This window comes from Streptococcus infantis (assembly GCF_047463655.1).
Taxonomy (GTDB): Bacteria; Bacillota; Bacilli; order Lactobacillales; family Streptococcaceae; genus Streptococcus; species Streptococcus infantis_Z.
Genome location: NZ_JASHDM010000009.1, coordinates 1 through 57,671, shown reverse-complemented (window position 1 = coordinate 57,671; position 57,671 = coordinate 1). Strand labels below are relative to the sequence as shown.

Annotated in this window: 41 protein-coding genes and 5 pseudogenes (1 of these 46 running past the window's edge); 17 read left to right on the top strand and 29 right to left on the bottom strand. The window is 40.3% G+C overall.

Going from position 1 to position 57,671, the window contains the following annotated elements:
* The 5 genes from gyrB to QM877_RS07325 all read right to left on the bottom strand — a co-directional run.
* Positions 1-978, bottom strand: the 5' portion of a protein-coding gene (gene gyrB / locus QM877_RS07345; protein WP_414318023.1) for a DNA topoisomerase (ATP-hydrolyzing) subunit B. Its footprint begins 969 nt before the window's first position; 978 of the gene's 1,947 nt are visible here — the first part of the coding sequence; the start codon lies at positions 976-978; its stop codon lies off the left edge, out of view.
* 21 nt (positions 979-999) lie between these two features.
* The gene (locus QM877_RS07340; protein ID WP_414318022.1) at positions 1,000-1,563 is read right to left on the bottom strand and encodes an HAD family hydrolase; all 564 of its coding nucleotides are present in this window, start codon (positions 1,561-1,563) and stop codon (positions 1,000-1,002) included.
* Between the two features lie 105 nt (positions 1,564-1,668).
* Positions 1,669-2,220 carry a DJ-1 family glyoxalase III gene (locus QM877_RS07335; protein WP_414318021.1) on the bottom strand — a complete coding sequence of 184 codons (552 nt, stop codon included), beginning with the start codon at positions 2,218-2,220 and terminating at the stop codon, positions 1,669-1,671.
* 10 nt (positions 2,221-2,230) lie between these two features.
* The gene (locus tag QM877_RS07330) at positions 2,231-3,454 is read right to left on the bottom strand and encodes an FtsW/RodA/SpoVE family cell cycle protein (protein WP_414318020.1); all 1,224 of its coding nucleotides are present in this window, start codon (positions 3,452-3,454) and stop codon (positions 2,231-2,233) included.
* 32 nt (positions 3,455-3,486) lie between these two features.
* Positions 3,487-5,940, bottom strand: a complete 2,454-nt coding sequence (locus QM877_RS07325; protein ID WP_414318019.1) for a bifunctional DnaQ family exonuclease/ATP-dependent helicase — start codon at positions 5,938-5,940, stop codon at positions 3,487-3,489.
* A 118-nt stretch (positions 5,941-6,058) separates the two neighbouring features.
* Here QM877_RS07325 and QM877_RS07320 point away from each other — a divergent pair, with 118 nt between their 5' ends.
* Positions 6,059-6,244, top strand: a complete 186-nt coding sequence (locus tag QM877_RS07320) for a hypothetical protein (protein WP_414318018.1) — start codon at positions 6,059-6,061, stop codon at positions 6,242-6,244.
* Positions 6,245-6,267: 23 nt separating this feature from the next.
* Here the strand turns inward: QM877_RS07320 and QM877_RS07315 are convergent, their stop codons facing one another.
* From QM877_RS07315 to QM877_RS07280, 8 genes and pseudogenes are all read right to left on the bottom strand, one after another.
* Positions 6,268-7,116, bottom strand: a complete 849-nt coding sequence (locus QM877_RS07315; protein WP_414318017.1) for an NAD(P)H-hydrate dehydratase — start codon at positions 7,114-7,116, stop codon at positions 6,268-6,270.
* Positions 7,117-7,119: 3 nt separating this feature from the next.
* Entirely contained in the window at positions 7,120-7,944 is an 825-nt protein-coding gene (locus tag QM877_RS07310) for a phosphate ABC transporter ATPase (RefSeq protein ID WP_414318016.1), read from the bottom strand.
* Between the two features lie 279 nt (positions 7,945-8,223).
* A pseudogene (locus QM877_RS07305) lies at positions 8,224-13,425 on the bottom strand (SIALI-17 repeat-containing surface protein); the annotation flags it as partial.
* Between the two features lie 132 nt (positions 13,426-13,557).
* Positions 13,558-13,665: pseudogene (locus tag QM877_RS07300) on the bottom strand (YSIRK-type signal peptide-containing protein); the annotation flags it as partial.
* 170 nt (positions 13,666-13,835) lie between these two features.
* Entirely contained in the window at positions 13,836-22,016 is an 8,181-nt protein-coding gene (locus tag QM877_RS07295) for an SIALI-17 repeat-containing surface protein (RefSeq protein ID WP_414318015.1), read from the bottom strand.
* Between the two features lie 245 nt (positions 22,017-22,261).
* The gene (locus QM877_RS07290) at positions 22,262-23,116 is read right to left on the bottom strand and encodes a bifunctional methylenetetrahydrofolate dehydrogenase/methenyltetrahydrofolate cyclohydrolase (protein ID WP_414318014.1); all 855 of its coding nucleotides are present in this window, start codon (positions 23,114-23,116) and stop codon (positions 22,262-22,264) included.
* A 132-nt stretch (positions 23,117-23,248) separates the two neighbouring features.
* On the bottom strand, positions 23,249-23,983 hold the full coding sequence (locus tag QM877_RS07285) for an amino acid ABC transporter ATP-binding protein (RefSeq protein ID WP_414318013.1): 735 nt from the start codon (positions 23,981-23,983) through the stop codon (positions 23,249-23,251).
* The gene (locus QM877_RS07280) at positions 23,983-24,666 is read right to left on the bottom strand and encodes an amino acid ABC transporter permease (protein WP_001011628.1); all 684 of its coding nucleotides are present in this window, start codon (positions 24,664-24,666) and stop codon (positions 23,983-23,985) included. The genes QM877_RS07285 and QM877_RS07280 overlap by 1 nt, the downstream gene beginning before the upstream one ends.
* Before the next feature lie 196 nt (positions 24,667-24,862).
* Between QM877_RS07280 and QM877_RS07275 the strand changes: the two genes are divergently transcribed.
* From QM877_RS07275 to QM877_RS07260, 4 genes are all read left to right on the top strand, one after another.
* Positions 24,863-25,093: a DUF1797 family protein gene (locus tag QM877_RS07275; RefSeq protein ID WP_000443576.1), complete on the top strand. Its 231-nt coding sequence runs from the start codon at positions 24,863-24,865 to the stop codon at positions 25,091-25,093.
* A 396-nt stretch (positions 25,094-25,489) separates the two neighbouring features.
* Positions 25,490-27,742: an AAA family ATPase gene (locus tag QM877_RS07270; protein WP_414318012.1), complete on the top strand. Its 2,253-nt coding sequence runs from the start codon at positions 25,490-25,492 to the stop codon at positions 27,740-27,742.
* 88 nt (positions 27,743-27,830) lie between these two features.
* Positions 27,831-28,280: an NUDIX hydrolase gene (locus tag QM877_RS07265; protein ID WP_414318011.1), complete on the top strand. Its 450-nt coding sequence runs from the start codon at positions 27,831-27,833 to the stop codon at positions 28,278-28,280.
* Positions 28,281-28,343: 63 nt separating this feature from the next.
* Positions 28,344-28,643, top strand: a complete 300-nt coding sequence (locus QM877_RS07260; protein WP_000767183.1) for a DUF1827 family protein — start codon at positions 28,344-28,346, stop codon at positions 28,641-28,643.
* A 65-nt stretch (positions 28,644-28,708) separates the two neighbouring features.
* Here QM877_RS07260 and metK read toward each other — a convergent pair whose 3' ends face one another.
* Entirely contained in the window at positions 28,709-29,899 is a 1,191-nt protein-coding gene (gene metK, locus QM877_RS07255; RefSeq protein ID WP_414318010.1) for a methionine adenosyltransferase, read from the bottom strand.
* Between the two features lie 238 nt (positions 29,900-30,137).
* Positions 30,138-30,836 carry a GntR family transcriptional regulator gene (locus QM877_RS07250; RefSeq protein ID WP_414274079.1) on the bottom strand — a complete coding sequence of 233 codons (699 nt, stop codon included), beginning with the start codon at positions 30,834-30,836 and terminating at the stop codon, positions 30,138-30,140.
* A 140-nt stretch (positions 30,837-30,976) separates the two neighbouring features.
* Here QM877_RS07250 and guaA point away from each other — a divergent pair, with 140 nt between their 5' ends.
* From guaA to QM877_RS07225, 5 genes are all read left to right on the top strand, one after another.
* Positions 30,977-32,539 carry a glutamine-hydrolyzing GMP synthase gene (guaA, locus tag QM877_RS07245; RefSeq protein ID WP_414318009.1) on the top strand — a complete coding sequence of 521 codons (1,563 nt, stop codon included), beginning with the start codon at positions 30,977-30,979 and terminating at the stop codon, positions 32,537-32,539.
* Positions 32,540-32,785: 246 nt separating this feature from the next.
* Positions 32,786-33,559 (top strand): ABC transporter ATP-binding protein, encoded by a 774-nt coding sequence (locus QM877_RS07240; protein WP_414318008.1) that lies wholly within the window; start codon positions 32,786-32,788, stop codon positions 33,557-33,559.
* Positions 33,549-35,603, top strand: coding sequence for an FtsX-like permease family protein (locus QM877_RS07235; protein ID WP_414318007.1), 2,055 nt, complete (start codon positions 33,549-33,551; stop codon positions 35,601-35,603). Before QM877_RS07240 ends, QM877_RS07235 begins: the two co-directional genes overlap by 11 nt.
* Before the next feature lie 32 nt (positions 35,604-35,635).
* The gene (locus tag QM877_RS07230; protein ID WP_414318006.1) at positions 35,636-36,319 is read left to right on the top strand and encodes a response regulator transcription factor; all 684 of its coding nucleotides are present in this window, start codon (positions 35,636-35,638) and stop codon (positions 36,317-36,319) included.
* Positions 36,309-37,310: a sensor histidine kinase gene (locus tag QM877_RS07225; RefSeq protein ID WP_414318005.1), complete on the top strand. Its 1,002-nt coding sequence runs from the start codon at positions 36,309-36,311 to the stop codon at positions 37,308-37,310. Before QM877_RS07230 ends, QM877_RS07225 begins: the two co-directional genes overlap by 11 nt.
* Before the next feature lie 92 nt (positions 37,311-37,402).
* Here QM877_RS07225 and QM877_RS07220 read toward each other — a convergent pair.
* The 9 genes and pseudogenes from QM877_RS07220 to rpsO form a co-directional block, all read right to left on the bottom strand.
* Positions 37,403-37,474 (bottom strand): annotated as a pseudogene (locus tag QM877_RS07220) (IS3 family transposase); the annotation flags it as partial.
* Positions 37,467-37,661, bottom strand: a pseudogene (locus tag QM877_RS07215) (helix-turn-helix domain-containing protein); the annotation flags it as partial. The pseudogenes QM877_RS07215 and QM877_RS07220, both read right to left, overlap by 8 nt.
* Positions 37,662-37,752: 91 nt before the next feature.
* Positions 37,753-37,953, bottom strand: coding sequence for a hypothetical protein (locus QM877_RS07210; protein ID WP_414318004.1), 201 nt, complete (start codon positions 37,951-37,953; stop codon positions 37,753-37,755).
* 172 nt (positions 37,954-38,125) lie between these two features.
* A complete protein-coding gene (locus QM877_RS07205) occupies positions 38,126-39,469 on the bottom strand; it encodes a DEAD/DEAH box helicase (protein WP_223140755.1) in 1,344 nt (447 codons plus the stop codon).
* A gap of 156 nt (positions 39,470-39,625) precedes the next feature.
* Positions 39,626-40,321, bottom strand: coding sequence for an alpha/beta hydrolase-fold protein (locus QM877_RS07200; protein ID WP_414318003.1), 696 nt, complete (start codon positions 40,319-40,321; stop codon positions 39,626-39,628).
* Positions 40,302-41,312: an ABC transporter substrate-binding protein gene (locus QM877_RS07195; RefSeq protein WP_060955497.1), complete on the bottom strand. Its 1,011-nt coding sequence runs from the start codon at positions 41,310-41,312 to the stop codon at positions 40,302-40,304. The genes QM877_RS07200 and QM877_RS07195 overlap by 20 nt, the downstream gene beginning before the upstream one ends.
* A 22-nt stretch (positions 41,313-41,334) precedes the next feature.
* The gene (locus QM877_RS07190; protein ID WP_414318002.1) at positions 41,335-42,090 is read right to left on the bottom strand and encodes an ABC transporter ATP-binding protein; all 756 of its coding nucleotides are present in this window, start codon (positions 42,088-42,090) and stop codon (positions 41,335-41,337) included.
* Between the two features lies 1 nt (position 42,091).
* A complete protein-coding gene (locus tag QM877_RS07185; RefSeq protein ID WP_414318001.1) occupies positions 42,092-43,138 on the bottom strand; it encodes a FecCD family ABC transporter permease in 1,047 nt (348 codons plus the stop codon).
* A gap of 593 nt (positions 43,139-43,731) precedes the next feature.
* A complete protein-coding gene (gene rpsO / locus QM877_RS07180; RefSeq protein ID WP_001018251.1) occupies positions 43,732-44,001 on the bottom strand; it encodes a 30S ribosomal protein S15 in 270 nt (89 codons plus the stop codon).
* A gap of 205 nt (positions 44,002-44,206) precedes the next feature.
* Between rpsO and QM877_RS07175 the strand changes: the two genes are divergently transcribed.
* From QM877_RS07175 to thrS, 3 genes and pseudogenes are all read left to right on the top strand, one after another.
* The gene (locus QM877_RS07175) at positions 44,207-44,581 is read left to right on the top strand and encodes a hypothetical protein (protein ID WP_414318000.1); all 375 of its coding nucleotides are present in this window, start codon (positions 44,207-44,209) and stop codon (positions 44,579-44,581) included.
* Positions 44,582-44,702: 121 nt separating this feature from the next.
* A pseudogene (locus QM877_RS07170) lies at positions 44,703-44,830 on the top strand (AAA family ATPase); the annotation flags it as partial.
* A gap of 72 nt (positions 44,831-44,902) precedes the next feature.
* Positions 44,903-46,846: a threonine--tRNA ligase gene (gene thrS, locus QM877_RS07165; protein WP_414317999.1), complete on the top strand. Its 1,944-nt coding sequence runs from the start codon at positions 44,903-44,905 to the stop codon at positions 46,844-46,846.
* Between the two features lie 359 nt (positions 46,847-47,205).
* Here the strand turns inward: thrS and QM877_RS07160 are convergent, their stop codons facing one another.
* From QM877_RS07160 to QM877_RS07140, 5 genes are all read right to left on the bottom strand, one after another.
* Entirely contained in the window at positions 47,206-48,255 is a 1,050-nt protein-coding gene (locus QM877_RS07160) for a DUF389 domain-containing protein (protein WP_414317998.1), read from the bottom strand.
* Positions 48,256-48,771: 516 nt separating this feature from the next.
* The gene (locus QM877_RS07155; RefSeq protein ID WP_414317997.1) at positions 48,772-50,763 is read right to left on the bottom strand and encodes an ABC transporter permease; all 1,992 of its coding nucleotides are present in this window, start codon (positions 50,761-50,763) and stop codon (positions 48,772-48,774) included.
* 1 nt (position 50,764) lies between these two features.
* Positions 50,765-51,523, bottom strand: coding sequence for an ABC transporter ATP-binding protein (locus QM877_RS07150; protein ID WP_373094442.1), 759 nt, complete (start codon positions 51,521-51,523; stop codon positions 50,765-50,767).
* 327 nt (positions 51,524-51,850) lie between these two features.
* Positions 51,851-52,825: an ATP-binding protein gene (locus QM877_RS07145; RefSeq protein ID WP_414317996.1), complete on the bottom strand. Its 975-nt coding sequence runs from the start codon at positions 52,823-52,825 to the stop codon at positions 51,851-51,853.
* A complete protein-coding gene (locus QM877_RS07140; protein ID WP_000548968.1) occupies positions 52,818-53,495 on the bottom strand; it encodes a response regulator transcription factor in 678 nt (225 codons plus the stop codon). The genes QM877_RS07145 and QM877_RS07140 overlap by 8 nt, the downstream gene beginning before the upstream one ends.
* Before the next feature lie 95 nt (positions 53,496-53,590).
* Between QM877_RS07140 and QM877_RS07135 the strand changes: the two genes are divergently transcribed.
* The 4 genes from QM877_RS07135 to QM877_RS07120 all read left to right on the top strand — a co-directional run bounded on the left by QM877_RS07135 (position 53,591) and on the right by QM877_RS07120 (position 57,544).
* Positions 53,591-54,667, top strand: coding sequence for a DUF2974 domain-containing protein (locus tag QM877_RS07135; RefSeq protein ID WP_414317995.1), 1,077 nt, complete (start codon positions 53,591-53,593; stop codon positions 54,665-54,667).
* A 170-nt stretch (positions 54,668-54,837) separates the two neighbouring features.
* The gene (locus QM877_RS07130) at positions 54,838-56,031 is read left to right on the top strand and encodes an oxidoreductase (protein ID WP_414317994.1); all 1,194 of its coding nucleotides are present in this window, start codon (positions 54,838-54,840) and stop codon (positions 56,029-56,031) included.
* Between the two features lie 498 nt (positions 56,032-56,529).
* Positions 56,530-56,793, top strand: a complete 264-nt coding sequence (locus tag QM877_RS07125; protein WP_414317993.1) for a hypothetical protein — start codon at positions 56,530-56,532, stop codon at positions 56,791-56,793.
* Positions 56,794-56,914: 121 nt separating this feature from the next.
* A complete protein-coding gene (locus tag QM877_RS07120) occupies positions 56,915-57,544 on the top strand; it encodes an MBL fold metallo-hydrolase (protein ID WP_414317992.1) in 630 nt (209 codons plus the stop codon).
* Positions 57,545-57,671 lie beyond the last annotated feature (127 nt).

Genomic DNA, 57,671 nt, shown 5'->3' with positions numbered 1-57,671 from the left:
TTCACGGACATCCTCACCTGTTAGATTATCTTCGTTGTCTTTGAGGAGTTTGTTTTTACGAGCGTAGTCATTGATGACACGAGTTAGGGCTGTACGGAAACCTTGTTCATGCGTTCCACCCTCATGTGTATGAATATTATTGGCGAAACTCATGACATTTTCATGGTAACCTGTTGTGTATTGCATGGCTACTTCAACTGTGATGTCATCCATTTCTCCATCAGTGTAGATTGGATTTTCAAAAATAACATCCTTGTTTTCATTGATATACTCAACATAGCTCGCAATCCCACCTTCGTAGTGGTAGTGTTTTGTTTGTTCAAGTCCCTCACGCTTGTCAGTGATGGAGATTTGAAGGCCACGATTCAGAAAGGCGAGTTCTTGGATACGCTTGTTTAATTTATCAAAATCAAAAGTTGTTGTTTCTGTAAAAATCTCTGGATCTGGCGTGAAGTGTACTGTTGTACCTGTTTTATCTGTATCTCCAATCACCTCAAGGTCAGCAACAACATGTCCACGACGGTATTCTTGGTAATGAATTTTCCCGTTTTTATGAACACGAACATCCAACTGAGTTGAGAGGGCATTTACAACCGATGAACCTACACCGTGGAGTCCACCTGAAACCTTGTAACCGCCACCGCCAAATTTACCTCCAGCGTGAAGAACGGTAAAGACAGTTTCAACGGCAGGACGGCCTGTCTTTTCTTGAATATCAACAGGGATACCACGTCCATCATCAACAACCGTGATAGAGTCATCTGGCTCAATAAAGACCTGAATATGACTAGCAAATCCCGCCAAGGCCTCATCGATAGAGTTATCAACGATTTCCCAGACTAGGTGGTGAAGACCTTCTTTTGAAGTCGATCCGATATACATTCCAGGACGCATACGAACGGCTTCCAGACCTTCCAAAACTTGAATCTGACTGGCATCATAATCCTGTGCCTGTTGGTTTTTGATTTCTTCTGTCATTTTTTCCCTTTTTCTTTTTTCTTACATTTCTAATACTTGTCTCAATGTCACGATATTTTTAAAGAGATGCGTCGCTAAGCCTGCTGCTTGTCCAGCTTCAATATCGATAGAACGGTCACCAATAACGATACCAGAACTAATCTTATACTTATCTCGCAAATAGATCATAGACTCTGGATTTGGTTTTCTCTTAAAACCAGAGCTAGCTGTTACTACTTCTGTAAAATAGCCAGCAATACCTGTCTTTTCAAGAATATCCAAAACTTGGTCATTGCGATGCGAAACTAAAAAGTTCCGTCCTCCCTGGTCTGAGATTTCCTCCAATAAAGCAGGTACTCCCTCAAACAAGGCAGGATGCTCAAGCTCTCGCGCTTCGTTTTCCTTATATTTTTCTAAAAAATGCTCTATTGTTGGGGCAAATTGGTTAATCGCAAAAGCAGTTGACACTTTCAAGGCATTGTAAACTTTATCATGTTCTTCTTCGATTCCAAATTGAGCTAATGTTTCCACAAAAGCCGCGGTCGAAGTCTCATAATTATCAAGTAAAGTTCCACCTAAATCCCATATGTAATCGTGATATTTCATACCCTTCATTATAGCATTTTTTTATCAAAAAAGCGACGATTTCCTTCTATTTTAACAGTAAAAAACGAGAAGAATCCCCTAATTGATAGATTCCTCTCGTTTTAGTTAATCTATTCCAAACACATCACGATAGAGCATGGCTTTTCTCAAAGCATCTGCATCTCCACCAAGTTGTTCTACTAGGTTATAAGCAAAGGCAAGGGCAGTTGCTGGACCGCGACTGGTGGTCAAGTGACCATCGACAACTACTGTTTCCTTGCGATAGTGACCATCAGCAATTTGCTCTTGGACACCATCATAGCAGGTGAACACTTTATCCTTGAGGAGACCAGCTCGATTCAGTACAATTGGTGCTGCACAAATGGCTGCTACTTTTTTACCAACTTGCTCAAATTTTTGAAGTTCAGTAATCAATTGCTCATTATCACGCAAGTGAGCTGAACCTGGCATACCTCCTGGTAAGACAATCATGTCGTACTCAGATAAATCACCATCAAACACTCGATCTGCTTGTACTTGGATGGCATGTGATCCCGTCACTTGGGCTTCAAAACCAACCATATGACAAGTAATATTGGCACGACGTAATACGTCCACAACTGTTAGGGCTTCGATTTCTTCAAAGCCATCTGCTAAGATAACTGCAACTTTAGCCATGATTTACTCCTTATTTAACTTTTTTCAAAACAACTTTCTTACGTTTAAATCTTGTCTTACCGCTCTTTTCATCAGCTAGATGCGTTTGATAACTCATCGATAGAAGCAGACCAACACCAATCAGATTACTGATAATGGCTGAGCCCCCTTGGGAAATGAATGGTAATGGAATCCCTGTCAGAGGAAGGAGGCCTGTCACTGCACCGATATTTTCAAAGATATGGAACAAGAGCATCATAATAAATCCAGTTGAAATGTAGGTATAAAATTGATTATTGGACTTCAGAGTGATTTTTAACATTCGATAGATAAGTAGAAGATAAAGTGTAATTACGAGGACAGAGCCGATAAAACCAAAATCTTCTGCAATGACTGTAAAAATCATATCACTCTCACGAACGGGAATAAGGAGATTAGATACATTAAATCCTTGACCAAACAGACCTCCACTACCAATGGCGATTTGCCCTTGCGCCTGTTGATAGGTGGTCGTTTGTGCATAATCAAATGGATTGAGCCAGGCAAGGATACGGTTAATCTGATAGGTTGGCATCCCGATTTGATGTATGAAAGCACGCCCATCTTTTGTGATGAAAATTGCCAAAAATCCTGCAATTCCCGATACAGCTGTTACAAAAATTGGAATGATGATTTTCCATGATACTCCAGAAAGCAAGACCAGTCCCGCAAAGATTGCGACAAAGACCAAGGCCGTTCCTAAGTCACTCTGCAGGGCCAGTAAACCTAAGACTGGCAGCGTGAAGATAATCATCCACAGTATCAAGAGGAAATCTAAAGGAATCGTTCGTTCACTTTCCTTGTGTTTCTGTGTGAATTGAACAACAACCCGAGCCAAGATCAAAATATAGGAAATTTTCATGAATTCGGAAGGTTGGAAAAGTGTCACTCCTCCAATTGACACCCAGTTTTTAGCCCCTGTTGCTGCGACCAAATTAGGGTTATAGAAAACCAAGGGTAAGACCATGAGGACTAGACCTAGGGCATAAAGATAGGGAGTCGCCTGCCATAAAAATTTTGTATTAAAGAACATGACTACAAAGCTGATAACAATTCCCAATACGATCCAAGCTAGTTGCTGACCGAGAATAGGCCAAATATTATGTGGATAGTCATGACTGACAGCAATGTAAATAGCTACCACTCCAGTCACCAGCAAACAGAATACTGGTAAAATCAAACTATAATCGACTCGAGAGTCGAGAGAACGTTTCATAAAGGTCTCCTTCATTCTTTCAGATGTTTATTTTATTTTTTGTGTAAAAATTCTTGAACTTTTGAGAATACTTGCTCTTTGCCAACTTCTCTGACTCGACTAGTCTGTGACAAGGCCTTGCCAATCTGCTTTCCATATCGCTTGCTTGTCATTCGGCTATCCAAGATCAGGACAGAGGAGCGTTGTCCAAGACGACGCATGGTTCTACCTATCGCTTGTTTGAGGCGAATAATAGCCATTGGCAGTTGATAGTCGTAGAAAGGATTTTTCCCTTCAAGACGCAGTTCCTGATTCATTTTTTTCGTAAAGGGATCTTCTGGATTTTGGAAGGGCAAGCGTGTCACCACCTCAATCACTCGAGGGTGAGTCGCAAAATCAACTCCCTCCCAAAAACTTCCTGTCCCTAGCAAGAGTTGAGAGTCTCCTCTTTCAAATCGTTTCTTGAGTTGAGCAGGATCCCCGTTCTTATATTGGGCTAAATGAGAAAGAGATAAAGAGTCTGATACCTGCAACAAAAGGTCTTTTGAAGTGAATAAAACGAGCATGGGCTCTTCAAGGTAAGACAAATCTTCCAACACTTCTACAAGAGCATGAGCATAGTCTTCTTGAGAGGTTTCTGTCACCAATGGAAAATCCTTAACGACCAAAATTTCTTGATTTTCTTGAAAATTCTCATCCAATTTGTCAAAGGCTGCATGTGGGAATCCCATTAGTTCTGGTAAAGATACTCTGCTACTAATTTCCAAGGTCGCAGAGACAGCTAATAGCTGACAAGTCTCTGGAAAAATCTGTGAAAAGAGCAGACGTTGATTGCGACTGGAAGAAATGACAACCTTCTTGTTAGACAAGTCTGAGGCTGATAGCCAAAATTCTCCATCAGTGCAGAAAAATCGCTGATAGTCCTGGAAACCTTGAACGTCTAGCTCAGAGAAATCCTGTTGGAGTTGTGCCATGGTTGTCGCAGGGCACATTCTACGCTTACCAGATAGGAACTGGTCCATCAAGTGATAAAGCTCAAAGCGAATACTCTCCATCAAGCGTCTCTGAAGCGTCCCTTCTTCTCGAACTAAGGCTTGATCTAGCTGGTCTACTATGTCGTTTAAAACGAAACTCTTCTGCGAAAGATTTTCCAAAGTTAATAAGATCTTCTGGGCCTCATCCAAGATCAAGAGACGGCCCTCTAGTAGACTGGGATCGTCCTCAAGTCGGGTAACGAGATAAGCATGATTGGTCACAAGTAGCTGGCAAGAGCGAGCTTTTTTCTGCCCCCGTCTCCAAAAATCCTCCAACCAAAAGAGAGAAGCTTTGGGAAGGTTCCCATCATGTACCAGATTTGGTAAAAACTGCTGGTAGCGATAAAGTTGTCCAATCTCATCTAAATCTCCAGTTTCTGTTTCAGTCAACCAAACTAGAAGTTGCATCTTGAAACGTGTGTACAAGCGATTGGACTCTTCTTCCTCTAGCGCTGCGTGAAAGGCATCTAGTTTTAAGTAATTTTGTGGTCCTTTCAGACTATGAATCGAAAGGTGAAAAACCTCTTCCAATCTACGAGCCTCTTCTTGCATCACTTGATTTTGTAGAACTTTAGTAGGAACACTGATGAGGATTCCTTTTTCGTTTTCTAGTGATAAGGCTGGCAGGAGATAGCCGTAGGTTTTTCCAATTCCAGTCTGAGCTTGCACAAAGGCAATTTTCTCATTCTGTAGAAAATCTTGAACCTTTTGAGCAAAGCTAGCTTGCGGGGCTCTATCTTCCAAATCCAACAAGGCAATATTGGTTTGGAAATCTTTTGAGAGTTTGCGTGGAGAAAGGGCTGGTTTTTCCTTTTTCAAAAACAGACCCTGCACCTCAACTAAGTCATGTTCTACAAGGATGGACTGCTTCTGATAAACTTCCTCAATGACCAGATAAGATTCATATAATAGACCATCTGACAAACTTAACAAGCGCTCCAATAAGCCTTTTGGCAGTTGAAACATTTTTTGTCGCATACAGAGAAAGAGCTCTGCTGTTGCTTGGGCATCTGATAGGGCAGTATGGGCTTTTTCTAATGAAATACCTAACTCTTGACAGAGAATCCCCAGATTATACTTTTCAAGCTGAGGATAAAAAACCTGAGCCAACTCGACTGTATCGATACGGGGAGTGCGCAATTCATAGCCCTCAAAAAAGAGAAATTCTGCCAACAAATTGGCATCGAACTGGACATTGTGCGCAACAAAAACACCGTCCTTGACCAAGTCAAAAATTTTTCCAGCCACCTGAGAAAACTCTGGTGCCTCTGCCAGTCGCTGATCGGTCAAACCCGTTAATTCTTTGATATGAGAATCCAAGGGTTCGTGGGGATTGACATCCGTGGCATATTGGTCAACAATCTCACCATTTTCAATGACCACGATTCCTACTTGGATAATTTTTGCCTTGCTTCCGGTACTGGTCGCCTCTAAATCCACGACAACATACCGATCATTTCTAAAATTCATCATTAAAAATTATATCAAAATTTACACCATTTGACATCCATGAACTTTATTGGAAGGGTCAAGTTTCTTGCAAGTTTTTTCAAAAAATGATTGAATAGAAGTGTAGAAAAGGAGTGACATCATGAACCCATTAGATTTGTTTAATCAAGTAAAAGAGCTAATCGAGAAAAAAGATTTGGCTGCCGCAAAAACCTTTGTCAAAGAAAATAAGGACCAACTCGGTGAGTATCTAAACCAAGCACAAGCTTTGGTTTCAGGCTCAGAAGGACTTAACGGTCTTGTAAATAAGGTCAAAGGCCTCTTCTAATAGTCAAAAGGCACCTGAAAACCTCAGGTGTCTTTTTGTATTTTCTTCATAAAGGCTGGGGTATGTTGACTGATCGTGGTTGGCAGAACTACAAAATTATCCTCAGCCAGTTCCTGGGCAATTGCTGAATGTAAATAGGTCGCTACTGTCACTCTTTCATAGAGACTTGCTTGGGGAAATTGACCTGCAAAACCGGCAATCATCCCAGCTAAGGTATCTCCCATTCCCCCAGTCGCTTGATAGGGACCTCCAACTCCCAGCTGATAAAAATCAGTTTGATCAGCTTGCCAGATTCGAGTAGCTGGACCTTTTTGAACCAAAATCGTTCCTGAAGGAAATCTCTTCAAAGCCTCTCTTGTTTCCTCAGCTCCTTGAGAAGTCAATTCTAAGCCTGACAAGACTTGCCATTCCCTTTGGTGAGGCGTTAAAACAAGCTGAGCTTTAGGAAATTTCATTCCCGTCTTAGCTAAAATGGATAAGGCACCACCATCCAGTATGAGAGTCTGGTCTTGATTTAAATGATGAAAGACTGTTTGGAGAAGCTGTTCTTCACGCTCATCATCCACTAGTCCAGGCCCAACCAAGACAATACCAGCCTTCTGCAACTGTTGCTCAAGCAATTGCTTATCGTCAAGAGCAAAAGCCATAGCCTCAGGCAAATGGCTATGTAGCGCTGGAATATTCTCTTTATCCGTAGCTACGGTCACCAAGCCTGTGCCACTTCTAACAGCCCCTAAGGCAGCCATAATAATGGCTCCCCCATAGGGATAAGTCCCTCCAATCAAGAGAAGACGCCCGTAGTCTCCCTTATGACTAGAACGAGGACGCTCAATGATAACTTTTTTCAGTAGAGCTTGATCAATCTTTTTCATACACTACTCCTTCAACTTATCCTTACCATGTAGTACTTGATTAACCTTAGTATTCCAAGCCTGTAACCCTTCTCCTTCATAGTCTAGGTAAGTCACTCTATCTTGTAATTGACAAGGAATCAAATCTTCAAAACAAGACCTATCTTTTGAAGGAATAACACACAAATGAAGAAAGGTATCTAAATCTAAACTATCTCTTACCTTCGCAACATGATAGCCATCAAACATATAACCTGGTGCTTGAATTAATTCTTCATACAGAAAATGAAAACTAACGCCAGGAATGAACTTTTCTTGTAATTCCTCCTCAGACGGTGCCCGTCCTAACAAACGCTCCATAGCGAGTCGGTAACCCGAAGTCGTATTAGACCATCCGAACATGATATAGTCAAAATAGTCTGCTGGATCAGAAGCTGCATTACGACTATCTGTAACTAGATCAGCCCCACTTTTACCAAATACTTTTACCGCCGACATGAGTTTTCCAATCTGAAAAATAGCCTGAGCCACCTCAACTGTACAAGTATGACTACAATAATTTGAAGTAACCAACTTCCTCTGGATATCATAGGTAGAAGCTACAAGCCGATGACTTGGTCTGTAGGGAGGAAAATAGCTATGCTCTTGCAAGTAATCATGAATTCGTATATTTAATTCATGATTCTCACATTCCACAATGGTCTGACGATGATGGTCCTGTTCGTAAGCAATAAACTTTGCTAGCTTCTCCAATTCCCATTCTTTAATCTGAGGATAGTTTTCAAGAGCAAATTGATACATCCCATCCCACTGGAGACTAAAATCTGCATTACAAACTTCTACAATCATGGTCCTTCTCCTCATATTCTCTTACTTTCATTATACACCTCACTACCCAATTAATAAAGAGAGTGGGACAGAAATCGGTAATTCGTTAGAATTCGATTTCGTCGTCCCACCTCCGCACAGTTGAGTAGGGCTGTAAAAGCTTATGAAATCAGCGTAGTAGAGCCCACTTCAATCACTGCGTCTTGAACTACACTCCAAAGACAATTGAGAGGCTAGGACTTTTGTCCCAGCCTCTTCATTTATAATGATTAGCTGTTTTATAGCTGAGAGTTATCAGTATTACTTTTCTTTACGTCTAACAGTTAGTAGAGCTACTGATAAAACAAGACTGAGACTTGCTAGGAAGACAGCTGTATCAGATCGACTTTCACCTGTTTCAGGAAGTCTTGTTGAACTTGATTGACCTGAAGTATTTTCAAGAACATTTCCATTAACTGCTGGTCCATGAGCTGATTCTACTGGTTCTTGATTTTGTTTTTTATAGACAATCGCATAAAGTCCTAGATCTTTGGTGACAAATTCAACTGTGTTACCTACTAGCGTCACCTTTTGAACCTGCAAACCTTGATCTAAGCTCATGTGATAAACCTCTTGAACCTGACCCTTGACTGGCAATCTCACTAGAACTGCACCCTTTGGATCAACCATTTGGTTATCTTTATCTAGCAATTTCACTTGATAAGCATCGTATTGCTTACCAGCTAATTCTTGGCGTAGAACCTTGTGAACTTGAAGCTTGAGATTAGCATCCAAGTCTTGAGATAGCCCTGCTACCAGAACTCCAGTTTCCTTATCAGACAAGATTCGAACCTCTGCAGCTGATTTTTCAACACTTGGTGCTGGTTCATCGCCTACTGTAGCTACTGTTCCTGTGTATTCTGGCAACTCATTCTTAGCTGCTTCTACTGCATTGACACCACCATCAAATTCTGGGATTTCTACTACTGGAGCTGGTTCGTCGCCTACTGTGCCGATTGCATCTGTGTATTCTGGCAATTCATTCTTAGACGCTTCTACTGCATTGACACCACCCTTGAATTCTGGAATTTCTACCACTGGAGCTGGATCGTCACCTATTGTGCCGATTGCTTCTGTGTATTCTGGCAACTCATGCTTAGCCGCTTCTACTGCATTGACACCACCCTTGAATTCTGGGACTTCTACTACTGGTGCTGGCTCATCACCTGCTGTCCCAATTGCATCTGTGTATTCTGGCAACTCATGCTTAGCTGCTTCTACTGCATTGACACCACCCTCAAATTCTGGAACTTCTACCACCGGAGCTGGATCGTCTCCTTTACTTGTTGTCGGTGCTGGATCGTTTTCCACTTCTTGATAGAAAGTAGCCATTTCGTAGAACTCTGGTTCTCCACCTTCCCAAGAAACTTTTACATCGAGAATCCGTGGATTTTTTCCTGAAAGGGCAAAGGTTTGGAAACTTGATCTGACTTCACCCAAGTTTTTCCATACTGATTCACCAGCATCATTCAAGGTACGAACTTGGACATTTACTTTTGCACCTTCTGGCAAGTCAGCAATCAAGCGAACATGATTGACCTTGGTTTCTTCAGATAAATGATAAACAAGCTCTCCTTTATCTTCAGTAGCTGCATAGCTAGTCAAGACATTACCGTCAGTCATATTTTTCTTCAGGTTATCCGCTGCTTCGCTACCAGTTCCTGTCACTGTAGGATTATTTTCAGGATTGATAAATTCACCATCATTAATCACGATTTCGCTAAATCCTACAAAACGAGCATTATAATCCGCTGTAAAGAGAACACGCATGAACTTAGCAGTTACAGGTTGATCCAGAATACCTTCAATATAACGATTTCCTGGGTTTGCAGAATCATGTGTCCAGCCGTCGGTCAAGGAATTATCTCGAATTTCATTTTCCACACCATCTCCGACTGTTACAACATCCGTCCAATTCTTACCATCTTCACTGACTTGAATCTTCCCATCACGCAAATAATTACGCTGAGCATCCTGAATATAGGCACGAATCTTCTTGACTTGACGAGTGGTGCCTAGTTTCATGACAATTTCCCCGTTTTTACGTTGGTAATCAGAAAATTCTACAAAATTATTAAAGTCCCCATCAAACAGTTGACCAAGGTTGTGTACGCGACGAACATCATTAGCACCATAATATTGGTGGATACCCATAGTGGTTGATAAGAGTTCAGTTGGATCCACTTCTTTTGTCTTGATAACTAATTTTCCAGTAGGAAGCGCTTGGTCCTTATCTGTCTTGTTCACGATGCGAACGTAGCGTACCAAGGCGTGTTCTGGAAGTTGGTCAGCGCTCATCCATTCCACTTCATTTGCTGAATATTCCAGTGTCAAACCTGTTTCACCTACACCTTCAAGTGCAATTGAACTAGCTTCATGGAGTCGATCCAATTTCAAGCCAAGATAGCCATTTGCTGGAAGATGATTCCCTTGAGGTAAGGTCATTTCATAACGACCATGGCTGTCCACTACTGGCGTTTCTTTCAAGCTGTCGACATTGGTGACGGTCAAATCAGTATTTGGTGTATCGACGTCAACTCTAAAGTCCGCAATTCTCCACCATTTGCTGAGAAGCTGTGTATTACGAACACGAACGTATTGGGCTGTGAAGTCTTGACTAATATCTGAAATTTGATCCCCAGCTAAGGTCTGAAGTGTCTTCCAGTTTGTACCGTCTGTAGAATATTCGATGACACCAGCTGCTAGTTTGTCCCCTTCCCCTTGAACTAGATGAACATGTTTCACTTTCTTAGCTCCACCCAAGTCCATTTGAACCCAAGCATTTTCTGGAGTCACATTTGTTTGATTGGCATGAGCCATCATAGATTCGGTGTTATCTTTGCCATCTTGCATTTGAAGCACACTAGTTCCATACTTGTAAACCAGATTTGGACTTAGAGTAATGGTACCTTTTACCTTCTTGCTTCCAAGTTCGAGCGGTCTATTGACGGCAATTTCACGCATGGCAAGCCAAGCATTATCCTTCTTAGCTGTCGCACGCATACGAACTGCTTGTGCCGTAATATCAAGATTGGTAAATTCAAGCGTACGTTCTCTACCTGTATAGGCTGGACTTGTGAGAGCTACCCAGTCGCCCTGTTCGTTTTGATACTCGACAAGGGCATTTCCGAAGGTATAATTATCGGCTGTCTTTGTTCCTGTAGCAAAACCTAGCGTATGAACCTTAATGGCTTTATTGAAACGAAGTCCTACATAATCATCTCGTTCAATAACGGTTGTCGTCTTGACAATCGCATGAGTATCCAAGTCGCCATCTGTTACTTCTGCAAGACCTCCTTCAATCCCCGCACGGTTGGTAATAAAGGTGGTCACAAGTTTATCTGGATGCAACATGGTCTGGATATGTGTTGCCAAGTATTCCTTTAAGTTATTGATAAATGGACGAATATGTTGCACTCCAAACTCTGCCCGTTCATAATGGTCTACATAGAAGAAGGAATAACTAATGGACTGATCGTAATACTTAACCCCAGCATAGTAATGTTCCCATACTTTAGCATCATTCTTTTCAGCCAGACCTTCTGTCGCTGTCAGCAAGGCTTCTAAAGCATCCATCTGGTCCACTGTATTATCTAACCAGTAGTGGATTTGGTCAATAAGCTTCTTGTCCCCTTTTTCTTTCAGAAGGAGGGCGTCAGCCTTCAAGTTTGCAAAGATACCCTTTAATTCTTTTCTCTCTGCATCTACATTTTGACCAGCCTTCAATTTGTTATAAAAGTCTGTCAATTTAGGTGCAAGCTCAACAGATTCTTCCAATTTTGTGACATGTGGAGGACGGTTTTGGTTGCGCATGTGCTTACCAAGTTCACGAAAGGCTTTTGATACTTCGCTTTCTTCAAAGTTTCCATTGACCACGTAGTTAAAGGCCATATCATTGATTTTTTCAGCTTCTTCCGCACTTCTCCATTGCTTCCAACCATACTGAGCCACATCAAAAAGGGCTACCTTTGAAGCTTCGGATTGTTGCATCGGATTTAGCATGATGCCCTGAGCCAAGGACAAATCAACATTGGGATGTAAGAATTTTTCACCACCACCCAGAATCAAGTGTTGCTTGGTATTATCATTACAAGGCCAGTTGATCCAGAAATGAATCGGACGATACTTCTTGCCACCTTCTGTCAAATTCTTCTTCAAATTTGTTAGGAAGGTTTGGTCAACTGCACCCCAAACTTTTCCTCCTGTTAGAGTTAAATGGACCGTTTCTGGAAGGCGTTCGTTGAGCGTACGAAGTTCATCTTCTGTCCCTTGTCCCATATACCAGGCTGGAACGAAAATCATATCTTTACGAAGGCCACTGTATTTTGTTTCTTGTTCAGTTAGCCAATTTGTCAGGTCAGTCATTAACCGAACATAACTATTGTAGCCACCAACAGGCCAGGCCGCATCATCAGCTAGAACCCCAAATTCACGCACACCTGCATCCAGCAATTGGGTGAATTTCGCTTTAATGACATCTAAATCTTGTTTATATAATTCATCCGTGTCAAAACGCATCTTGTTATGCATAAATGGATGGATGGTCCATACATAGCGAGTCTTTGTTTCATTCCCCACACGAGCTAGATCACGAATCTCTGCCATTTTTTCTTCTGGATAGAGTTCACGCCATTTAGCATTGTGATAGGGATCGTCTTTTGGCGCAAAAAAGTACTGAGTTAGCTTTAAGTCGCCACCATAGCGCATCAACTCCTCACGGTTTTCCTTAGTCCAAGGATTTCCATAATAGCCTTCGATAAAGCCACGATTCTTCACTTCTGCATAGTCTTCTACTGTCACATCGCGAAGAACTGGGACAGGACTCTCCTTCAGCATCTGTTTCAAGGTTGTTAGTCCAAAGAAGACAGCATCGGTATCCTTTCCGACGATCGAAATCTTATTGTCCTTCACGCGCAAGACATAGGCATCAATTTTATCGTATAGACCAGACGAAATATCTTGGACTTCTTTTTCTGCCAGAGGAGCTTTCCCACGCACTCCAAGGAAAATGTTGGTCGCCCCTTCTGTAGCTTTTGTACTGGTAGTATAGGATATATTGCTAGCTTGGAGAACTTCTTTGGCACGGTTACGTGTATAGATATCTAAGCCATCGCTAAAGACAAGGTTTACCTTTCCTTCTAGAGCAGTGACCCCATCGCCATAAGTTACCTTTTGAGGTCTTGGAAATACCGTATATTCCTTTTTAGCTACTTTAGATTTTGCGGCATCAATTTCTGCTTTACTTGCAGGTTTATCTGATGTAAATGAATCAGCTTTCTCCACAGTTCCATTTACTTCACCTGGTTTCGTAGGTTCTGTTACTGCATTGATTTCAGTAGGAGCTACTTCTGTAGAAGCATTTTCTACGGTTGTACTTTTCTCCTCTACTGTAGAATTTTTAGTTTCTACTGGTTTTGAAGAAGTTTCTTCGGTAGCTTGGGACTTAGTAGCTACCTCTTCCACTTTAGTCTCTGAAACAAAGGTTGCCTCTGCACTTTTAATAGCGCCTGCCAAATTTGGTGATAACTTATCCTCTGGTGGAAGCTGTGTAAGACTTGTTTCTGCTTCTAGTGCGGGCTCTGTCTCTGCAGCTTGTACCATGCTGGCTCCAAAGATACTCGCACCAACCATTACTGAAGCTGCTCCTATTGCAAATTTTCGAATGCTATAATGACAACGTTTCTCAAAAAATTGATGATCCATCTTTCTTCTATTCCTTTCCTCCAACCACTCATCTAAGCGGTTTCATCCCTATTTTAAAAAACGGAGAGAACCTAAAGGTCCTCTCCATATGGTTGTAGCATTTTTCGATCCTATCCACTGGGATAGTTCAAGTATTTCTACAATCAATCAGCAATGTAGAGTTCCAAACTCTATTTTTCTTTACGTTTAACAGTTAGTAGAGCCACTGATAAAACAAGACTGAGACTTGCTAGGAAGGCAGCTGTATCAGATCGACTTTCACCTGTTTCTGGAAGTCTTGCTGAATCTACTTTCTCTGAAGCATTTTCAAAGTTTTCTCCCTTAACTGCTGGTTCATGACCTTGTTCTACTGGTTTTACTGGTTCTTGATTTTGTTCTTTATAGACAATCGCATAAAGTCCTAGATCTTTGGTGACAAATTCAACTGTGTCACCTACAAGCGTCACCTTCTGAACCTGCAAGCCTTGATCTAAGCTCATGTGATAAACCTCTTGAACCTGACCCTTGACTGGCAATCTCACTAGAACTGCACCCTTTGGATCAACCATTTGGTTATCTTTATCTAGCAATTTCACTTGATAAGCATCGTATTGCTTACCAGCTAATTCTTGGCGTAGAACCTTATGAACTTGAAGCTTGAGATTAGCATCCAAGTCTTGAGTTAGCCCTGCTACCAGAACTCCAGTTTCCTTATCAGTCAAAATTCGAACCTCTTCGGCTGGTTTAACAAGACTTGGTGCAGCTTCATTTCCTGTTGTAGCCACTGTTCCTGTGTATTCTGGTAATTCATTCTTAGCGGCTTCTAGCGCATTGACGCCACCTGTAAATTCTGGGACTTCATTCTTAGCGGCTTCTACTGCATTGACACCACCCTTGAATTCTGGGATTTCTACTGCTGGAGCTGGCTCATCGCCTACTGTGCCAACTGCATCTGTGTATTCTGGCAACTCGTTTTTAGCAGCTTCTACTGCATTGACACCACCCTCAAATTCTGGGACTTCTACTACTGGTGCTGGCTCGTCGCCTACTGTGCCAACTGCATCTGTGTATTCTGGCAATTCATTCTTAGCGGCTTCTACTGCATTGACACCACCCTTAAATTCTGGGACTTCTACTACTGGTGCTGGCTCGTCGCCTACTGTGCCAACTGCATCTGTGTATTCTGGCAACTCGTTTTTAGCTGCTTCTACTGCATTGACGCCGCCCTCAAATTCTGGGACTTCTACTACTGGAGCTGGCTCGTCGCCTACTGTGCCGATTGCCTCTGTGTATTCTGGCAACTCTTGCTTAGCGGCTTCTACTGCATTGACACCACCCTTAAATTCTGGCACTTCTACTACTGGAGCTGGCTCATCACCTACTGTGCCGATTGCCTCTGTGTATTCTGGCAACTCTTGCTTAGCGGCTTCTACTGCGTTAACACCACCCTCAAATTCTGGGACTTCTAACACTGGAGCTAGTTCGTCACCTACCGTGCCGATTGCCTCTGTGTATTCTGGAAATTCATTCTTAGCGGCTTCTACTGCATTGACTCCGCCCTCAAATTCTGGCACTTCTACCACTGGAGCTGGTTCGTCACCTACTGTGCCAACTGCATCTGTGTATTCTGGCAACTCATGCTTAGCAGCCTCTACTGCATTTACGCCGCCCTCAAATTCTGGGACTTCTACCACTGGAGCTGGCTCATCATCCTTACTTGTAGTAATGGCTGGCTTTACCTTGACTTCAACAACTCGATCTTGCGCCTCAGTCGTATCTGTATGAACAGTGGTACGGTTAGATCCTAGAACCTCAACATAATCAACTCTTTCACCCTTCTTACCTTCTGAGATTACACGACGTTCATCTTGAGCTAAATCATTGTTTTCACGAATAATTTCCTTAAATGGAATTTCGGTCTTGACAACTTCTAAACTTGGTCGTTCGAGAACAGGACTTTGGTCACCTTCTTCAGGAACAATACGGTGACTAGGTTTGAAGTGAATACGATATTCCTTGACAAGACTACCATCCTTAGCAAGAAGACGAACAAGGCTAGGAAGGTTATCCTGACTAGACTCAACAACCGTTGTCACACCGTGACCACTTGCTTGAGCAGTCACCTGTGGTTTAGTGCCATTTAAGCTTACTGTATAATCTGAAACCGCAGGATCAAAATTTTCCAATGCTTTTCCAGCAACCGAAATAGTCACTGAAGGAGTTTCCACATCTTTTGCTTTAGCAGGAGAGTAAGCACTAAACTCGACCATTGCTAGACCATTAGTTGTAGATTTACGAGTCATGCGTGCTCGGATGGCTGTTGTCTGAATCGGATCAAAGGTAAATTCGATTGGTTTACCAGCCACGATTTCTCCAGATGCCTTATAAGGAATTTCTTGCCAGTTTTCTGCCTTGTTAAATGGATGATCCACATTCTCTTCATAGCGAGAAATAGTGCTTGGTTCTGTATAGGCAGGCCCAACATATCTTTCTAATACCATTGTCGCTGGTGCGTCTGTTCCACTGTCTTTAAAGAACTGAATGGCTACTTTTCCAACAGACTGAGGTGTAATCTGACCATTCTTCTTAAAGAGAATTCCCACAGATGTTTCTTGATCTTTCGGAGTACGAGACCAGTTAGTCCAACGTCCATCTTCGTTAAAGTGACCATCGTTGATATAGAAAATTTTATCCCGAGAAGCTGCTTGTGTATCATTTGTAGTAGACGCAAAGGCTTTAGAATCTGTCGCATTATTGCTTGCATTTTCTGAGATAACTTGATTACCTTTTGTAACAACTGTTACTTGCATCTTGGTTGTTAAGTCTGTTCCTAGAACATGACCAATCACTTCAAAGTTACCTTCTTGGGCAGTCGCATGTTCTGGCACTGCATCCCATTGGACAGCAAGGTTAGCTTTAACCCAGCCAGCTTGTGATGGATAGTAGACTGTTACTTCGGTAGGCAATTGAAGTTGATCGCCAACATTCAAGGTCTGAGCACTATTTTCCGCAGCTACTGGTTGTGTTGACTCTTTTTCGTCATCACGGAAGATACGATATTCTTTCAGAACAGTTCCATCCTCAGCTTTCAAAATAAGACGTGTCGCACCTTTTTCACTTGTTGCTGGAACAACTGTCACCAAGCCATTGTTGCTGGCTGTTGCAGTGATTTCCTTGCTTGCTTGAGGAATATAATAATCTGTCTTAGATGGATTGAAATGTTCGAGCTTCTTGCCATCTACTTGGATAGAAATTTCTGAGCTGGTAGCACTTGGAACCTTACTTCCTAAGATAGTGATTTCTGTTAAACCAACACCAGCCTTTCCATCAGCCTTCTTCATACGCATACGAACAGCATAAGTTTCAACCTTGTCAAATGTAAAGTGGTTTGTTTGACCTGCAGATAATTGTCCAGGAGCTTTGAGGTGTTCAACCTCTTTCCAGTTGGCAGCATTGTTGAATGGATGCTTGGCATCTCCTTGAGCATGATTGACATCGTCTGGAAGATCTGGAACTTCTTGACCGACATAGTATTCAATAACATATTCTTTTGGAAGTCCGATTGCACCATCTGTATAGAAATCAACGGAAAGATTATCTACAAAGCGTTTGGTCAAATCACCTGAGTTTCCAAACAAGATTGATGCCCAGTCATTATCGGTACCTGTTTGCCATGTAGTCCATCGATTCTTAACATCTGTACTAGCTCTTGAAACTGTCAAGTCGTTCAGGGTACTTGCCGAATCATCCCCACCCGTATTGGATACAATAGCAGCTGGCAATTGAGAACCAGTCCACTGTTTAGAGATATTATTTCCAGCAACAACTTGACTAGAAACACGAACATGGGCCTTGGTAGTTAGATGGCTACCCACTAATTGACCCTTGATTTCATAGATACCTTCAGTCTGACTCAAGTTTTCAGGAACCTTGTCCCAAAGGACATCTTTATAGACAGTTGTTCCATTAGAATGATAAGCACGAACACTAGCAGGTAATTGAACAGTTTCACCCTTAGGAAGAGTGAGGCTGATTTCTTCTGCAACCTGCAAACCTTCAACAGTTACATTTGCTAAAGCTTCAATATCTGTACCTTCGACATGACCTTTAAGGGTAAAGCTATGATAGTAACCAAGTTCTTTGACATCTACCTTGTCCCAAGTTACAGCTACCTTACGAGGCAAGCCCTTGTCAAATTCTGCTCCGATTTGATCAGGCAAATTCGGTTGCTGATTGATATCTGTAGAGATAGAAACAGGATGCAGCTTGACAATTTTCTTGTCTACTGTATTTTCTTTTATCACAAGTTCAGTTGCTACAGACTGAGTCTTATCAGTTTGATTGTCAATACGAGGAGTGAGGGTTACACTACCTTTCTTGTAAAGAAGCAAGTTCTGGCCGTTCACTTCAAGATGTCCACCATCAGCTGACTTAGCTTCCAAATGGATATCTGACGCTGAAAATTCAGTTTGTGTACCATCTTCGTAGCGCCCAATGACATGATAAGGGAGAACTTGGTCTTCTGTTGCATTTTCTTTTCCTTCAACACTTACTTCCAAGCGTGTCAAGGCAGGCGCTTCTTTTACAAACTGAATCAAATAAGTTTGAACTAAATCGCCCTTCTGGTCACTCAAAAATACAGAAGCCTGATAATCATTGGCAGCTGAGGCTTGTTGAACTGTTACCTGATAGCCTGTTGTCTGTGCTCCAACACTTGGGATTTTTGCAGTATAAGGAAGGGATACTCGGTAGTAGGTCTTTCCAGGCTCAAAGTTTTCAAGAGTCTTATCTCCAACCGTGAGACCTGTAACAGTACTTTCTGTTTCCTGATCACTTGCGATAAAGGTTGCTGTCACCTCGTAGTCATTGCCTTCCAATTTACCAGTTGCTTCAGTACGTCCACCTTCTTTTGTCAAGGCAGATGGATCTTTCAAGGTCCAAGAAACGACATCCGCATCAACCAAGTTACCATCTGATAAAACAGCCGTAACAGTCTTGTCCAAATTTTCAACAGCTGTACCAACTGGAACAGTTGCTACTTTTGGCAACCACTTATCAAGCGCAACTACCTTGACAAGGGCTTCAGCCTTGGCTTCGAGACCTTCAACACTACCAAGAACTTTTTTCTCACCAGCACTTGCAAGGAGATCTTCTGGGATGTCCCAAGTCACAGCTTTTTCTTCGACACTACCATCGCTATAAATAGCTGTCACAGTCTCTGGCAATTTAGGATTTTCGCTGACATCAGTTCTTGCTTTCACAGGGGCAAAAGCGACAAAATGGCGATTTTCTTTCTTGCCTGAAACGGTTGTGACTGTTGCCTGATCTGAAGCCAAGCCTGCAGAATCCGCATATAGAGTGAATTTACCTTCTTTTTCAGTCGATTTTACAATGACAACACCTTTACCATTGAAGGCTTTTCTTTGCCATGTACCATCTTTCTGAGCCTTATAACGTTCACGGCTAGCTTGTTCCCCATTGTCCACACCAACGATTTGCCCTTGCCCATGAAGATTGAAATGAACAAGATTATTAGCAGTTGGCACAACATTACCGTCTTCATCAACGATTTCATAATGGATATAAGACAAATCCTTACCATCTGCAGTGATGACATGCTCTTCCTTGGTGAGACGAACTCTAGCTGGCTCCCCTGCTGTTGTCACACTATCACGCGCAATCTCTTTACCATTTTCATCGCGAGCAATAGCTGTTAAGGTACCTGGTTTATAGTCAACCAACCACTCAAGATACAATTCACTTGGTTTAGCTCCCTCGTGATAAGGGCGCCCATCTTCAGTTGTTTTCTTAACAAATTCTTTCTTACCAAGGGATTCGTTATTCAAGAACAATTCTACGCTAGCGGCATTTGAGAAGGTCCGAACTGGAACCTTGCCATTGACCAGCATATTACGTTCCTTGAGCGTTTCTTCTGTCCAATTCCAGTGAGGCATGATACGAACAGTTGGTTTTTCTTTGGCACTATACCACTCACTACGGTATAAATAGAAATCATTCTTAGGCAATCCTGCCGTATCAATAATACCAAAGTAAGAGCTTTTCACTGGTGTATTATCCTGGTTATGCCAAGGTGTAGGTTCACCGATATAGTCGAAACCAGTCCAGATGAACTGACCTGCATAGCCAGCACGATCACGGTCAAAAGTCCAAGATTCAGTAGCTGTTCTACCCCAGGCTACACGATCATTACCATAGTCTGACTGTTCATAGTGACGATTTGGACGATTGTCGTGCCAGAGTAAATGAGCAGGATCAAAATAAGAATCACGAGTTCTAGTTGCTGAAGAAGTTTCAGAACCGTAAATCAACCAGTCTGGATGTGCTTTACGAACTGCATCATAATTACGCTCACCATAGTTCATACCAACAGCATCCATGATTGCTGCTAATTCTAAGAACAAGCCTGTAGAAGCACGACTGAATTTATTTTCACCCATAGTCACATAGCGTTCTGTATCAATTGCTTTGATGACAGCTTTCAAACGCTTGGCTGTTTCTAGTGAACGTTTTCCACCATCAGCCTCATCCACTTCATTACCGAGCGACCACATGATGATTGAAGGATTATTTTTATCTCGTTCAACCATGGTTCTCAGATCAAAATCAGACCATTTTTCCCCCTTCTTGGCTTCTGGGTGAGTTGCATCTTGGTCAAAGAAACGTCCATAGTCATACGTTTTCTTGCCACGATACCAAGTATCAAAGGCTTCTTCTTGCACCAAAAGTCCTAGACTTGCCGCAGCATCAAGCAACTGTGGACTTGCTGGATTGTGGGTTGTACGGATAGAGTTAACTCCCATATCTTTTAGGAGTTTTAATTTTCGGTAGGTTGCCTTATAGTTTTCTTCTGCCCCCAAGGCTCCATTATCATGGTGAATACTAACTCCATGGAATTTCATTCTCTCACCGTTCAGTGAGAAGCCTTCTTTAGCTGTCCAGTTGAAATAACGATAACCAAAAGTATCTTCTGTCACATCAACTAGCTGACCTTCATTATAAACCTTGGTTTTTAGAACATAGAGCTGAGGATGGTAGCTTTTTGTTGTCCAGAGAGTTGGCTTGTTAACCAAGATCGTTTGCTCAAAGTCTGCTGTCTCATTTCCTGCTAGGCTCTTAGTTACAGAACGAACCAAATCTGAAACAGCCTTACCTTCCTTAGTAAAAATCTGTTGCTCCACAAATACCTTGGCTAAAGTCTTGGCAGTATTTTTGATCTTGCTTTGGATTTGTGTTTCAACGTTGCCATCTTTTTGTTCAGCTAATTTTGGAGTTGTGATATGATTTCCATTTTCAGCCACTTGTACCTTGTCACGATAGCTCAGAGTCACATCGCGATAGATACCACTTCCTGAGTACCAACGACTACTTGGCTGTTTGTTGGTCACTTGGACAGCAATGGTATTTTCACTGCCATCTTTATTTAAAAATTCGGTGATGTCGTATGAAAAATGATTGTAACCACTTGGATAATGACCTACAAATTTACCATTTACATAGACCTTAGAGTCCATGTAGACACCATCGAAATTGATTCGAACATCCTTGTCCTTAGCAGCTTCATCCACAGTGAAAGTCTTACGATACCAAGCAGTACCCCCGTTTAATTGACCACCTTCATTTCGAGCAGGAGACTTATGATCAAAGTCAAAATAAATACTCCAGTCATGAGGAAGGTTCAACTTAGACCAATCATGAACATCTACATCTTTCTTAGAAAAATCACCCTGAGCGTTTAGTTTAAAATACCAGTCTTTGTTGAAATTTTGTTTTCTTTCTTCAAGGAGCTGATTTTCTTTTTCCTTTTCTTTTGTGGCTTGAGGCGATTCACTCGCAGAAGCTTTTTCTTCCTTGCTTTTATCATCCGTTACAGGTTTATTCTGATTAGTTGTATCAGTATGTTCTTCTCGAACTGCTGACTTTTCAGGACTTCCTTCTGAAACTGTAGCCTCTTTACCATTCGCTTCAGCAGCAGGTTTTTCAGTTTTTTCAACTTTGTCTTCTTTAGGGCTGACTACTTCTGCTTCCTTTTCTTCCTTAGGACTTGTTGCCTCAGTCACCTTTTCTTCAGTTATTGGTTTTGCGGATTCAACAGTATCATTTTCTTTTTCAGTAGCGGAATCTTGTGGGCCATTTTGCTCAGCTTTTGCAACGGCCGCAACATGATCATCTGGAAGCTTATCTAAAGGTTGAACTTGGTGAATCGCTTCTTCGCTGGGACTAGTTGCTTCGGTTTCAGCTGCTTGAGCCACCTGAAGACCAAATATACTAGCTCCAATCATGACAGATGCCGCACCAATTGCAAATTTACGAATACTAAAATGACACCGTTTTTCAAAAAATCTCTTATCCATTAAATCCTGTTTTCCTTTCTTATATATTTAGTAAGCGATTACATTCTTTACTAAAAAATAAACCTCCTCCCAGAACGCCAACTAAATTTTTAGATATAAATATTGTTAACCTTAATATATCAAAATAGTAGAGAATTTTCAATAATTTGTAGAAGTTTTACTGCAATTTTATTAAAATATGTGCAAGAAAAAACAAGTTCATTTTTTAGAACTTGTTTCTTCACTATATAAAATCAATGCTTGTATTATCTATCCAAACTACGCAATGCCGCCTGATAAGTCTGCTCCATCAACATGGTAATGGTCATAGGTCCAACTCCACCAGGTACAGGCGTGATATGACTTGAGATTGGCGCAACAGCATCATAGTCAACATCTCCACAGAGCTTGCCATTTTCATCTCGGTTCATCCCCACATCAATGACAACTGCTCCAGGTTTGACAAAGTCAGCAGTCACAAACTTAGCACGACCGATTGCTACGACAAGAATATCCGCCTTAGAAGCTACCTTGGCAAGATTGTGTGTTCGTGAGTGGGTCAAGGTTACAGTTGCATTCTTAGCTAATAACAACTGGGCCATTGGTTTACCGACAATATTAGAACGACCAATAACAACTGCATTCTTACCTTCTAGTTCAATCCCATACTCATGAAACATTTCCATGATACCAGCTGGAGTTGAAGGGATCATAACTGGATGACCAGACCAAAGGCGCCCCATGTTGAGCGGATGAAAACCATCCACGTCCTTTTCTGGATCAATAGCCAATAAAACTGCTTCTTCATCGATGTGTTTTGGTAATGGTAACTGCACCAAAATACCATGCCAAGCTGGATCTTGATTGTATTTGGCAATCAAGTCCAACAATTCCTCTTGGGTAATAGTTTCAGGAACTCGCACGACTTCACTTTGGAAACCTGCTGCTATCGCTGAACGTTCCTTGTTACGAACGTAAACCTGACTGGCTGGATTTTCTCCGACTAAAATAACAACTAAGCCAGGCACCAAGCCTGTCTCTTCCTTTAGTTTAGCTGTTTTTTCAGCCAGTTGTCCTTGTAGCTTGGCTGCTAAAGCCTTGCCATCAATAATCTGTGTCATGTATTTTCTCTTTTCTAACAAATATCTTCTATTATATCAAAAAAACACTTGTCTCTCTAACACTTCTTACCTAAGAGACCTTATAGTCTGAAACTATAAGAAAAAGCCCACTTGGAGCTTTTCATGATATTCTTACAAAACCTTACTCAAGAAATCCTTGGTTCTTTGTTCTTGGGTTTGTTCAAAGACTTTCTCTGGAGTTCCATCTTCTACAACAACACCGTCAGCCATAAAGATGACACGGTCTGCCACTTCACGCGCAAAGCCCATCTCATGCGTCACGATGACCATAGTCATTCCTGACTTAGCAAGTTCTTGCATAACCGCTAGTACTTCCCCTACCATTTCTGGGTCTAGGGCAGAAGTCGGTTCATCAAAAAGTAGGACATCTGGTTCCATGGCAAGACCACGAGCAATAGCGATACGTTGTTGCTGCCCACCAGACAAACTTTGTGGATAAGCATCTGCTTTATCTGGTAAACCAACCTTTTCCAAGAGCTCATGCGCTCTCTTCTCAGCAACTTCCTTACTTTCCCCTTTGGTCTTGATAGGAGAAAGCGTGATGTTATCCTTCACTGTCATATTAGGGAAGAGATTGAACTGTTGGAAAACCATTCCCATCTTTTCACGCATGGCAAAGAGGTCGTTTTTCTTATCTGTAATGTCTACTCCTTCAAAGATAACCTTTCCTTTTGTCGCTTCTTCAAGGAGATTCATAGAGCGAAGGAGGGTTGACTTACCGCTACCAGATGGTCCGATAATCACCACAACTTCCCCTTTTTTGATTTCAAGATCAATCCCTTTTAAAACTTCATTCTTCCCAAAGTTTTTATGAAGGTTTTCAATTTTTATAAGCGTTTCAGTCATTATTTTTTCTCTCCTTGTCCCATACGATTTTCAAAAGCTTTCAAGGCTAGTGTCAAGATAGAGGTCATAATCAAGTAGTAAAAGGCTGCAAATAAGAGTGGAGTTAAAGGCAAGTAGGTGGTTGTTGACACCGTGGTAGCTCCATTCCACAATTCCATGACACCGATTGCTGACAAGAGTGAACTATCCTTGATAATGGTAATAAACTCATTCCCCAAGGCCGGCAAGATATTCTTGATAGCCTGTGGCAAGATGACATAGCGCATGGCATTTTTAGGACGAATCCCTAGAGAGTAAGCCGCCTCTAATTGACCTTTAGGTACTGCATTGATACCAGCACGAACTGTTTCTGATACATAGGCACCACTATTCATAGAGATAATGATAATCCCTGGAATCAAACGTGAAAAATCAACTCCCAAAACTCCAATTTGAATAGTTGGGGCATTGATATGCATAAGAGCAAAAGCAATCATGATCTGTACCATCATAGGTGTTCCACGGAAAATCCAAATATAAACATTGGCAAGCCAAGCTATGGGCTTTATTTTAGAACGTTGAGCAAAAGCCAAGACTACCCCTAAAATTGTCCCCAAAAAGACAACCAAAACAGAGATCAAGACTGTTACGAGAGCACCATAGTTAAAATATGGCAGATATTTAGGTAAAAAAGAAAAATTCATAAATCCACTACTTTCTAATTTCTAACTTAAAACTTGTATGAGCATAACATATTTTGAATAAAAATGCAATATTTTTCCTTTCATTTTCAATAGAATTTCAAAGAAAACAGAAATAGCGAGAAATCTTAGTTTTTTCTAGTCAAGTGGATACTCTTTATGGTAAAATAGTAACGATAAGAAATGGAGGAGAATCAAAATGGAATCACATTTGGTTAGAATCATCAACCGCCTAGAAGCAATGACAAAAGATGGTGGTAACTTAAAACGTAACTTTGAGCGCGAGGGAGTTGTTGTAGCTGAAGTTGCTTTTAACCATGATGAAGAAAATGGCCCAATCTTTACACTTCGTGATGTTGAAGCTCGTGAAACATATACTTTTGACAGCATCGACTTGATTGCGATGGAAATTTACGAACTTCTATACTAATAATAGATATACAGAGGTTGGGACAAAAGATCCCGACCTCACTTTTTATTAGCAATCAAACTTTGACGCGGTAGCTGATTGGACTTTTCGTTCGTCTTTTAGACTCCCAAAACTCCTAATCATCTTCGCGGGGCTGGGACTACGAAATCGAGACTTTGTCTATCGATTTCTGTCCCACCGCCTTTCACCAATGAGAATCCTTTTTGCATGACAAATAGGATTTTTTTCTTACTATCAAGATTTTCTCACGATTAGCGCTCTTCTATTTATAGTGCTAGTATCCAATCTTTTTACTTGAATTGCCCAATAATCATGATATAATTAAATTATATACTTGTTTGACTATTTTTGACCTTTTAAATTTAGTCAAGACTAAGAAAGAAATGAGGTGGCGGTATGCTCTGTCAAAACTGTAAAATCAATGACTCAACGATTCATCTTTATACCAATCTCAATGGACAACAAAAGCAAATCGATCTTTGCCAAAATTGCTACAAAATTATCAAAACAGATCCTAACAATAGCTTATTCAAGGGCATTACAGATTTAAACAACCGTGATTTTGATCCCTTTGGAGACTTCTTTAACGATCTCAACAACTTTAGACCTTCTTCTAATAACAACAATATCCCCCCAACTCAGTCAGGGGGTGGATACGGTGGAAATGGTGGCTATGGTGCCCAAAATCGTGGTCCTGCTCAAACACCATCACCAATCCAGGAAAAAGGACTCTTGGATGAATATGGTATCAATGTCACTGAGATTGCCCGTCGCGGAAATATTGACCCTGTAATTGGCCGTGACGAAGAGATTATCCGTGTCATTGAAATCCTCAACCGCAGAACAAAAAACAACCCTGTCCTCATCGGTGAGCCCGGTGTTGGTAAGACAGCTGTTGTCGAAGGTTTAGCTCAGAAAATTGTTGACGGTGATGTTCCCCATAAGCTTCAAGGTAAAGAAGTCATCCGCTTAGATGTCGTTAGCCTTGTTCAAGGAACAGGTATCCGAGGTCAGTTTGAAGAGCGCATGCAAAAACTCATGGAAGAAATTCGTGAGCGCGAGGATGTTATTCTCTTCATTGACGAAATTCATGAAATTGTCGGTGCTGGTTCAGCAGGAGAAGGGAATATGGATGCAGGAAATATCCTAAAACCAGCTCTTGCTCGTGGCGAACTCCAACTGGTTGGTGCTACTACCCTCAATGAATATCGCATCATCGAAAAAGATGCTGCCCTTGAACGTCGTATGCAACCGGTCAAGGTTGATGAACCAACTGTGGAAGAAACCATTATTATCCTGAAAGGTATCCAAAAGAAATACGAAGATTACCATCATGTTCACTATACTGATGGGGCTATCGAAGCAGCTGCTACTCTTTCTAACCGCTACATCCAAGATCGTTTCTTGCCAGACAAGGCCATTGATCTTCTAGATGAAGCTGGTTCAAAAATGAACTTAACCTTGAATTTTGTAGATCCTAAGGTCATCGATCAACGCTTAATCGAAGCAGAAAATCTCAAGGCACAAGCAACCCGCGATGAAGATTTTGAAAAAGCAGCCTACTTCCGTGACCAGATTGCCAAATATAAGGAAATGCAAAAGACCAAGGTAACGGATCAGGATACCCCAATCATCAGTGAAAAAACAATCGAACACATCATCGAGCAAAAGACTAATATCCCAGTTGGTGATTTGAAAGAAAAAGAACAGTCTCAACTGATCAACCTAGCAGATGACCTCAAGGCTCATGTTATTGGTCAAGATGATGCAGTTGATAAGATCGCTAAGGCTATCCGTCGTAACCGTGTTGGACTCGGTACTCCAAACCGTCCAATCGGTAGCTTCCTTTTTGTTGGTCCTACCGGTGTCGGTAAAACAGAACTTTCTAAACAGCTGGCCATCGAACTCTTTGGTTCTGCTGACAGCATGATTCGCTTTGACATGAGTGAATACATGGAAAAACACAGCGTGGCTAAACTCGTTGGTGCCCCTCCAGGATACGTAGGCTATGATGAAGCTGGTCAATTGACTGAAAAAGTTCGTCGTAACCCCTACTCACTGATCCTCTTGGATGAAGTTGAAAAAGCCCATCCAGATGTTATGCATATGTTCCTCCAAGTCTTGGACGATGGTCGTTTAACGGATGGTCAAGGACGAACTGTTAGCTTTAAAGACGCCATTATTATCATGACCTCAAATGCAGGTACAGGAAAAGCAGAAGCAAGCGTCGGATTTGGTGCAGCTAGAGAAGGGCGTACCAACTCTGTCCTAGGTGAACTCGGTAACTTCTTTAGTCCAGAATTCATGAACCGCTTTGATGGTATTATTGAATTTAAGGCTTTCAGCAAGGAAAATCTTCTTCAAATCGTTGACCTCATGCTAGATGATGTTAATCAACGACTCTCAAGCAATAACATCCATTTAGATGTAACAGATAAGGTTAAAGAAAAACTTGTAGACCTTGGTTATGATCCAAAAATGGGAGCTCGTCCACTCCGTCGTACCATTCAAGATTATATCGAAGATGCGATTACAGACTACTACCTTGAAAATCCAAGCGAGAAAAACCTCAAAGCCGTCATGACTAGCAATGGTAAAATCATGATTAAATCAAAAAATAAATTGGAAACAGTTGACTCAAATGACTAATTCCACATACTAAAAGAATGTTCTTACTTGACAGTAAGAGCATTCTTTAATATGATAGAAAGAAAGCGCACACATAAAGGAGAAATTTATGACAAATCCAACCTTTGGAGAAAAAAAAGAGGGTATAACCTACAAAACTAGATATGGTGTTTATGCAGTCATCCCTGACTCAGCACATGAAAAGATTATCCTCGTTCAAGCTCCAAATGGTGCATGGTTCTTGCCTGGTGGCGAGATTGAAGCAGGTGAAGATCATTTTGAAGCTCTCAAACGAGAACTGATTGAAGAATTAGGTTTTACAGCTGAGATTGGCACTTATTATGGACAAGCAGATGAGTATTTCTATTCCAGCCATCGTGATACTTACTACTACAATCCAGCCTATCTCTACGAAGCTACTGCTTATCAAGAAATCCAAAAACCTTTGGAGGACTTCAATCATCTAGCTTGGTTCCCAATCGATGAAGCCATTGCTAACTTAAAACGTGGCAGTCATAAATGGGCAATTGAAGCTTGGAAAAAACAGCATCAAGTTTAAATTAACTTTTCCAATTTTTCCAAAAAGTGCTATAATAGAAATAGAAACACAGGAGGAAAGCCTATGAAGCTCATCAACACTACTAATTCTCACTCAAACCTTGTTAAAAGCCAACTGGAGAGTACCGACGCTACACTCGTAGAAGTCTACTCTGCAGGCAACACTGATGTTATCTTTACTCAGGCACCGCTTCATTATGAAATCCTCATTTCCAATAAACATCGTGCTATCCGCGAACAAGAAATAGAAAAAATCCAAGAATTTTTCTTGAATCGCAAGATCGAAAAGCAAAATATCGATGAAGCTAATATCAAGACCCTCTACTCTGAAAAATTGATTGAAATCTCAATCCCAACAAAATAAAAATCAGTTTAACAACTGGTTTTTATATGCAAAAAGATTGGTAGTTTTACCAATCTTTTTTAATATTATTTAACTGCTTCTTTCAAGGCTTCTACCTTATCCAAGCGTTCCCATGGAAGATCGATATCTGTACGTCCCATGTGTCCATAAGCCGCTGTTTGACGGTAGATTGGACGTTTGAGATCCAGCATTTGGATGATTCCTGCTGGACGAAGGTCAAAGATTTGACGCGCTGCTTTTTCAAGCTTGCTTTCAGCTACTGTTCCAGTACCGAAAGTATCGATACGAACAGATACAGGTTGAGCTACACCAATGGCATAAGCTAATTGAACTTCTGCTTTCTTAGCGAGACCTGCAGCAACGATGTTTTTGGCAATGTAGCGAGCTGCATAAGAAGCTGAACGGTCAACCTTAGTCGCATCCTTACCAGAGAAGGCACCACCACCGTGACGTGAGTAACCACCATAAGTATCCACGATGATCTTACGACCAGTCAAACCTGAGTCTCCTTGAGGTCCTCCGATAACGAAACGACCGGTTGGATTGATGAAGAATTTTGTCTCATCATCAAGATAAGATGCTGGAATCACTTTTTTGATAACCTTGTTAATCACATCTTCATGGATTTGGTCGTTGCTCACTTCTGGATCGTGTTGAGTTGAAATAACGACTGTATCCACGCGAACTGGCTGGTCATTTTCATCATATTCAACAGTGACTTGAGATTTAGCATCTGGACGAAGATAGCTAATTTCACCAGACTTACGAAGCTCTGCCAAACGACGAACCAACTTGTGGCTGAGTGAGATTGGCAATGGCATGAGTTCTTCAGTTTCATTAACCGCAAAACCAAACATGAGACCTTGGTCTCCCGCTCCAATCAAATCAAGTGGATCTTGATCTGCGTTTCCACGAACTTCCAAGGCTTCATTAACACCTTGGGCGATATCTGGAGATTGCTCTACCAATGATGGATGAACTCCTACTGTTTCAGCTGAGAATCCATACTCAGTGTTGGTATAGCCAATCTCTGCAATCGTATCACGTACCACACGGTTAATATCTACATAGGCATTGGTTGAAATTTCACCAAAAACATGAACTGAACCAGTATAAACAGCTGTTTCAGCAGCAACGTGGGCTTCTGAATCTTGCTCTAAAATAGCATCTAAAATAGCATCTGAAATTTGGTCTGCAATCTTATCTGGATGCCCCTCAGATACAGATTCAGACGTGAATAATTTACGTTCTGACATAAAAATGTCCCCCCTTAAAAAATATTCGTTATAGAGTTACAAAGTACTGGTAGAGAATCGTTAAACGACGTTCACTACCACCTTATCGGGACCATATAACCTAACTATTATAACACGAATCTTAAAAAAATACTCGTATGATTACTATTTTTCTTAATTGGAAACTGTTTTCTAATTCAAACCAAATAAAAACCCTTAAAGTGAATAAGATTTCCAACTTCAAGAGTTTTCTTAAAAACTAATTATTTTCTAGATAAAACTCAAAACGTTCTCCGACGTATTGGCTCTTTACATACTCGAAAGCTGTACCATCATCAAAGTAAGAAACCTGAGTAAGCCCTAAAATAGCATGCCCCTTTTCTACTTCCAGATAATGAGCAATTTTTTCCTTGGCTAAGCGAGCATAAATAGTCTGGTGAGATTTCCCAATCCGATAACCATGTTTCTGTAAGGTTTGAAAGAAGTGCTTGGTTACTTCTTCTTTCTTAAAATTTTTGATAAATTTCTCAGGAATAGAAGCTACTTCATAGACAACAGGAACCTTATCTGCATAGCGGACACGTTCCATCCGAATAATATTTTCAGTGGCCTTGATCCCTAATTTTTCAACTTCTTGCTCATTAGGGATCGTTCGACGATAGGAAATCAGATGACTCGATGGTGTTTTACCCTGAGCTTTTACAATTTCCGTAAAACTAGTTGTCCCACGCATTTTTTCCTGAACACGAGTACTAGAAACAAAGGTCCCACTACCCACACGACGCTCCAAAACCCCCTCCTCGACCAAAAGGGAGATGGCTTGACGCAGAGTCATACGGCTAACTTCAAATTCCTCAGCTAAATCTCGCTCACTTGGAAGTCTTTCCCCAATTTTCCAACTTCCCTCATCAATGTCTTTCTTGATTTGGTCGTGGATTTTCATATAAGCTGGTAACATGCTTGCTCACTTCTTTTCTTTATTTTTTCCATTGTACCCTATCTCATAGGGAAAAGTCAAACCGCACTTGTTTGGTTGGTAATTCTAACCCTTTTATGATAGAATATTCAAGAAGATATTTCTTTTAAGAAAGGGAAAAGATGAGCAACATTTCAACTGATTTGCAAGATGTCGAAAAGATCATCGTACTGGACTATGGTAGCCAGTACAACCAACTCATCTCACGTCGTATCCGTGAGATTGGTGTCTTTTCAGAACTAAAAAGTCACAAGATTTCGGCTGACGAAGTCCGTGCTATCAATCCTATCGGGATTGTACTTTCAGGTGGTCCAAACTCTGTTTACGAAGAAGGATCGTTTGATATTGATCCAGAGATTTTTGAACTTGGTATTCCAATTTTAGGAATCTGCTACGGTATGCAGCTATTGACTCACAAGCTTGGAGGAAAGGTTGTTCCTGCAGGTGACGCTGGTAACCGTGAATATGGACAATCAACTCTTACTCACACTGAGTCTGCTCTTTTTGCTGGAACTCCAGAAGAACAACTTGTTTTGATGAGCCACGGTGATGCTGTCACTGAAATTCCTGCTGATTTCGTTCGTACTGGTACATCAGCTGACTGTCCATATGCAGCTATTGAAAATCCAGAAAAACACATCTACGGTATCCAATTCCACCCAGAAGTTCGTCACTCAGTTCACGGTTATGATATCCTTCGTAACTTCGCTCTCAACATCTGTGGTGCCAAAGGCGATTGGACTATGGATAACTTCATCGAGATGCAAATCAAACAAATCCGTGAAAAAGTTGGAGACAAACGTGTTCTCCTCGGACTTTCTGGTGGTGTTGACTCTTCTGTTGTTGGGGTTCTTCTCCAAAAAGCAATCGGAGATCAATTGATCTGTATCTTTGTAGACCACGGTCTTCTTCGTAAAGGAGAAGCTGACCAAGTTATGGATATGCTTGGTGGTAAGTTTGGTTTGAATATCGTTAAAGCAGATGCTGCTAAACGTTTCTTGGATAAACTTGCTGGTGTATCTGATCCTGAACAAAAACGTAAGATTATCGGTAACGAGTTTGTTTATGTCTTTGATGATGAGGCAAGCAAACTAACAGATGTGAAATTCCTTGCTCAGGGAACTCTTTATACTGACGTGATTGAGTCTGGTACTGATACTGCTCAAACCATCAAGTCTCACCACAACGTAGGTGGACTTCCAGAAGACATGCAGTTTGAACTCATCGAACCACTCAACACTCTTTACAAGGATGAAGTTCGTGCCCTTGGTACTGAACTTGGTATGCCAGACCACATCGTATGGCGCCAACCATTCCCAGGACCGGGTCTTGCTATCCGTGTCATGGGTGAAATCACTGAAGAAAAACTTGAAACAGTTCGCGAATCAGACGCTATCCTTCGTGAAGAAATCGCTAAGGCTGGTCTTGACCGCGATATCTGGCAATACTTCACTGTTAACACTGGCGTTCGTTCAGTAGGTGTTATGGGAGATGGCCGTACTTACGACTACACCATTGCTATCCGTGCTATCACTTCTATCGATGGTATGACTGCTGACTTCGCTAAGATCCCTTGGGAAGTCCTCCAAAAAATCTCTGTGCGCATCGTAAACGAAGTTGACCACGTTAACCGTATAGTCTACGATATCACAAGTAAACCACCTGCAACTGTTGAGTGGGAGTAAAGTTTCCTATAAAATAATAAATAATACTGCTGGAGCATGGACTACAGTGGTATTATTTTTTATAATTTCAATATTAGGAAAATTTCTCGACTCTCAACTCCTCTTTTTAAATCCTTGAAACCATGCTATAATATAGTAAGTATAGCTCCAATAACCTAATGATAAAGATTTCTTACATCATCCGTAAGTGTTATTCTACTCTGATTCATATTATAATGAAAGTAACAAAAGATGGAGGTGTTTCACATGGAAACAATTTTACGAGTAGAATCATTAAAAAAGCATTATGGAAAAGAGCCGAATATCACCAAAGCCTTGAACGGTATATCTTTTCAAGTTGTCAAAGGTGAGTTCTTAGGGATTATGGGGAGCAGTGGTTCTGGGAAAACAACCCTTCTTAACTGTCTCGCTACTATCATCAAACCTACTGACGGCTCCATTCAAATGCAAGAAAAAGATTTAGGTCAGTTAAAAGGTAGTCAGTTAGCTGATTATCGTGGCAAGGAAATTGGTTACCTCTTTCAAAATTTTGAGCTTTTGGACAATCTGACAGCCAAAGAAAATATTTTACTCCCCTTGTCTTTGCACAAGGTCGATGCCAACGAAAGCAAGGTTCGGTTAGAATTGCTTTCCCAATATCTAGATATTTCTGAACTTCTGGATAAGTTCCCATTTCAATTATCAGGTGGTCAACGGCAAAGGGTAGCTGCTGCGCGTGCCTTGATTTTAGACCCTAAGATTGTATTTGCAGATGAGCCCACAGGAGCTTTGGATTCAAAAAATGCGACCATTTTGATGCAAAAATTATCCGAAATGAATCAAGTGGAAGAAACCACCATTCTCATGGTGACCCACGATTCAGTCGCTGCCAGCTTTTGCAACCGCATCTTGTTTATCCAAGACGGAAAACTATTCCATGAAATTCGACGCGATTATCCAAGAGAAAGTCAAGAAGATTTTTACCACAGAATACTAAAGGTCATGTCTGCACTGGCTGGAGGTGATGGCAATGTTTTCTAAATTAGTCTCAAGAAATAGCAAGAGGGATCGAAAGAATAATGGCTTGTATTTCAGTTCCATGGTTCTTTCTATTATCTCCTTTTACATCATCCTTTCTTTGTCCCATCAAGATGTGATGATCTTTCTCAAACAAATAGAGAGTGACGCTATAAATAAACTCTTTAGCATGATTCCGATTCTTTACGTAGCAACACTCTTTATTCTCTTTTTTCTAGTCTACTTCGCAAGCAGTATGCAGATGGAAAGGAGAAAACATGAATTTGGTGTCTATCTAACGCTAGGGATGCGAAGAAGCAAACTGTTCTTGCTGCTCCTACTCGAGGATTTGAGAAACAGTATCCTTGCTCTTGGAATAGGTCTTCCAATTTCAATCTTGATTTCAGAACTGATTAGCCTAATAACCGCTAAAATTGTTGGGCTAGGGATTATTGAACATCAATTTTCTCTATCTACTACCGCTCTATTCTATACAATCATCGGTTTCCTAGCCGTAAAATTAGCTGTCTTTATTCTTTTAAGTGCAAAAACAGCCAAGAAGGAAATCGGAGATCTGCTATCCTATTCTCCTTCTGGCATGAAGAAACTACTCCCCAAGGGTGTGTACCTTCTTGCTTCTGTCCTCGGAATTTTGCTTCTAGGAACAGCCTATTACTTGGGGATGAGTGGACGAGCTTGGGAAAATGTCATAACAATGGGCATCACTGTTCTCTTAGGGACTCTAGGAACTATACTACTCTTCTTTGGTATGCGTTTGTTTATAGACTTTTTGGTCAAGCTTGGAAGCAATCGAAAACTCCACACCTATAATTTTAGACAGATTCAGGAATTAGTTATCCAGCGCTCAACTATACTGGCTATCTGCTCCCTCTTAATCTTCTCTGCCTTGTGCCTCTTTGGAGCAGGTGTTGCCATTGCAAGTGGCAATTCAGGCAATCATACCCACGTTTTGGATTATACATTTAGAGATAGCAAGCAGGAAACAGATGAAAATCTTGATATGAATACAGTTAAAAAAGAGCTTGAAGCTGCTGGACTGGCATCTCAGTTTTCAAAGATTCTACAAATCAAAGTGGGTAAACCGAAAGAACTCGAGTCCGTGTTCTTTGAACAGTTCATCAAGGTATTGAAAGAGCAAAAAGAAAGTAAAAACAAGGAAGTCTTAGTCCATAATTTCCAGAAGTATATAAGTTGCCACCTTTTGCCACTCTCTGAATACAATGAGCTTAGAAAGGCTGCCAGTCTCCCTCCTCTAGAATTAACAAACAAGGAAGCCTACTTGTATATGGGAAAAGATTTTCTCCCGGATGAGAATCTAGTTAACTCTGTTCTGAAAACAAATCCTCAAATCAAAGTCATGGGAAATGATGTAAAATTGATTGGAGAGGTTCAGTCTTTACCGATTGTAACGGATCGTGAAATAACCATTTCTGTAGCCCTCATAGTCCCAGATGATACCTTTATGAGCTATACAGATGGTCGGTATTCAAATTATGTTAGTGGTATCTTGGCTCCTGAGCTGGTCAAGGAAAAAGGCCTGATGAAAGCTATCTCAGATACCAATAAAAAGCTGAATCAAAGCCCTCTTGGCTATGAAAGTTATATACAAAATATGGGAAGACAATTATTTTACATTATCTCTGCCAGCTATATCACCATCTATCTGGCTATCATCTTCCTTGTTGTCGCAAATACAATTATCGGCGTTCAGTTTTTGATGGGACAAAGACAATCCTACAGACGATACCAGACCTTAATCCATCTTGGAGCAAACTACGAAACTCTTTGTAAATCTTCAGAAAAGCAAATCAATTGGTATTTTGGTCTGCCAATAGCTCTTGCACTTACCAGTAGTAGCTTCGGAGTGAGCTCCCTCCTCACAGGAATAGTACCAGCCAGTGCAAGAATGGCCATGGGGCAGAAATTTATCACAGCCATGCTGATAATACTACTGTTAGCTGGATTTGAAGTCATCTATATAAGAATTGTAAAGAAAAATAGCAACAAGTACTTGTTGTCATTAATGGAACCCAAAAGAGATGGATAAGGTAGAATAAAATAGGAAAAGGAGGAGCCGATATGAAGCATATTCTGGTTATTGAAGACGAAGCCTTGATTCGAGATGAAATTGTCATTTTGTTAGAGAAAGCGGGTTATCAAGTTGATAAGTTGACTGACTTCAAAGATACAAGCCAGCAAGTATTGCAATACGATACGGATTTAATCATACTGGATTTGAATTTACCAGGAGAAACAGGTTTTCAAATTTGTAAAAATCTCAAGTCCAAACGCTCTGTGCCCATATTGGTTCTCACCTCCCGTGAACAACTAAAAGATGAGATTTACGCCCTAAAATTAGGGGCTGACGAGTACTTAACAAAACCTTTCAAGAAAGAAAGATTCTTGGTTCGTATAGAAAACATCTTGAAACGCTATGAAGGTAGACAAAATTTGCTTGAAAAAGATAATTTCCTGCTGGATAGAAATACCTATACTCTTTATATCAACGGACATTCGATTTTACTCCCTCAAAATCAAGGGAAATTGTTAGAAACCTTATTAGTGACAACTGATTCTGTCGTCACAAAAGAAGAACTAAGCATGAAACTGTGGAATACAACTGAGTTCATCGATGAAAATGCCCTACAAGTAAACATTGCAAGGCTGAAAAAGGTGATGAAACAGGCTGGCATTGCCCTTAAAGTCAAGTCCGTCAGAGGTATTGGTTACAAGCTAGAAGAGGTAATTCCAGATGAAACATAATCTAAAATATCTAGCTAGTTATCTGCCTTGGTTACTTGTTCTCTTAGCATTTGATCTATTTACAGCTGTCCTGCTTTGGCTTTCAGATGTGAGAATGTTTCAAGCTCTCATCCTTCTCTATATTTTAGCCACCATCCTGCTTTTTTTCATCCTATCATTCTTACTTATAAGAACAGAAAGAAAAAAAGCCGCTGCCTATAAATCCTTCATAGCCAATCCTAAGATCGATACTGAGCTTGAATTATTGAATTTATCAAGTGCCTCAGAGAAAGAAAGCATTGAAAAAATAGCAGATACACTTTATCAAAAGCAGGCTCAAATAGGAAAACTCAACTCATTACTAGCCGAGTACGAGGACTATGTTGAAAAATGGGCGCATGAGATTAAACTTCCTTTATCGCTTCTTTCCCTCCTTTTAGACAATCAAAGTGACCAACTACCTGAGGATACTGCTTTTAAATTGGACTATGTGAAAAATCAAATCCAAGGAAATGTATCACAGATCCTATTCTACTACAGGGTGAAAAGTGAGAAGAATGATTTTTTATTTGAAGACCTTGACCTAGAAGAGTGTATCCAGGATCTTTTGGAAAACTTTGATCCCTTGCTTAAAGAAAAGAATTTTACAATTCATCTAGAAAATATACAGGGAAACTACTACACAGATCAACGCAGTTTTGAATTTATCCTGTCTCAAATACTAGCTAACGCACTTAAATATAGCTCTGATAAGCCAGAACTCAAGATTTCTATGTCAAGAGACAAGGGGCGCACAAGTCTGATTATTAGGGATAATGGGTGTGGAGTTAAAGCTTGCGACCTCCCTCATATCTTTGAAAAAGGATTTACAGGTGATTCAGGAGAGACAAGGAAAAAATCAACAGGCATGGGTCTCTATCTTGTCAAACAATTAGCAGATGCTTTAAAAATCGACATCGTAGTAAAATCCGAATGGATGCATGGATTTGAAATCTCTCTTTCTATTTCGTAATTTTTCTATTAAGAAAATTACCTAGTCATAGAAAGCACATATTTTATACCAAAAAAGAAAACTGTACTGACCTCTAAAAGTTGGACAAATAATTATTGAAAGGATTTAGTTCTGTATTGCACAGGGCTAAGTCCTTTTAGTTTGACTTTAATTCGTTTGTTGTTTTAGTTCTGAAGAATAATAACGATTCATCACTTTCTTGACGATATCTATGCCATAACGGTCAATAAATTTCATCATATACTTTAGACCAGAAACATCCACACCAAATCTTTTCGAAAGCTGTTTGAAGCTTTGTCCTTGCTTTCTTAGTTCATAAATCTGAACTTTATCTTCATAATTCAATTTCATAATAAAACACCCCAAAAGTTAGATTTTTTCTGTCTAACTTTTGGGGTGCAGTTCAAATTTCTGATGGGATTTTAATATTTCATGATGATTCTTACCAGAAAAACTTTCGATAAATTCTAGCAATCGTTAAAAAGATAGCATAAAGTATGCCTAAGATAGTTAAAACTATTTTTCCAGTACTCACTTCTGAACCGATTATCAATATATGAAAGAGAGGAGAGAGACCGGTACACACATATATCAAATAAGCAATAACATTTATTTCACCAATCCCAGCAATAAAATCTTTCATTTACCTTCTCCTACAATCAACTTTTAATTTAAATATACTATAAACTTCAAAAAATTAAAAGAATGTTCTGATTAAACTTTAAGTTTTCCAATATCATCCACTTATGAATTCTGACAATTCTGATTTAAATCTATAAAAAACAGTAAAACCACTTGGTTCTACTGTTTCATTTTTAAAATGTTTGACGCTTGGCTTTACGTTCTGCACGTCCGCGAGCACGACCTTCTGCTCGCTTGGTTTTACGGCGTTTTTCATCGACAGCCCACTGGATTTTTTTCTTATAACCTGGTTTGACTTTTTTCTTTTTCTTTTTAACCAAGCCAATCATTTCGATGTCCAGTTTTTCCTGTTTTTTCTCACGATTAGCACGGCGGTCACGGTCATAAGTATCTTGGAACTCTCCGTCTTTAACCATCTTAGGCACAAACTTAATTCCTAGTTTCTCCAACTCACGAATATCTGAGTCGTCACTAGGTTGATAGAGGGTAATAGCTGTTCCTGGTAAACCATTACGTCCAGTTCGTCCGACACGGTGAACAAAGAAGGACAAGTCTTGTGGAATGGCATCATTGATAACGTGGCTGACACCCTCAATATCAATCCCACGCGCAGCCAGGTCAGTTGCCACGATATACTCAAAATCAAGATTTTTGACCTGATTCATGATCCGTTTACGTTCACGAGGAGCAATATCCCCATGAATCTTAGCAACCTTCAAGCCTTGGGCTGTTAGGTAGGTATGCAATTCATCCGCACGAGTTTTTGTATTGACAAAAATCATGGCTAAGTATGGTTGCATGACTTGAGTCAACTCATAAATCTGAGCATTCTTATCACGACCCTTGGTCGAAATCAACCAGTTATCAATGGTATCTGAGATAACTGTTTTAGTCTTGATCTTTTCCATGACGGGATTTGACAAGTATTTTTTCAAGAATGGTTGCAGTTTTTGCGGAATAGTCGCTGAAAAGACCATAAACTGTAAGTCTTTCGGAAGACTTCCTGCAATCTTATCAACCGTCTCTAGGAATCCCATATCCAAGGTCATATCAGCTTCATCGACTACAAAGGTCTTAGCCTTGTGGATAGCCAAATCGCCTGATTTTACCAAATCATAGATACGACCTGGTGTTCCGATTACGATATGTGGTTGATTACTTGCTAATTTGTCAATCTGACGGGCCTTGTCTGTACCACCAACATAGTTCACAACACGAATCTCAACATCTGAATGTGATGCGATCTGACGAGCAGCTTGGTAAATCTGAGTCGCTAATTCACGACTTGGAGCTGTGATAACTGCCTGCACGCTATCGCTCTCTTCATCCAACTGTTGGAAAATTGGAAGCAAGAAGGTATGAGTTTTCCCTGAACCTGTTTTTGATTCACCAACCAAGTCACGACCTGCCAGGACAATAGGAATCAACTTATCTTGCACCTCTGTTGGAGTGGTAAATTTCAACTCCTCCAAGGCTTCCTCTATATATTTTTTAAACTTAAATTTCGTAAATGACATAATATCCTCGATTCTATCTATCTATTCATTATACCACATTTTGATGCATTACAGTTAAACTTTCGATTTAGACAAACCTACGGAAATTTCAAAATATACCCGAATAATGACAAGAAAAATACTCTCTGTCCATCCTAAACAAAGAGTATTAGATTTTTACGTAAGCTTCCACTCTTCTCCCAGCCAATCACAAAAATGATGATAGCGTTGGTCGAGAGCTTCATGATGCCCATAAGCATCAAAAGTAGAATAAGTTGAGGGAACTTTCTCTGAGATCAGTTTATGTATTTCCTCTGCATAAACGGGAGCCTTAGACAGACGATTGGAATGATTGGCACCTTCTGTCTGACCATTTTGTAGATAAATAAGGCTTTGGCTCTGCATCAAGTCATGTTCCCTGCAAAAATCTGTAAAGTCTGGATACCAGAAGGAACCACAGATAGAGAAAATACAGGTCAAAGGAAGATAGCTACTATAGAGACTATAAACAGCAGCAAGACCGCCAAGTGAATAGCCACCATAGGCAATTCGACTTTCATCAATCAAGTAGTCCTTTTGCAGAGTTGTTAGAATCCCTTGAAAGAGCTTTTGATGGTATCGGTCTAGTCTTCCACCAAAGTCTGAGCCCCCTTCTTTCAAAGCACTAGCTTGCCAAGGTGTAAAGTCATCCAGACGATTTTCTGGAATCAAGCCCACCAAAATCACAGATTGGGATAGGTCTGATAAATAATCCAGTTCCCCATCGTTTAAGAGCACAACTGGGTAGGCTTGTTTAGAGTCATAGGTTGAAGGAAGGCTGACCCTAACCTGAATCCCTTCCCAGTTAAACTCCTTATTTCTTGATAAAGTCATTGATTTTTTCAAGGGAATCAATCACTGCAGGACCGTAATCCATCAACTCATCGTAAGAGATAGTCATGATTTTTTGGTTCTTGATTGCTGGGACATTTTCCAAAACAGCATTTGCCTTCATCAAATCCACTGCTTTTTCATCCAACTTTTGATTGCGGTCGCTGGTTACATAGATAATCAACTCTGGTTCCATTGATACTAAGTTTTCCAAGGTCAAACCAGATGTTCCTGTTGCGACATTTGTGTAACCAAGTTGGTTGAGCAAACTTTCTTGAAGGGCTGACTTGTAGGCACCAAAGGTTTCGTCATTGTAGGCCACCATAATCAAAGCCTTTTTCTTTTCACCTTGTGTTTCTGGGTTAGCTTTTTTAACCGCATCGATTTTAGCTTGCAATTGCTCTGCGTATTGATTAGCCTTGTCTTGGACATTGAAAATGGTACCAAGATTCTTCACATCTTCTACGATATTTCCTAAATCCTGTTGGATATTTGAAAGTGAAGCTTTTTGCGTATAAACAGGGATTTTGTTTTCATTCCAAGCACTAATGGTTCCCATTGACTTTTCAGAAAACATCATGTTGCGGCCCATCAAGGCATCTGGTTCATAAGAAAGAACAGTTTCTTGTGAGACTGATTTTTTATCACCAATATGAGGGATGGCTTCAATCGCTTCCTTGTATTTACCAGTTACGGCATTATCAGGATTGAGCATGCCAGCAATTTTATCCTTCAAACCGAGTTCAAGTAGGATTTCAGTTGTTGAAAGATTGTTGGTAATGACCTTTTCAGGTGCCTTTTCAAATACTTGTTCGACTTCATTTCCTTTAGCGTCATAAGTTTTGATGGTTACAGGATAGCTGGTTTCTGTACTAGCCTTTTGACTTGTCTCTGTGCTTGATTGTGTGGTAGCTTTTTCTGTTGCACTATTTCCACAAGCTGCTAAAGTTAAGGTAGCTACTGTTAGGAGCAATATACTAAGTGATTTTTTCATGTTTTGTTTTCCTTTTCATTTTTTATAAATAGTGAATCATAGCTTGCTGATCTTCTGTCCAAGTTACCTTACTTTGGACGTCATAGATAGCCTGCAATGACTCGGGTGTGATGGTCTCTTTTGGAGTCCCTTGGTAAACAATCTCTCCTTCTTTCATTAGGTAGAGATAGTCTGAATAGCGACAAGCTAGCTGAATATCATGTAATACTGCTAGTACATTGATATTGAGATGTTTGACAATGGTTAACAAGTCTAGCTGGTACTTGATATCTAAATGATTGGTCGGTTCGTCTAAGAGCAGGAGAGTCGGTTCTTGTGCCAAGGCACGTGCCAACAAAACCCGCTGCTTCTCTCCTCCTGACAGAGAAGAGTAGAGTCGATTTCTCTTTTCGAACATATCTACCTTGACCAGAGCATCCTCAACCAAGGCAAAGTCTTTTTCTTTTTCCTTTTGTAAGAAAGCGAGATGGGGTGTTCTGCCCAGCATGACGATTTCCTCAACCCTACAATCAAATTGTAACTGATTAAACTGCGTGACGACTGCCATCTGCTTTGCCGTTTCCTTGACGCTCATTTGTTCCAAGGGTTTTCCATCTAGGCAAATCAAGCCCTGATCTGGCTTTTCCTGTCGATAGAGGAGTTTCAGCAAGCTAGTCTTTCCACTTCCATTGGGTCCCAAAATGGTATGAAATTGCTTGCCCTCCAGTTTGAGCGACACTCCTTTGAGAATTTTTTTCTCTCCGATTCCAAAGTGAATATCCTGGCACATTAAGTCCATATCAGACCTTCACCTCCCCTCGTCTACTTCCAACCATGTAGATAAAGAAAGGGGCACCTACTAGGGCTGTGAATATCCCAATCGGCAGCTCAGCATTTTGGATTAAAACACGAGCAAGAACATCTGCCCAGATAACAAAAAGAGCACCGAGCAAGGTTGCTATCGGAAAAAGCCTTCTGTAGTTTGTACCAACCAAACTTCTCGCCAAATGTGGGGTAATAAGACCAACGAAGCCGATAATCCCACAGGTAGATACCAAGATAGCTGTCAGCACAGCCACAATCGTCACATAGAGATACCAATACAAACGTAGGGGAATCCCCAAGGTCAAGGCTGCCTCATCACCCATCATCATGGCATTAAAAACACGATATTGGGTAGAGAAAAATAAAAAGGCTATTCCCACGACTACTGCTGGCAGGGTTAAGTGAGCCCATGAGATCCCTGCTAGAGAACCCATGGTCCAAAACTTGATGGTCATGACACTGTCAGCATTAGCACCAATTGAGATAATAAAATTTGAAAAAGCCAAAAAGAGTGCATTGACCACAGTACCTGATAAAATGAGGCTAGAAGTTGTCATTCTTCCTTGCATGGAAGCAATGACTAAGACTGCAACTGTTGCCACAAGCGCTCCAAGGAAAGATCCGAGACCAATCATGACCTTAAACCCAAAAATGATACTCAAAGTCGCACCAAAGGTTGCCCCAGCTGAAATTCCTAAAACATAAGGTTCTGCGATTGGATTATTGACTGTTGACTGCATGACGCTACCACACATGGAAAGGCCTGCACCAACTATCAAACCAAGAAAAACCCGTGGCAATCTCATATTCCAAACAATAGCAAGTGTAGACTTCGAAAGGTCTCCTATATCCAGAGGGACCCCCATCTTACTTAAAATAATCCGATAGGTATCACTCAAGCTAATCTGAACAGACCCCATAGAAACAGCTAGAAACAGAGAGACACCCAAAGCTCCGAGCAACAGAGCTAGGAGAAAAACATATCGCAGGTTTTGATGGCTTCCAGAAGATTTGGAAATCATGAAACCCTCCCTTAATAAAATTAAAAATTTAGACAATTTTCATAAATAGTATACCACATTTCCAAATCTGGAACAAGGCTAGAAAGATACAGATAAAAAGACTGTTGAAACTAGGGAGCTGATTGAGCTCAGGCTAAAATCCTAGTGAACCAAAAATCTCCCCCAAGGGAGACATATCTGGTTTGTTTTACCTTATAGTGCTAGGAAACGTAACCGAAGATCATACTTGAGTATATCGATGTAAGGTGAGAAAAATAAAAAAAGCTCTCTGAAGTCAGAGAACTCATTTGAGCTCGGGCTAAAATCCTAGGGAAAAAGATGAAACTCCTTGTGTTCATCGAACACTGTGTCCTTTCCCTATTTTCATACGGATTTTTAACGCCCTTAGCATCATGATTCTTGCTGGATAAAACGTTTATAGACTAGGCGGCAAGCCGAAGATTGTACAAAAATTTTAGTGAAACAAAAAAATCTCCCCGAAGGGAGAAGATCTGGTTTATTTTACCTTACAGTGCTAGGAACCGTAACCGAAGATTGTACTTGAGTATATCGAGGTAAGGTGACAACGCAATGTAAGTGGAAAATAAAGCAGATTAACGACGAAGTCCAAGAGAGTTGATCAACTCACGGTAACGGTTAACGTCGTTTTTACGCAAGTATGCAAGCAAGTTACGACGGCGACCGATTTTCTTCATCAATCCACGGTAAGTAGCGTGGTCTTTTTTGTGTTGTTTGATGTGTTCGTTAAGGTGGTTGATTTCCCAAGTAAGGACAGCAACTTGAACCTCTACTGAACCTGTATCACCTTCGTGACGTGCATATTGTGCGATGATTTCATTTTTTTTCTCTTTTGAGATTGCCATGATGTTTCTCCTTTTTATTTGGCTTCATCCGAGTGACAGGTTGGCATGCCTGTAACCAAGAAGAAGTTATTTGTCTTTACGACAATTTCTATTCTACCAATAACTAACTTCTTTGTCAACTGATTTACTATTCTTACCGCAAAAGTGCTATAATAGTTATAGGAAGGATATCTAAGTAGACATCTTGAAAAGAGAGGTGATTACCATGCGTAAATTCCCGCAATATCTCCCCTACTATCTGGTCGTATTTTTCTTTTATTGGCCACTTTATGAGCTGTTATTACGGACTATTACTGAAAACTATATCTTGAAGGAACTCACCATCGGCAACGTTATTATCTTCTCTCCACTGGTGACTTTCATAGCATCACTATTCTACTCTTATCGTTTCAAGTTCTCAGTTTTGTGGTTAATTGGAGTTGGCTTGCTCTTTTGCTTTACCATCATTACCTTCGGAGAATTTATCCTTCTCTACTTCCTAGCCTATGAAATCTTTGCCCTCGCAGGTATGGCTATCGGTGCCGCTATTAAGAATCTAGTGCAAAAACTGAAAAGGAAAAAACTTTCACAAAAACCTTGAAAAATCTCACAATCATGCTATAATAATGCATAGAGACAAGTCACTTAGAATCTTTCTTTTAGAGAGTGCGTGGTTGCTGAGAACGCATAGGGAGTCTAAACTGATACTACTCTACTAACTTTTATGCAAACATAAAACGGTGGCCACGTTAGAGCCAATCAGAGGTGTCAACAGTTTTTGTTGTACATAAATGAAGGTGGAACCACGTTGCGACGTCCTTTCGAGGAGGTCGCTTTTTGTTTTTCTTGATTTAAAACTGCAAAATAGGGAAACACTTCTGCTATAAAAATAATTGATAACTAATAATATAAGGAGAAAATCATGATTAAAATTACTTTCCCAGATGGCGCTGTTCGTGAATTCGAATCTGGCGTTACAACTTTTGAAATTGCTCAATCTATCAGCAATTCCCTAGCTAAAAAAGCTCTTGCTGGTAAATTTAACGGCAAACTCATTGACACAACTCGTGCTATCACTGAAGATGGAAGCATTGAAATCGTGACACCTGATCACGAAGATGCCCTTCCAATCTTGCGTCACTCAGCGGCTCACTTGTTCGCTCAAGCAGCTCGTCGCCTCTTCCCAGATATTCACTTGGGTGTCGGTCCAGCCATCGAAGATGGTTTCTACTACGACACTGACAACCAAGCTGGTCAAATCTCTAACGAAGACCTTCCTCGTATCGAAGAAGAAATGAAGAAAATCGTTAAAGAAAACTTCCCATCAATCCGTGAAGAAGTGACTAAAGACGAGGCGCGTGAAATCTTCAAAAATGATCCATACAAGTTGGAATTGATCGAAGAACACTCTGAAGATGAGGGCGGTTTGACTATCTACCGTCAAGGTGAATATATAGACCTTTGCCGTGGCCCACACGTCCCATCAACAGGTCGCATCCAAATCTTCCACCTTCTCAACGTAGCTGGTGCTTACTGGCGTGGAAATAGCGACAATGCCATGATGCAACGGATCTACGGTACAGCTTGGTTTGACAAGAAAGACTTGAAGAACTACCTTCAAATGCGTGAAGAAGCCAAAGAACGTGACCACCGTAAACTTGGTAAAGAATTGGATCTCTTTATGATTTCTCAAGAAGTTGGTCAAGGTCTTCCATTCTGGTTGCCAAATGGTGCGACTATCCGTCGTGAATTGGAACGCTACATCGTCGACAAGGAAATCGCTGCTGGCTACCAACACGTCTACACTCCACCAATTGCCTCAGTAGAACTTTACAAGACTTCTGGTCACTGGGATCACTACCGTGAAGATATGTTCCCAACTATGGATATGGGTGATGGGGAAGAATTCGTTCTTCGTCCAATGAACTGTCCTCACCATATCGAAGTCTTTAAACACCACGTTCACTCTTACCGTGAATTGCCAATCCGTATTGCTGAAATCGGTATGATGCACCGCTATGAAAAATCTGGTGCTCTCACAGGGCTTCAACGTGTACGTGAAATGTCACTTAATGACGGTCACACTTTCGTAACACCTGAACAAATTAAAGATGAGTTCCAACGTACGCTTCAATTGATTATCGATGTTTACGAAGATTTCAACTTGACTGACTATCGTTTCCGTTTATCATATCGTGATCCTCAAGATACTCACAAATATTTTGATAATGATGAAATGTGGGAAAATGCTCAACGTATGTTGAAATCAGCTATGGATGACATGGGACTTGACTACTTTGAAGCTGAAGGGGAAGCAGCCTTCTACGGACCAAAATTGGATATCCAGGTTAAGACAGCTCTTGGAAAAGAAGAAACCCTCTCTACTATACAGCTTGACTTCTTGCTTCCAGAACGCTTCGACCTCAAATACATCGGAGCTGATGGTGAAGAACACCGTCCAGTTATGATTCACCGTGGGGTTATCTCAACGATGGAACGCTTTACAGCTATCTTGATTGAAAACTACAAGGGTGCCTTCCCAACATGGTTGGCACCACACCAAGTAACCCTCATCCCAGTATCTAACGAAAAACACGTGGACTACGCTTGGGAAGTAGCGAAGAAACTACGTGACCGTGGTGTCCGTGCAGACGTGGATGAACGCAATGAAAAAATGCAATTCAAGATTCGTGCTTCTCAAACTCAAAAAATTCCTTACCAATTAATCGTTGGTGACAAGGAAATGGGAGAGCAAGCCGTTAACGTTCGCCGTTATGGTCAAAAAGAAACAGAAACCATGCCGGTAGATGCATTTGTAGAATTGATTCTTGCTGATATCGCCAACAAATCACGCGTTGAGAAATAAAACGTTTAACCTGGGATAAGAATTCCAGCTACCTAAAAAAGAGGTTGGGACAAAAGATCCCAACCTCACTTTTTATTAGCAATTAAACTTTGACGCGGTAGCTGATTGAACTTTTTGTTTGTCTTTTAGACTCCAAAAAGCTCCTAATCATCCTCGCGGGGCTGGGACTACGAAATCGAGACTTTGTCTATCGATTTCTGTCCCACCGCCTTTTTATATTTTGTTTTACCTGAGCTAGTTGTGATTGGTTAAACCACCACAAATAGTATCCTCATCAACAATCCTTTCTATCCATTAACTTTTGGATATAGGATATCCTCCCAAGATTTGCTTCCATGAGTTAGATAAGTTGACTATCCTCAGTCCTTGTCTGCCTTATTTTCTTTTACGAGATCATTTTGTGAATCTTTTTCAGAGAGTTTTTGATCGATATACTGGTTAATGGTTTCGTAAAATTCCTTGGTCGCCTCACTATCTAATTTTGTCGAATTATGGACTTGATTGACTTTTAATTGAACAGATTGAATACCGTAAGAGGCTTGTTTTTGACGGATGGTTTCTAATTCTTCTTCTGAAATCGGATCTCCAACAACTGTCAAGACCAATTCATTATTCCTTGACTTGTAGACTTGATTAATGACCGTATGATTGGCGAACTCTTTGCCTACAAACTGTTTAATCCCTTCTTTTCGTGCTTGATCCATCGTCAGAGTGACTGCTGAATAGCTGGCTGGAAGAACCAATAATACAATCAAGGAGATCAACCCAATTCTCATTTTAATGTTTAGCTCTTTAAATGAACTTAAGGGAGATTTTCTCATCATAATTCTTGTTCCAACAATGTTGATTAGCATGATAAAGACACAGTTGATCAAGAAAAGATAAAGAGCCCCAAATAAAAATCGTACATTCCCATTAGCTAAACCATATCCTGCAGTGCATATAGGTGGCATCAGAGCTGTTGCGATAGCTACTCCTGGTACGATATTGTTTGCTTCTCTTTTCCTTGAACCAATGAAACCTGCTATCCCACCCGCAATAGCAATGAGAACATCCCAAATGGTTGGAGAGGTTCGTGCGATCAACTCGCTACTTGCATAAGATAAAGGCGAAATCCAGAAATACAGAGTCGAGACAAGCAAACTGACCAATACTTGAGTAAATAAAACCTCTAGAGATTGCTTGATTAAACGCGTATCAAAAATAGCTAAACCAAATCCCAGCCCAACAATCGGTGTCATAAGAGGGGAAATCAGCATGGCTCCAATAACGACAGCTGTTGAATTCATATTTAGACCTATAGAGGCAATAAAAATCGCACACATTAAAATTACTGTATCTCTTAATCGAACATGAAGGTCATCATATAATTTCTCACGGTATTCACGTGTTGAATAGTTTCCGGTCATTGGTTACTCCTTTTATTTCATATAATCTTGTTTCTGCATGGATGGTGGTAGAGAGACATCCGTCCAATCTTACATATTTTTAATTCTCACTTGTCATTCTTTTGAAAATTATCCTTTAAATATCCATCAGTCCATATTTAACATTATATCAAAAATTTTACAGCCTTTCTCTGAAGAAATCAATCAATTTAAGAGATAGAGAAAGGTAGAAATTTTTGTTTCCTTATCCGAAGAAGAAAAAACGTTATCTCCTCTGAAAGAAGATACCGTTTTAATGTTTAAACATGATGAGTTTGTAGCAGCAATCCTAGCTGATATCGCCAACAAATCACGTGTTTAGAAATAAGAGATAAAACCTGGTACAAAATCCCAGCTACTAAAAAAGAGGCTGGGACAAAAGTCCTAGCCTCTCAATTGTCTTTGGATTGTCGAGCAAGACGCAGTGGTTGAGCGGGCTCTACTACGCTGATTTCATCAACTTTTACAGTCCCACTCTCTTTTTTGATGTTTCTGTTTTTACATTTGAACAATTCTACGATAGCTTCTTGAAGTAATCATAAAGATTAGAACATAGACTAAAGCAAAGATACCACAAATGGAAAGAGTTACGCTTAACATCATGGCTGAATCAACAACACCAACAACCTTGAGAATCAGGCTCAACATGTGATAAGCAAAAGCCAGATGAAGAAAGGCAAAGGCCAGAGGTAGGAAGAAAACAGTCAAGACTTGTTTATTAATGGTTTGCTTGATTTGTTTTTGATCCAAGCCCACTTTTTGCAGGATGACAAAGCGTTCACGATCCTCATAACCTTCTGAAATTTGTTTATAGTAGATAACGAGTACAGTACCTACCATAAAGATGATAGAGAGAAAAATACCGATAAAGAGGACTCCACCAAAGAGAGCGTTCATTTCGACAGTTGACTCACTCGCAATGTTTGCACCGTAAACCATACCATTCTCGTTCTTGAGATTGTGACTGAAATTATCAGAGTAGTTTTCAAAATCATCTGCAAGTTTGAGTTGTTCCTCTTTACTTGCCGTCACATCCATTCCACCATATAGCTGAGTGTATATAGCAGAATCCTGGTATTTATCTAAAAAGTCCTGCAAATTTGAGACAACAAGGTAGTTATAATCTGAGATCAAAAGTACATACTGGTTAGCAACATGGTCTCTGAGGAAATCTTGCTGAATTTCTTGCTTGATCGTATAGTTCTGATTGTTAAGACTGAATGCTTTTTGACCTTTAAGGTCATCGTTCTTAGCGAATAGTCCCACCTCATTATTCGTAAGGTTCAGCTTTTGTCCAGTCATTTTTTCATAATCCTTTTGATCAAAGACTAGGAAAACTGTCTTGGGCATAACACTATTTTGACCTTTTTCAAAGGTGGTTAATTTGGTACCATCTTGACTAGAAAGGCCGAAACTTGCATAGCTAAGAACATCCTTAGTGCTGATTGTTAGGTTCTTTTCGCTAGCGTATTGAGTCAAAAGCTTGTCTAAATCCTCAACTTCTACATTTTGTCCTGAAATTGACATATCGTGAGGATACAGGAGTTTTTTAATATTTTCAGAACCATTGTAGATACTGGTTGCTGCTGACATGGTGACCAAAACCATGGTGGAAAGGATGGCAATAGTCGCTAAACCAACCGCATTTTTCTTCATACGGAAAATGAGGTTAGAAACAGAGATGAGATTATTAGGTTTGTAGTAATATTTCTTGTTTTTCTTGAGCATTTTCAAGAAAACTGTAATCCCAGCATTGAACAAGAGATAGGTTCCTAAAATGACCAGTATTACAGCTAAAAAGAAGGTAGAAATAGCTAATAGAGCATTTGTTACGCTTTGAGCTAGATAATAGCCACTACCTAAAGAGAGTAGTCCCAAGATTGTCTGAAACACTAGGAAACGACCCTTCTTCTCACCTTTTGCTTTCTCACGAGATAGTTGGAGAGCATCCATACGGATAATGCGGATAGCATTTAGGATGACAATGACTAAAAAGATAAAACCAAATACCAGAAGGATGGAAAGGACTACGGACCATTGGAATGTGGCTACTAACTCCACTTTCATCTTTGAAAGTTTGAGCAATAAAGCGAAAATCAGATTATCAAAGAGGGCACCAATTCCAATCCCTGCAGTGACTGTTACTAGCCCAAATATCAAGAGTTCCTTAAAGGTCATACCAATCAAATGGCGTTTTTCTAAGCCCAACATGCCATATATACCCAGTTCTTTGGAACGATTTTTCATGACAAAACTATTGGCATAAAGTACGATAATGGCAGATGCAAGTGTCACTACGATCAGACCTAATTGAAGGGTAAATTGAATAGAAGATCCACCCCGAATTTCTACCATTTTAGGATTAAAAGTTAATGAATAAAATAGATAGCTGATAGTAACTGCAAGGAGAACTGCTAGTGCAAAAGGGTAATAGAGTTTGCGGTTTTTGATTAAGTTGGAGATGGCCAACTTATTGGTTAGTCGAAACATATTAGTTCACCTCACTTGCCATAACAGTCAAGGTGTCAGAGATTTCTTGGAACATCTGACGTTCAGTCTTTTCACCACGGTAGATTTGATTGTAGAGAATGCCGTCCTTGATGAAAATGACACGTTTAGCACGGCTGGCTGCAGCTGTTGAGTGGGTTACCATGAGAATGGTTTGACCTCGCTCGTTAATCTCATCGAAGACATCTAGCAGTGCTGCAGATGACTTAGAGTCTAGGGCTCCTGTTGGCTCATCAGCGAGGAGAATTTCTGGTTCTGTGATGATAGCCCGTGCAACTGCAACCCGTTGTTTTTGCCCTCCAGAGATTTCATAAGGGTACTTCTCCTGCAATTGATTGATGCCAAGATTTTCGGCCGTCACGACCAATTTTTTCATCATTTCTGTAATAGGCTTTCTAGACAATACCAAAGGGAGTAAGATATTGTCTTTAACAGAAAGCGTATCTAACAAATTGAAGTCTTGGAAGACAAAGCCTAATTTTTCACGACGGAAGCTTGATGCTTCAGAATTTTTAATGGTAGCTGTGTCAGTTCCGTTTAGGAAGACCTGCCCACGCGTTGGCTTGTCAAGCATAGCGAGAATATTGAGTAGAGTAGATTTACCAGATCCAGACTCACCCATGATAGCGACGTAGTCGCCTTTTTCAACGGTAAAGTGAATATCTTTCAGGGCTTCTACTTGGTTGCCTTGAAAGCGAGTTTTATAAATCTTTTGAACGTGTTTTACATCTAATAGTGTCATTTTAACTTCTCCTTTTTAATATCCCATTAACTGAAACTGAGCTTGCATCATTTCGATTCCGATTTGAACTCGCTCGATATCCTTTGGACTCGGCTTACTTGTTTGTTTCTTTTGTAAAATTGTTTTCATGGTTTCTCTCCTTTTTCTTTATGCTCTAAGTTTACTCCAAAAAAAGATGGCTTGCCATAACATAACCTTACAAAAGAGGCCTTTAATCTTACATTTTTGTAAGATTACATTTTTTATCTAATTGAAGCCATTTTTCTCACCATATCAAGGTCTAAAGAAGAGCTTGAAAGGTTTCTTCCAAGCTCTTCACAATTCTTTTCATTCAATTAGTAAATTCACTTCAGAGAACTTAATCCTCACAGTTGTTCCTTGCCCAAGCTCGGATTCTATTTGAATCTGATGTCCTAATTCTTGGCTGATTTTCTGGGTTAGATAGAGTCCAAGTCCAGATGACTGCTGGGTCATTCGACCATTATAGCCTGAAAATCCGCGTTCAAAGACTCGCAACCGATCACTGTTTTTAATGCCAATCCCAGTATCTTTGATGCAAAGGTCTGAACCATCCATGTAGATTTCAACCCCACCTTCATTTGTGTACTTGAGGCTATTTGACAGGATTTGTTCAATGACTACCAACAGCCATTTCTTGTCTGTAACAATGCTTCTATCCAAGTCATGCAGATTGATGCTAAGACCTTTCTGGATAAAGAAAAGGGCATATTTGCGAATAACTTCCTTGACCAGATCTTCTATATTTTCTTTCTTCAAAACCAAATCATCATGGAAGCTTTCTAAGCGTAGATATTGGAGTACGAGATTGGTATAGGAATCAATCTTAAAAATTTCCTGCTCCAACTGTTGTTTCAGTTGGCGATCTGCCACCTCACTTACAAGGAGTTTACTGGCTGCAATTGGTGTTTTTATCTGATGAACCCAGAGTGTATAGTAGTCCACCAAATCATTGTAGCGGTTTTCAGCATCTGATTTCTTTTGATAGAGTTCAGATTCACTTTTCTCTAATTTTTCAGTTAGAAGGACTTCCATTGGTGACTTAGCTTTTCTTTCGCCATAGAGCAATTCCTTACGATAACGTTGCAATTCTATCAAGAAATCATATACCAAAAACAAAAATGTCAAAAATGTAGATAGAAAGAAGAAATAGTTAAAGTAAGGCACTTGGTTATCAAATAAGACCTCAAAGAGAAAAAGTAAACCTGTAAGTAAGAGAATAAAAGCGAAAAAACGGCTACGCGAACGGATATAAGCAAGAAAAAAACTTTTGAAATCAAGCATGTTTCAATCCGTACCCTATTCCTTTCTTGGTTTCGATAAAACCAATCAAACCTTCTTCCTCCAATTTCTTGCGCAAGCGCGCGACATTTACGGACAAGGTATTATCATCGATAAAAAAGTCACTATTCCAGAGCTCCCGCATCAAATCGTCACGCGCTACGATATTTCCCGCATGCTCAAATAAAACTCGTAAAATCTGAAATTCATTCTTGGTTAGGCTGATAGCTTTGCCATTGACATGCACATCCATAGACTTGGTATTGAGAATAACTCCAGCATACTCTAGGAGACTCTCATCTCGTCCAAATTCATAAGAGCGGCGCAATAATCCTTGTACCTTAGCTAAAAGGACCTGCTGGTCAAAAGGCTTGGTTACAAAGTCATCCGCCCCCATATTAATAGCCATAACGATGTCCATAGCCTGGTCTCTGGAAGACAGAAACATAATAGGAACCTTGGAAATCTTGCGAATTTCCTGGCACCAGTGATAACCATTAAAGAGAGGCAAGCCGATATCCATGAGAACCAGATGAGGTTCAGACTGAACAAATAGGGTTAGAACTTCCATGAAGTCTTCTACCATGACTACCTCAAACCCCCATTCAGAGAGCATTTTCCCAACTTGCTGACGAATAACTGGATCATCTTCTACTAGTAAAATTTTATGCATCTGCTCCTCCTTTTTCTATATTATAGCAAAATTCTCCTCACTACTAGCGAAATTGATGTAAATCTGATAAGATAAAAGTTAAGAAAGGAGTTCCCATGGCCAATATTTTCGACTACCTAACTGACGTTCAATACGATTCTTTTTACGATCTTCCCTTGAATGAACTGGATATACTTGCTTTTACAGAGCTGACCTATCTTCCTTTTGATAACCTATTGAACCAGCCTGTCAATCGTTTAAGCGATGTCGCAACACGTGTTCCTCGAGAAAGCACCATGTTGACCAATAAAGAACGTCTCCAGCTCCTCGATCAGTTATCCCAGCACAAACGTTTTAAAAATAGCAAACTCTCTAACTTTGTAAACGAGATTGATACGGAGCAACAGAAACAGTTCGCTGCTATGACCTATCGCCTTGATTTAGATACTTATCTGATTGTCTTTCGAGGTACAGACGATAGTATTATTGGTTGGAAGGAAGATTTTCATATGACTTACATGAAAGAAATCCCTGCCCAAAAACATGCTCTCGAATACTTGGAAGATTTCTTTACCCAACATCCAAAACAGAAAGTAATGGTTGCTGGACATTCTAAAGGTGGTAATCTAGCCGTCTATGCTGCCAGTCAAATTCGACCTGAATTGCAAAACAAGATATCTGCGGTTTATACCTATGATGCCCCTGGTTTGCAGGCTCATCTGACTGAGACCACTGGTTATCAAGATGTTATTCCAAAAATTCACCGTTTTGTCCCACAAGGTTCTGTCATTGGCATGATGCTGGAAGTTCCTGATACTCCTATCGTCGTCAAATCTACGGCTCTCGGAGGAATCGCCCAACACAGCACCTTTAGCTGGCAAACTGAGGATAATCACTTTGTCCAACTAGAGGCCATCAGTAGCGAGAGTCTCCAAATCAAAGACACTCTCAAAGAATGGGTGGATAGTGTACCAGATGAGGAACTGGAGCTCTGCTTCGATCTCTTCTTTGGTACCATCCTAGAGTCTGGAATTAGCTCTATTAATGAACTATCTTCTAAAAATGCCATTGACCATGTTCGACAACTTGTTTCTCAAGCCCAGGCACTGGAGCCTGAGCAAGTTGAAATCTTAAAAAATCTGACACAACTCCTACTGGATGCTCGCTTCCAAGCCTGGAAGAATCATTTCTAATTCATTTTCAAAAGCTCGTTACTAATCAAAATCGAGGTCGGGATTTTTTATCCCGGCTTCTATTTTTATACTCTTTAATCTCTTTCTTGACGAGTTTCTCTTTTTTTGATAAAATGTAACATATTTTGTTACAACATTTCAAAATATATCTCTTTGAAAGGAATTTTTATATGAAATCAATAAAAGGCATTTTATTTATTGTGGCTAGCATGCTGGTGACTATCCTAGGCTGGCTGAGTTCTGGGAGTCCACAGTTCCTGATTCCTGGCTTAGCTTTAACCACACTTTCACTGACCTTTATCCTTGCCACACGTTTACCCTTGTTAGAAGGGTGGTTTAATGGACTTGAAAATATGTATTCTGCTCATAAGTTTACAGCATTCTTATCCATCCTACTCCTTTTATTTCATAACTTCAGTATGGGAGGATTATGGGGTTCTCGGCTCGCAGCTCAATTAGGAAATATTGGTATCTATATATTTATCAGTATTGTTTTAGTTGCCTACCTTGGTCAATATCTCCAATACGAAGCTTGGAGATGGATTCATCGTGTCGTGTATTTAGCTTATATCTTTGGACTTCTTCACGTATACATGATGATGAGTCAACGACTCTTCAGTCTTAGTCTCCTCAGTTTTCTGGTTGGAATCTATGCAATTCTTGGTTTGATCGCTGGATTTTACATCATTTTCCTTTATCAACAAATTAGTTTTACTTATCTAGGTAAAATTATTGGTATCAAGCACCTCAACTATGATACAACTGAGCTTGAAATTAAGCTTAGCAAACCTTTCCAGTATAAGTACGGACAATTTGCCTTTCTTAAGATTTTTCAAGAAGGTTTTGAACAAGCTCCCCATCCCTTCTCTATTTCTGGTGGAAGTGGAAAAACACTTTATTTTACAATTAAAAACTCAGGTGACCATACCAAAAATATCTATGAAAATTTAAAAGTTGGTAGTAAAGTGACAGTTGACAGAGCTTATGGACATATGTTATTAGAACAAGGACAAGATCAGCAAATTTGGATCGCTGGAGGTATTGGAATTACTCCCTTTATCTCGTATATCCGAGAAAATCCTTTTCTGACTAAGAGCGTTCGATTCTACTATAGTTATCGTGGTAAGGAAAATGCAGTCTATCTCAATCTACTTCATGCCTATGCTGAGAAAAATCCCAACTTTGACCTTCGCTTGATAGACAGCAGCCAAGATGGCTACTTAAACTTTGAAAATGAGGATATTCCAGATCAAACAAGCATTTATATGTGCGGACCTTTAGTCATGATGGAAGCCATCTCTAAAAGCATTAAAGAAAAACATCCAAAAGCAGAACTCATCTATGAAGGTTTTAAGTTTAAATAAATATCGGTCTCTTCTTTGAAGGGACTTTTTTATTGATTTCTTATTGTTTGATTTAAAGTTAAAGTAGGTGGTTTTACCAGAACCTATAATTTCCTATACTGAACACTATGGTCACATATCTCTTAATCATTACTTTCTATATGAAATAAAATAAATATCCTCTTCTGCTTAATATCCTTATAAGTTATTGTAATAACTCTTCTCCTGTTAAATTCACTTATTCTTACAATTTATCAATAAAATAAAAAAAACGGTTCAGAATTGGTTGATAATTCTGAATCTTTATCATATAATATATTATGAAATTAGATTTTTATTTAGGGCGATAGAAGGAGAGAACAAATCGGAAACCATATTGTAACCCAATCATGATTTAATTTCATCAACTCTATTAAGTCTACAAAGAACAATTAGTAGACATATACTGGTATCTTAACTGGATTTTGTAATAAAGAATCCTTCAGTTCCTTTCTTTTATCATTGATCAGGAGAACATCTATGAAAAAAATTGGTATCTCTATTCTTGCTCTCCTAGTATTAGGAGTTACTTGCTTGATTCTATTCGGTCAGCAAAGTTATCAAAAAACTGTCGTTCAATACTATGGTAAAGACCAAGCTCTGCCCAACAAGATAAACTATAGCGAATACAGCGATAAGCGTGAAGCCAACTACGGTGGTACTCTTAATATTACTTCTATTAAACATGCTAATGACGGAGTTTATGCAACTTATGAAGGTCAATTAACACCTCTCCAATATTGAAAAATTGATAACCAGCCTGCCTTTAACTAGTCATGCTGGTTTTTAATATTTATAAATCAATACGTATTCTCCCTAACTGTGTTATACTAGTAGGAGTAAATGCTTTGAAAGAGGAAATCCTATGAAGATCCATAAAACTGTGAATCCTGTTGCCTATGAAAACACTTATTATCTCGAAGGAGACAAACACCTAATCGTGGTCGATCCTGGTAGCAACTGGGATGCTATTCGCAAGACTATCGAGAACATCAATAAACCAGTATGTGCCATTCTCCTAACCCACACCCACTACGACCATATTATGAGTCTGGACTTGGTTAGAGATACTTTTGGAAATCCTCCAGTCTATGTGGCAGAGAGTGAAGCTTCTTGGCTCTATACTCCTGTTGATAATCTCTCAGGTCTTCCTCGACACGACGATATGGCAGATGTCATATGTAGACCAGCCGAACATACCTTTGTCTTTCATGAAGAATACCAGATTGAGGAGTTTCGTTTTACGGTACTTCCAACTCCAGGACACTCTATCGGAGGAGTTTCATTTGTTTTTCCAGATGCCCAACTAGTCATAACAGGTGATGCTCTCTTCCGAGAAACTATTGGACGAACAGACCTACCTACAGGTAGCATGGAACAACTCCTTCATAGTATCCAAACCCAGCTCTTCACTCTCCCAAACTACGATGTCTATCCAGGGCATGGTCCAGCTACGACCATCGCTCACGAAAAGACTTTTAATCCATTTTTCTAAAATCATAACCACCCGTCTAACGGGTGGTTTGCACCAGGGCTATAAGCCCAAATTACCAGCCAGCGCCTAAAGACGCTGGCTTTCATGTTGTTCAAGCCTCATTGCTCTTGACTCGTCACTTGCCTCT

Coding starts and splice junctions, on each gene's coding strand:
- QM877_RS07285 (WP_414318013.1), bottom strand. CDS start 23,983: ATGACTGAAACGCTTATAAAAATTGAAAACCTTCATAAAAACTTTGGG.
- QM877_RS07260 (WP_000767183.1), top strand. CDS start 28,344: ATGAAGCTCATCAACACTACTAATTCTCACTCAAACCTTGTTAAAAGC.
- QM877_RS07340 (WP_414318022.1), bottom strand. CDS start 1,563: ATGAAATATCACGATTACATATGGGATTTAGGTGGAACTTTACTTGAT.
- QM877_RS07155 (WP_414317997.1), bottom strand. CDS start 50,763: ATGTTTCGACTAACCAATAAGTTGGCCATCTCCAACTTAATCAAAAAC.
- QM877_RS07290 (WP_414318014.1), bottom strand. CDS start 23,116: ATGACACAGATTATTGATGGCAAGGCTTTAGCAGCCAAGCTACAAGGA.
- QM877_RS07210 (WP_414318004.1), bottom strand. CDS start 37,953: ATGAAAGATTTTATTGCTGGGATTGGTGAAATAAATGTTATTGCTTAT.
- QM877_RS07280 (WP_001011628.1), bottom strand. CDS start 24,666: ATGAATTTTTCTTTTTTACCTAAATATCTGCCATATTTTAACTATGGT.
- guaA (WP_414318009.1), top strand. CDS start 30,977: ATGAGCAACATTTCAACTGATTTGCAAGATGTCGAAAAGATCATCGTA.
- QM877_RS07250 (WP_414274079.1), bottom strand. CDS start 30,836: ATGTTACCAGCTTATATGAAAATCCACGACCAAATCAAGAAAGACATT.
- QM877_RS07235 (WP_414318007.1), top strand. CDS start 33,549: ATGTTTTCTAAATTAGTCTCAAGAAATAGCAAGAGGGATCGAAAGAAT.
- QM877_RS07160 (WP_414317998.1), bottom strand. CDS start 48,255: ATGACCGGAAACTATTCAACACGTGAATACCGTGAGAAATTATATGAT.
- rpsO (WP_001018251.1), bottom strand. CDS start 44,001: ATGGCAATCTCAAAAGAGAAAAAAAATGAAATCATCGCACAATATGCA.
- QM877_RS07265 (WP_414318011.1), top strand. CDS start 27,831: ATGACAAATCCAACCTTTGGAGAAAAAAAAGAGGGTATAACCTACAAA.
- QM877_RS07195 (WP_060955497.1), bottom strand. CDS start 41,312: ATGAAAAAATCACTTAGTATATTGCTCCTAACAGTAGCTACCTTAACT.
- QM877_RS07130 (WP_414317994.1), top strand. CDS start 54,838: ATGAAATCAATAAAAGGCATTTTATTTATTGTGGCTAGCATGCTGGTG.
- QM877_RS07145 (WP_414317996.1), bottom strand. CDS start 52,825: ATGCTTGATTTCAAAAGTTTTTTTCTTGCTTATATCCGTTCGCGTAGC.
- QM877_RS07240 (WP_414318008.1), top strand. CDS start 32,786: ATGGAAACAATTTTACGAGTAGAATCATTAAAAAAGCATTATGGAAAA.
- QM877_RS07335 (WP_414318021.1), bottom strand. CDS start 2,220: ATGGCTAAAGTTGCAGTTATCTTAGCAGATGGCTTTGAAGAAATCGAA.
- QM877_RS07125 (WP_414317993.1), top strand. CDS start 56,530: ATGAAAAAAATTGGTATCTCTATTCTTGCTCTCCTAGTATTAGGAGTT.
- QM877_RS07315 (WP_414318017.1), bottom strand. CDS start 7,116: ATGAAAAAGATTGATCAAGCTCTACTGAAAAAAGTTATCATTGAGCGT.
- QM877_RS07175 (WP_414318000.1), top strand. CDS start 44,207: ATGCGTAAATTCCCGCAATATCTCCCCTACTATCTGGTCGTATTTTTC.
- QM877_RS07270 (WP_414318012.1), top strand. CDS start 25,490: ATGCTCTGTCAAAACTGTAAAATCAATGACTCAACGATTCATCTTTAT.
- QM877_RS07120 (WP_414317992.1), top strand. CDS start 56,915: ATGAAGATCCATAAAACTGTGAATCCTGTTGCCTATGAAAACACTTAT.
- QM877_RS07230 (WP_414318006.1), top strand. CDS start 35,636: ATGAAGCATATTCTGGTTATTGAAGACGAAGCCTTGATTCGAGATGAA.
- QM877_RS07320 (WP_414318018.1), top strand. CDS start 6,059: ATGAACCCATTAGATTTGTTTAATCAAGTAAAAGAGCTAATCGAGAAA.
- QM877_RS07140 (WP_000548968.1), bottom strand. CDS start 53,495: ATGCATAAAATTTTACTAGTAGAAGATGATCCAGTTATTCGTCAGCAA.
- QM877_RS07225 (WP_414318005.1), top strand. CDS start 36,309: ATGAAACATAATCTAAAATATCTAGCTAGTTATCTGCCTTGGTTACTT.
- QM877_RS07135 (WP_414317995.1), top strand. CDS start 53,591: ATGGCCAATATTTTCGACTACCTAACTGACGTTCAATACGATTCTTTT.
- QM877_RS07295 (WP_414318015.1), bottom strand. CDS start 22,016: ATGGATAAGAGATTTTTTGAAAAACGGTGTCATTTTAGTATTCGTAAA.
- thrS (WP_414317999.1), top strand. CDS start 44,903: ATGATTAAAATTACTTTCCCAGATGGCGCTGTTCGTGAATTCGAATCT.
- QM877_RS07325 (WP_414318019.1), bottom strand. CDS start 5,940: ATGATGAATTTTAGAAATGATCGGTATGTTGTCGTGGATTTAGAGGCG.
- metK (WP_414318010.1), bottom strand. CDS start 29,899: ATGTCAGAACGTAAATTATTCACGTCTGAATCTGTATCTGAGGGGCAT.
- QM877_RS07205 (WP_223140755.1), bottom strand. CDS start 39,469: ATGTCATTTACGAAATTTAAGTTTAAAAAATATATAGAGGAAGCCTTG.
- QM877_RS07310 (WP_414318016.1), bottom strand. CDS start 7,944: ATGATTGTAGAAGTTTGTAATGCAGATTTTAGTCTCCAGTGGGATGGG.
- QM877_RS07275 (WP_000443576.1), top strand. CDS start 24,863: ATGGAATCACATTTGGTTAGAATCATCAACCGCCTAGAAGCAATGACA.
- QM877_RS07185 (WP_414318001.1), bottom strand. CDS start 43,138: ATGATTTCCAAATCTTCTGGAAGCCATCAAAACCTGCGATATGTTTTT.
- QM877_RS07330 (WP_414318020.1), bottom strand. CDS start 3,454: ATGAAACGTTCTCTCGACTCTCGAGTCGATTATAGTTTGATTTTACCA.
- QM877_RS07200 (WP_414318003.1), bottom strand. CDS start 40,321: ATGACTTTATCAAGAAATAAGGAGTTTAACTGGGAAGGGATTCAGGTT.
- QM877_RS07150 (WP_373094442.1), bottom strand. CDS start 51,523: ATGACACTATTAGATGTAAAACACGTTCAAAAGATTTATAAAACTCGC.
- QM877_RS07190 (WP_414318002.1), bottom strand. CDS start 42,090: ATGGACTTAATGTGCCAGGATATTCACTTTGGAATCGGAGAGAAAAAA.